Annotated in this window: 58 protein-coding genes and 2 riboswitches (2 of these 60 running past the window's edge); of the genes, 45 read left to right on the top strand and 13 right to left on the bottom strand. The window is 25.9% G+C overall.

The features are described 5' to 3' along the window. Positions 1 to 83, top strand: a riboswitch (cobalamin riboswitch) (it extends 92 nt beyond the left edge of the window). Positions 84 to 616: 533 nt separating this feature from the next. The 4 genes from I1959_RS07740 (at position 617) to I1959_RS07725 (ending at position 3,992) form a co-directional block, all read left to right on the top strand. Next, positions 617 to 1,528: an ABC transporter substrate-binding protein gene (locus tag I1959_RS07740; protein WP_092925734.1), complete on the top strand. Its 912-nt coding sequence runs from the start codon at positions 617 to 619 to the stop codon at positions 1,526 to 1,528. After that, positions 1,512 to 2,540: a FecCD family ABC transporter permease gene (locus I1959_RS07735; RefSeq protein ID WP_092925736.1), complete on the top strand. Its 1,029-nt coding sequence runs from the start codon at positions 1,512 to 1,514 to the stop codon at positions 2,538 to 2,540. Before I1959_RS07740 ends, I1959_RS07735 begins: the two co-directional genes overlap by 17 nt. 1 nt (position 2,541) lies before the next feature. Then, a complete protein-coding gene (locus I1959_RS07730; RefSeq protein WP_092925738.1) occupies positions 2,542 to 3,297 on the top strand; it encodes an ABC transporter ATP-binding protein in 756 nt (251 codons plus the stop codon). A 158-nt stretch (positions 3,298 to 3,455) separates the two neighbouring features. After that, complete coding sequence (locus I1959_RS07725; protein ID WP_195237775.1) at positions 3,456 to 3,992, top strand: hypothetical protein; 537 nt, start codon at positions 3,456 to 3,458, stop codon at positions 3,990 to 3,992. Between the two features lie 66 nt (positions 3,993 to 4,058). Here I1959_RS07725 and I1959_RS07720 read toward each other — a convergent pair whose 3' ends face one another. Continuing rightward, a complete protein-coding gene (locus I1959_RS07720) occupies positions 4,059 to 5,390 on the bottom strand; it encodes a hemolysin family protein (protein WP_166505462.1) in 1,332 nt (443 codons plus the stop codon). Between the two features lie 203 nt (positions 5,391 to 5,593). Further along, positions 5,594 to 8,209 (bottom strand): cation-translocating P-type ATPase, encoded by a 2,616-nt coding sequence (locus tag I1959_RS07715; protein WP_092925744.1) that lies wholly within the window; start codon positions 8,207 to 8,209, stop codon positions 5,594 to 5,596. Positions 8,210 to 8,796: 587 nt separating this feature from the next. Between I1959_RS07715 and I1959_RS07710 the strand changes: the two genes are divergently transcribed. Continuing rightward, a complete protein-coding gene (locus tag I1959_RS07710; protein ID WP_242977290.1) occupies positions 8,797 to 9,456 on the top strand; it encodes a YczE/YyaS/YitT family protein in 660 nt (219 codons plus the stop codon). A gap of 170 nt (positions 9,457 to 9,626) precedes the next feature. Here the strand turns inward: I1959_RS07710 and I1959_RS07705 are convergent, their stop codons facing one another. After that, entirely contained in the window at positions 9,627 to 10,529 is a 903-nt protein-coding gene (locus I1959_RS07705) for a glycoside hydrolase family 73 protein (RefSeq protein WP_166505461.1), read from the bottom strand. A gap of 321 nt (positions 10,530 to 10,850) precedes the next feature. Between I1959_RS07705 and I1959_RS07700 the strand changes: the two genes are divergently transcribed. From I1959_RS07700 to I1959_RS07685, 4 genes are all read left to right on the top strand, one after another. Beyond that, the gene (locus tag I1959_RS07700) at positions 10,851 to 11,504 is read left to right on the top strand and encodes an FMN-dependent NADH-azoreductase (RefSeq protein ID WP_166505460.1); all 654 of its coding nucleotides are present in this window, start codon (positions 10,851 to 10,853) and stop codon (positions 11,502 to 11,504) included. A 399-nt stretch (positions 11,505 to 11,903) separates the two neighbouring features. Further along, on the top strand, positions 11,904 to 12,515 hold the full coding sequence (locus I1959_RS07695; protein WP_092925750.1) for a YitT family protein: 612 nt from the start codon (positions 11,904 to 11,906) through the stop codon (positions 12,513 to 12,515). A 149-nt stretch (positions 12,516 to 12,664) separates the two neighbouring features. Then, complete coding sequence (locus I1959_RS07690) at positions 12,665 to 12,835, top strand: hypothetical protein (protein WP_166505459.1); 171 nt, start codon at positions 12,665 to 12,667, stop codon at positions 12,833 to 12,835. A 164-nt stretch (positions 12,836 to 12,999) separates the two neighbouring features. Continuing rightward, positions 13,000 to 13,527: a GNAT family N-acetyltransferase gene (locus I1959_RS07685; protein ID WP_166505458.1), complete on the top strand. Its 528-nt coding sequence runs from the start codon at positions 13,000 to 13,002 to the stop codon at positions 13,525 to 13,527. An 88-nt stretch (positions 13,528 to 13,615) separates the two neighbouring features. On the opposite strand, the gene I1959_RS07680 is transcribed toward I1959_RS07685, so the two are convergent. Next, a complete protein-coding gene (locus I1959_RS07680; protein ID WP_195237773.1) occupies positions 13,616 to 14,896 on the bottom strand; it encodes a DEAD/DEAH box helicase in 1,281 nt (426 codons plus the stop codon). A gap of 173 nt (positions 14,897 to 15,069) precedes the next feature. On the opposite strand from I1959_RS07680, the gene I1959_RS15355 reads away from it, so the two are divergent. Both I1959_RS15355 and I1959_RS07670 read left to right on the top strand, forming a co-directional pair. After that, positions 15,070 to 15,888, top strand: a complete 819-nt coding sequence (locus I1959_RS15355) for a MerR family transcriptional regulator (RefSeq protein ID WP_092925755.1) — start codon at positions 15,070 to 15,072, stop codon at positions 15,886 to 15,888. A gap of 71 nt (positions 15,889 to 15,959) precedes the next feature. After that, on the top strand, positions 15,960 to 17,144 hold the full coding sequence (locus tag I1959_RS07670; protein ID WP_166505457.1) for an MFS transporter: 1,185 nt from the start codon (positions 15,960 to 15,962) through the stop codon (positions 17,142 to 17,144). A 124-nt stretch (positions 17,145 to 17,268) separates the two neighbouring features. Here I1959_RS07670 and I1959_RS07665 read toward each other — a convergent pair whose 3' ends face one another. The 3 genes from I1959_RS07665 to I1959_RS07655 all read right to left on the bottom strand — a co-directional run bounded on the left by I1959_RS07665 (position 17,269) and on the right by I1959_RS07655 (position 19,973). Beyond that, a complete protein-coding gene (locus I1959_RS07665; protein WP_092925758.1) occupies positions 17,269 to 17,598 on the bottom strand; it encodes a hypothetical protein in 330 nt (109 codons plus the stop codon). Beyond that, positions 17,598 to 17,948: a PqqD family protein gene (locus I1959_RS07660; RefSeq protein WP_092925760.1), complete on the bottom strand. Its 351-nt coding sequence runs from the start codon at positions 17,946 to 17,948 to the stop codon at positions 17,598 to 17,600. Before I1959_RS07660 ends, I1959_RS07665 begins: the two co-directional genes overlap by 1 nt. Before the next feature lie 105 nt (positions 17,949 to 18,053). Next, positions 18,054 to 19,973, bottom strand: a complete 1,920-nt coding sequence (locus tag I1959_RS07655) for an OPT family oligopeptide transporter (RefSeq protein ID WP_195237770.1) — start codon at positions 19,971 to 19,973, stop codon at positions 18,054 to 18,056. Positions 19,974 to 20,320: 347 nt separating this feature from the next. Here I1959_RS07655 and I1959_RS07650 point away from each other — a divergent pair, with 347 nt between their 5' ends. Both I1959_RS07650 and I1959_RS07645 read left to right on the top strand, forming a co-directional pair. Continuing rightward, complete coding sequence (locus I1959_RS07650; protein WP_092925764.1) at positions 20,321 to 21,007, top strand: ferric reductase-like transmembrane domain-containing protein; 687 nt, start codon at positions 20,321 to 20,323, stop codon at positions 21,005 to 21,007. 223 nt (positions 21,008 to 21,230) lie between these two features. Beyond that, on the top strand, positions 21,231 to 22,028 hold the full coding sequence (locus tag I1959_RS07645) for an HAD family hydrolase (protein ID WP_092925766.1): 798 nt from the start codon (positions 21,231 to 21,233) through the stop codon (positions 22,026 to 22,028). Positions 22,029 to 22,074: 46 nt separating this feature from the next. On the opposite strand, the gene nhaA is transcribed toward I1959_RS07645, so the two are convergent. After that, entirely contained in the window at positions 22,075 to 23,274 is a 1,200-nt protein-coding gene (gene nhaA / locus I1959_RS07640; protein ID WP_243240017.1) for a Na+/H+ antiporter NhaA, read from the bottom strand. 288 nt (positions 23,275 to 23,562) lie between these two features. After that, positions 23,563 to 23,606, top strand: a riboswitch (PreQ1 riboswitch). Positions 23,607 to 23,704: 98 nt separating this feature from the next. On the opposite strand from nhaA, the gene I1959_RS07635 reads away from it, so the two are divergent. The 3 genes from I1959_RS07635 (at position 23,705) to I1959_RS07625 (ending at position 26,035) form a co-directional block, all read left to right on the top strand. Next, a complete protein-coding gene (locus I1959_RS07635; RefSeq protein WP_092925768.1) occupies positions 23,705 to 24,670 on the top strand; it encodes a nucleoside hydrolase in 966 nt (321 codons plus the stop codon). Between the two features lies 1 nt (position 24,671). Next, the gene (locus I1959_RS07630; protein ID WP_092925770.1) at positions 24,672 to 25,235 is read left to right on the top strand and encodes an ECF transporter S component; all 564 of its coding nucleotides are present in this window, start codon (positions 24,672 to 24,674) and stop codon (positions 25,233 to 25,235) included. A 107-nt stretch (positions 25,236 to 25,342) separates the two neighbouring features. Next, positions 25,343 to 26,035: a radical SAM protein gene (locus I1959_RS07625; RefSeq protein WP_092925772.1), complete on the top strand. Its 693-nt coding sequence runs from the start codon at positions 25,343 to 25,345 to the stop codon at positions 26,033 to 26,035. A gap of 56 nt (positions 26,036 to 26,091) precedes the next feature. On the opposite strand, the gene I1959_RS07620 is transcribed toward I1959_RS07625, so the two are convergent. After that, positions 26,092 to 27,438 (bottom strand): MATE family efflux transporter, encoded by a 1,347-nt coding sequence (locus I1959_RS07620; protein ID WP_195237768.1) that lies wholly within the window; start codon positions 27,436 to 27,438, stop codon positions 26,092 to 26,094. A 303-nt stretch (positions 27,439 to 27,741) separates the two neighbouring features. Between I1959_RS07620 and I1959_RS07615 the strand changes: the two genes are divergently transcribed. The 8 genes from I1959_RS07615 to I1959_RS07580 all read left to right on the top strand — a co-directional run bounded on the left by I1959_RS07615 (position 27,742) and on the right by I1959_RS07580 (position 34,230). Then, a complete protein-coding gene (locus tag I1959_RS07615) occupies positions 27,742 to 28,116 on the top strand; it encodes a GntR family transcriptional regulator (protein ID WP_092925776.1) in 375 nt (124 codons plus the stop codon). 11 nt (positions 28,117 to 28,127) lie between these two features. After that, positions 28,128 to 28,982: an ABC transporter ATP-binding protein gene (locus I1959_RS07610; RefSeq protein WP_195237766.1), complete on the top strand. Its 855-nt coding sequence runs from the start codon at positions 28,128 to 28,130 to the stop codon at positions 28,980 to 28,982. Position 28,983: 1 nt separating this feature from the next. Further along, positions 28,984 to 29,616, top strand: a complete 633-nt coding sequence (locus I1959_RS07605; protein WP_166505409.1) for an ABC-2 transporter permease — start codon at positions 28,984 to 28,986, stop codon at positions 29,614 to 29,616. 337 nt (positions 29,617 to 29,953) lie between these two features. Then, a complete protein-coding gene (locus I1959_RS07600) occupies positions 29,954 to 30,499 on the top strand; it encodes a hypothetical protein (protein ID WP_092925780.1) in 546 nt (181 codons plus the stop codon). Positions 30,500 to 30,618: 119 nt separating this feature from the next. Continuing rightward, positions 30,619 to 30,921 carry a DUF898 family protein gene (locus I1959_RS07595; protein WP_092925782.1) on the top strand — a complete coding sequence of 101 codons (303 nt, stop codon included), beginning with the start codon at positions 30,619 to 30,621 and terminating at the stop codon, positions 30,919 to 30,921. A 193-nt stretch (positions 30,922 to 31,114) separates the two neighbouring features. Continuing rightward, positions 31,115 to 31,528 carry a membrane lipoprotein lipid attachment site-containing protein gene (locus I1959_RS07590; RefSeq protein WP_166505408.1) on the top strand — a complete coding sequence of 138 codons (414 nt, stop codon included), beginning with the start codon at positions 31,115 to 31,117 and terminating at the stop codon, positions 31,526 to 31,528. Between the two features lie 305 nt (positions 31,529 to 31,833). Continuing rightward, entirely contained in the window at positions 31,834 to 32,364 is a 531-nt protein-coding gene (locus tag I1959_RS07585) for a hypothetical protein (protein WP_092925786.1), read from the top strand. A gap of 240 nt (positions 32,365 to 32,604) precedes the next feature. Continuing rightward, the gene (locus I1959_RS07580; protein WP_195237764.1) at positions 32,605 to 34,230 is read left to right on the top strand and encodes a Na/Pi cotransporter family protein; all 1,626 of its coding nucleotides are present in this window, start codon (positions 32,605 to 32,607) and stop codon (positions 34,228 to 34,230) included. 38 nt (positions 34,231 to 34,268) lie between these two features. On the opposite strand, the gene ytaF is transcribed toward I1959_RS07580, so the two are convergent. Then, positions 34,269 to 34,886, bottom strand: a complete 618-nt coding sequence (ytaF, locus tag I1959_RS07575) for a sporulation membrane protein YtaF (RefSeq protein WP_092925790.1) — start codon at positions 34,884 to 34,886, stop codon at positions 34,269 to 34,271. Between the two features lie 174 nt (positions 34,887 to 35,060). On the opposite strand from ytaF, the gene I1959_RS07570 reads away from it, so the two are divergent. The 7 genes from I1959_RS07570 to I1959_RS07540 all read left to right on the top strand — a co-directional run bounded on the left by I1959_RS07570 (position 35,061) and on the right by I1959_RS07540 (position 42,909). Beyond that, positions 35,061 to 35,648 carry a hypothetical protein gene (locus I1959_RS07570; protein WP_166505407.1) on the top strand — a complete coding sequence of 196 codons (588 nt, stop codon included), beginning with the start codon at positions 35,061 to 35,063 and terminating at the stop codon, positions 35,646 to 35,648. A gap of 89 nt (positions 35,649 to 35,737) precedes the next feature. After that, positions 35,738 to 36,403 (top strand): Bax inhibitor-1/YccA family protein, encoded by a 666-nt coding sequence (locus I1959_RS07565; protein ID WP_195237762.1) that lies wholly within the window; start codon positions 35,738 to 35,740, stop codon positions 36,401 to 36,403. 152 nt (positions 36,404 to 36,555) lie between these two features. Next, positions 36,556 to 36,984, top strand: a complete 429-nt coding sequence (locus I1959_RS07560) for a hypothetical protein (RefSeq protein ID WP_092925796.1) — start codon at positions 36,556 to 36,558, stop codon at positions 36,982 to 36,984. A gap of 229 nt (positions 36,985 to 37,213) precedes the next feature. Then, complete coding sequence (clpB, locus tag I1959_RS07555; protein WP_195237754.1) at positions 37,214 to 39,811, top strand: ATP-dependent chaperone ClpB; 2,598 nt, start codon at positions 37,214 to 37,216, stop codon at positions 39,809 to 39,811. Between the two features lie 188 nt (positions 39,812 to 39,999). Then, on the top strand, positions 40,000 to 41,127 hold the full coding sequence (locus I1959_RS07550; protein ID WP_195237753.1) for a helix-turn-helix domain-containing protein: 1,128 nt from the start codon (positions 40,000 to 40,002) through the stop codon (positions 41,125 to 41,127). Positions 41,128 to 41,220: 93 nt separating this feature from the next. Next, a complete protein-coding gene (locus tag I1959_RS07545; protein ID WP_195237752.1) occupies positions 41,221 to 41,571 on the top strand; it encodes a hypothetical protein in 351 nt (116 codons plus the stop codon). Between the two features lie 36 nt (positions 41,572 to 41,607). After that, on the top strand, positions 41,608 to 42,909 hold the full coding sequence (locus I1959_RS07540) for a MutS-related protein (RefSeq protein ID WP_243240016.1): 1,302 nt from the start codon (positions 41,608 to 41,610) through the stop codon (positions 42,907 to 42,909). Positions 42,910 to 42,950: 41 nt separating this feature from the next. Here the strand turns inward: I1959_RS07540 and I1959_RS07535 are convergent, their stop codons facing one another. Next, positions 42,951 to 43,625 carry a Crp/Fnr family transcriptional regulator gene (locus tag I1959_RS07535; RefSeq protein WP_166505404.1) on the bottom strand — a complete coding sequence of 225 codons (675 nt, stop codon included), beginning with the start codon at positions 43,623 to 43,625 and terminating at the stop codon, positions 42,951 to 42,953. Positions 43,626 to 44,057: 432 nt separating this feature from the next. Next, a complete protein-coding gene (locus I1959_RS07530) occupies positions 44,058 to 45,227 on the bottom strand; it encodes a cation diffusion facilitator family transporter (protein ID WP_195237751.1) in 1,170 nt (389 codons plus the stop codon). A gap of 354 nt (positions 45,228 to 45,581) precedes the next feature. Here I1959_RS07530 and I1959_RS07525 point away from each other — a divergent pair, with 354 nt between their 5' ends. The 11 genes from I1959_RS07525 to I1959_RS07475 all read left to right on the top strand — a co-directional run bounded on the left by I1959_RS07525 (position 45,582) and on the right by I1959_RS07475 (position 56,084). Next, a complete protein-coding gene (locus I1959_RS07525; RefSeq protein ID WP_092925808.1) occupies positions 45,582 to 46,904 on the top strand; it encodes an MATE family efflux transporter in 1,323 nt (440 codons plus the stop codon). A 210-nt stretch (positions 46,905 to 47,114) separates the two neighbouring features. Further along, a complete protein-coding gene (locus tag I1959_RS07520) occupies positions 47,115 to 47,939 on the top strand; it encodes a MerR family transcriptional regulator (RefSeq protein ID WP_166505402.1) in 825 nt (274 codons plus the stop codon). 102 nt (positions 47,940 to 48,041) lie between these two features. After that, on the top strand, positions 48,042 to 48,683 hold the full coding sequence (locus I1959_RS07515; protein ID WP_092925812.1) for a histidine phosphatase family protein: 642 nt from the start codon (positions 48,042 to 48,044) through the stop codon (positions 48,681 to 48,683). A gap of 9 nt (positions 48,684 to 48,692) precedes the next feature. Beyond that, entirely contained in the window at positions 48,693 to 49,907 is a 1,215-nt protein-coding gene (locus I1959_RS07510) for an NAD(P)/FAD-dependent oxidoreductase (RefSeq protein WP_166505401.1), read from the top strand. Between the two features lie 9 nt (positions 49,908 to 49,916). Continuing rightward, positions 49,917 to 50,294: a chorismate mutase gene (gene aroH, locus I1959_RS07505; protein WP_092925815.1), complete on the top strand. Its 378-nt coding sequence runs from the start codon at positions 49,917 to 49,919 to the stop codon at positions 50,292 to 50,294. Between the two features lie 40 nt (positions 50,295 to 50,334). Beyond that, positions 50,335 to 50,985, top strand: a complete 651-nt coding sequence (cmk, locus tag I1959_RS07500) for a (d)CMP kinase (protein WP_092925817.1) — start codon at positions 50,335 to 50,337, stop codon at positions 50,983 to 50,985. A 27-nt stretch (positions 50,986 to 51,012) separates the two neighbouring features. Beyond that, positions 51,013 to 51,609: a lysophospholipid acyltransferase family protein gene (locus tag I1959_RS07495; protein WP_240275826.1), complete on the top strand. Its 597-nt coding sequence runs from the start codon at positions 51,013 to 51,015 to the stop codon at positions 51,607 to 51,609. A gap of 24 nt (positions 51,610 to 51,633) precedes the next feature. Further along, complete coding sequence (locus tag I1959_RS07490; protein WP_195237750.1) at positions 51,634 to 52,473, top strand: 4-hydroxy-3-methylbut-2-enyl diphosphate reductase; 840 nt, start codon at positions 51,634 to 51,636, stop codon at positions 52,471 to 52,473. A 297-nt stretch (positions 52,474 to 52,770) separates the two neighbouring features. Continuing rightward, entirely contained in the window at positions 52,771 to 54,105 is a 1,335-nt protein-coding gene (locus tag I1959_RS07485) for an FAD-dependent oxidoreductase (protein ID WP_092925821.1), read from the top strand. A gap of 112 nt (positions 54,106 to 54,217) precedes the next feature. Further along, the gene (locus I1959_RS07480) at positions 54,218 to 55,054 is read left to right on the top strand and encodes an alpha/beta hydrolase (protein WP_195237749.1); all 837 of its coding nucleotides are present in this window, start codon (positions 54,218 to 54,220) and stop codon (positions 55,052 to 55,054) included. Between the two features lie 55 nt (positions 55,055 to 55,109). Beyond that, a complete protein-coding gene (locus tag I1959_RS07475; RefSeq protein ID WP_195237748.1) occupies positions 55,110 to 56,084 on the top strand; it encodes an acyltransferase family protein in 975 nt (324 codons plus the stop codon). Positions 56,085 to 56,145: 61 nt separating this feature from the next. Here I1959_RS07475 and I1959_RS07470 read toward each other — a convergent pair whose 3' ends face one another. Continuing rightward, entirely contained in the window at positions 56,146 to 56,346 is a 201-nt protein-coding gene (locus I1959_RS07470; RefSeq protein ID WP_092925827.1) for a hypothetical protein, read from the bottom strand. A 304-nt stretch (positions 56,347 to 56,650) separates the two neighbouring features. Here I1959_RS07470 and I1959_RS15880 point away from each other — a divergent pair, with 304 nt between their 5' ends. From I1959_RS15880 to I1959_RS07455, 3 genes are all read left to right on the top strand, one after another. After that, the gene (locus I1959_RS15880) at positions 56,651 to 56,752 is read left to right on the top strand and encodes a P1 family peptidase (protein WP_202819474.1); all 102 of its coding nucleotides are present in this window, start codon (positions 56,651 to 56,653) and stop codon (positions 56,750 to 56,752) included. 142 nt (positions 56,753 to 56,894) lie between these two features. Then, positions 56,895 to 57,455 (top strand): NUDIX hydrolase, encoded by a 561-nt coding sequence (locus I1959_RS07460; protein ID WP_092925829.1) that lies wholly within the window; start codon positions 56,895 to 56,897, stop codon positions 57,453 to 57,455. Positions 57,456 to 57,473: 18 nt separating this feature from the next. After that, positions 57,474 to 57,671 carry the 5' portion of a hypothetical protein gene (locus tag I1959_RS07455; RefSeq protein WP_195237747.1) on the top strand. The gene runs 540 nt beyond the window's last position, so the window shows 198 of its 738 coding nt (coding positions 1–198); its start codon is at positions 57,474 to 57,476; the stop codon falls past the right edge of the window.

Raw genomic sequence — 57,671 nt, 5'->3', positions numbered from 1 at the left:
CTTAAAAAGCCACTGATAATTCGGGAAGGCAAGAAAGTAGGAAGAAGTTGAGCCGGGATACCTGCCAGTACTTTTTAATCTATTGCCTTCTGAGGGTAGGGTATATAATTAATTTGAATAATTTAGCATACTCTAAGAGTGTGCTTTTTGTATTTAATTTATATAAATATCATTTCAGCTAATAACACTGCAGTTAAATATAGAAATAAGTGTTAAATCAAAATATTCTTATCTTTATATAACTTAAATAATAAGATATGTTTAAAAATAATAAAGTATAAATGTACTTCATTTGACATTAAAATGACACATTTTGACACAATATAATGATAAACTAAGATTAAAGATTACATAATCCTTAGTAAAATGATAATTTGTATCTATAAAACTATAAATATTTAAAAGAAAGGAGGAGTAAGTTCAAGGATATGTCATTTAATAATAACTAAAAATTAATTAGATTAATGCATAGACATGAAAGACAAAACAATGAAGTAGATGAGTTAAAATTTAAATTTGTAAATACCCCTTCAGGATGCTTCTATGTTGAATTAAATAAAGACAACGACATAGAATAAAAAACTTATAAGGAAAATTTAAAAATAAGGAGTAAAATATGAAAAAGAAAGTATTAAGTATAATAATGGCTGTAACCTTGGTAATGCTTACAGTAGTTGGATGTTCAAGTAAAGAAGTGGTTATAAAAGACAGAGAAGGCAGAGAGATTAAAGTACCAAATAAAATAGATAGAATAATATCAACAGCACCATCTAATACTGAAGTATTAGTAGAACTTGGACTTGCTGATAAGCTAGTAGCAGTAGATAAGTATTCAGCAGATGTCGCTGGTATACCAGATAATGTAGAATTAATAGATTTTTCCAAGCCAGATGCAGAAAAAATAATAGGATTAGAGCCTGACATAATAGTAGCATCAGGGCATAATAAAACTGGTTCAACTGAAGATCCATTTAAGATAGTTGAAGAATCTGGAATAAGTGTAGCTTACATACCAAGTAGTAATAGTATACAAGGGATATATGACGATATAACTTTTATATCTGAAGTAACTAACACTAAGGAAAAAGGCAAGAAAATAGTAGAAAATACGAAATCTCAAATTGAGGATATAGCTAAAAAAGGTAAAGATATAAAAAATAAGAAAAAAGTTTATTTTGAAATAGGACCAGCTCCAAATCTTTATAGCTTTGGTAACTCGACATTCTTAAATGAAATGATAGAATTAATAGGAGCTGAAAATATACTTAAAGATGAAAATGCTTGGATATCACCAAGTGCAGAAACTATAATAGATAAAAATCCAGATGTTATATTAACTAATGTTAATTACATAGAAAATCCAACTGATGAAATAAAAGGTCGTGAAGGTTGGGAAAATATAAATGCAGTAAAAAATAATCAAGTTTATCAAATAGATACAAATTCATCATCTCGTCCATCTCAACATATAATAAAAGCCCTAAATGAGATGGCAAAGGCAATATATCCAAATGTATACAACAACTAGAAAGTGGGCATTACTTTCTATCCCAATAGTATTTATAATATTTTGTATTGGAACTTCTATTGGAAGTTCCAATATTAATATAATAGACACTGCACAGATACTTTTTTACAAATTATTTAATCTATCACTAGGAGATAATATAAATCCTAAAGATGTATCTATAATATGGGCCCTTAGAGTACCAAGAGTATTACTAGCATTTTTAGTTGGTGGTTCACTTGCTGTAAGTGGATCAGTAGTCCAATCTATTTTAAAAAATGAACTAGCATCTCCATATACCCTAGGAGTATCATCAGGTGCATCACTAGGTGCAGGTCTAGTTATAATACTTGGGGTAAACATACCTTTTTTAGGAAATTTAACTCTACCTTTAATAGGTTTTTTATTTGGGCTTTTTACAGTATATGGAGTTATAGTATTTTCCTCTAAAATAGATAAAACAATGTCAAATAACACCATAATACTTGCGGGTATGGTATTTTCTTTATTTGTAAATGCGCTTTTAACAACTATAACGGCGTTATTTAGTGAAGATTTAAAAAGTATAAGTCTATGGCAAATGGGAAGTTTTGCTATGAAAGGATTCTCAGCAGTTAAAGCTATAATACCATTTTGTGTAATAGGTATAGTTGGTATTTTAATATATACAAAAGAAATGGATATATTAACTTTTGGTGAAGAACAAGCTAAAGCTGTCGGAGTAAATACTACTAAAGTGAAAAAAAGACTATTTATATTTTCAGCAATACTTACAGGAAGTGCGGTAGCATTAAGTGGGACTATAGGATTTGTAGACTTGATAGCACCTCATATAGTTAGACGTATATTTGGTTCTAAGCACTCTTACGTAATACCAATGTCATTTGTATTTGGTGGGAGCTTAATGGTAATAACAGACTTAATAGCAAGAACTGTAGTAACACCAGCAGAACTACCAGTAGGTGCTGTGACGGCTATAATTGGTGCGCCATTTTTTGCTTATGTATATTTTAGTAAAGGTAAGAGGTCATAATATGTTAGAAGTTAAAAATCTTTTTTGTAGTTATGATAATGTAGATATAATAAAAAATGTAAGTTTTAAAGTAGAAAAGGGTAAAAATTTATGTATAGTAGGTCCAAATGGATGTGGTAAAAGTACATTACTAAAGTCCATTGCAAATATTATAGATTATAGAGGCAGCATAAAAATAGACAATGATGAAGTAAATACTTTAAGTAGAAAACAATTAGCTACTAAAATAGCCCTTATGAGCCAAATAAGTCAAATATACTTTCCATATAGTATATATGAAACAGTTTCACTTGGAAGATATGCACACTCTAGTGGTATATTTAACTCTTTAAATAAAAAAGATAAAGAGTTAATATTAGATTCAATAGATAAAGTAGGATTATTAGACATTAAAGATAAGCCTATTACTGAATTATCAGGAGGTCAGCTTCAAAGGGTATTTTTAGCTAGAACATTTGCTCAGGATCCAGATGTAATACTTCTTGATGAACCAACTAACCACTTAGATTTAAAGTATCAAATAGAGTTACTAAAGCATCTATCTACTTGGGCTAAAGAAAAAAATAAAATAGTAATTGGAGTACTTCATGACTTAAATTTAGTACATTTTTTTAGTGATGATGTATGTTTAGTTAACAATGGAGAAATAGTAGCATATGGAAAGTCAAGAGATGTATTTAAAGGAGACAATTTAAAAGAAATATATAAGATAGATGTAGCTAAATTTATGATAGAAGTATTAGAAAAATGGAAATAAAAAACTATAGTGATAACTATAGTTTTTTTTATTTTTATAAATGATTTGATTAAAAAAATTATATAAAATAGCAATGTATTTTTAATTATACAAAGAATAATAATAGTTGTACTGTAGATAATATAAATATACAACAACTTAGTAAAAGGAGAATTTTAATGAAAAATAAGCCCACTAAAGTAATATTAACTATAGCTAGTATACTACTTTGTTTAGGTATTTTTACAAACAAAATATATGCTATTGAAAATAAAATAAGCACAGTGCCTGTAGTAGTACAAGACCTGCAAGACAAGGAAGCTCTTGCTAATATATTTAGAGAAATCAAAATGATAAGAGACAATATGAGAACTATAGATATAAATACTCAAAGTATAAAGGAAAAAAGTGGGATACTAAAACCACAAATAACATCATATATGAATCAATTACAAGGGGTATCTAATAATCTAGAAAGACATAAAAGTATATATAAAGATTCTCAGCCAGATATATTTGTTGCAGATCAACTGCAAATACTATCATCTGTATATCAAGCACTTTTACGAGATCAATTAATATTGATAGATGGACTTTTAAAAGATGATCCAGAATCAAGCAAATTAGTTTTTTCTGATTATTTATACACTATATACTATTATGTGACATTAGGTGATCAAATGCTTAACTATATAAATGAAAACTACGGATTTTAAAATCATATTTTATAACATAAAATGAGCTATCTTTATATAAAGATAGCTCACTTTTATATAGAAATTTTAATTATCAACCTCATGAAATATATTATCAAAATGAATTTTAATATCTTGAATTCTTCTATTTTCAACTTTTAGAATAGTAAACTTAATATCATTTATTAAAAGCTCTGTATTTTCATCAGGAATTTCATCTAAATTAGTTATTAAATAACCATTTAAAGTATCATAATCTCCTTCATCTAAATCAAGTTCAAATTCTTCATTAAAATCATTTATAGATAGAGAACCTTTGACTATATAATTATTATCATCAATTTTTTTTATAGGTTTTTCTTCTAAATCATATTCATCTTCTATATCACCGACAATTTCTTCTATTAAGTCTTCTAATGTAACTATTCCACTAAAGCCTCCATACTCATCAAATAATAAAGAAAGATGTATTTTTTTTTCTTTTAAAACCTTAAATAGTTCATTAGTTCTTTTAATTTCTGGAACAAAATAAGGTTCATGAAGAAGGTTTTCTAATTTAACATTTTCAAATCCTACTTTTCTGGCTTCATTAAATAGATCTTTAATATACAATACACCTACTATATTATCTATATCATCTTTGAAAACTGGTATCCTTGAATAATTAAGATCACATATTTCATCTAATATAGTATTTATATCATCATCTATATCTATTAAAAAAGTATCACTTCTTGGAGTCATTATTTCTTTAGCCAACTTATCATTAAAGTCAAATACTTTATATATCATTTGCTTTTCATCATATTCTATACAGCCATCTTCTTGAGATTGTATTATAAGTGACCTTAATTCTTCTTCAGATATTTTTTCTTCTATATCAACGTCATTATTTTTAGTTAACTTTAAAACTAGAGAAGTGGACATAGAAAGTATTTTTATAAAGGGTTTAGCGATTATAGATATAAGATAAACTGGCTTTACAGAAAATAGTGCTATACTTTCAGCTTTTTTAAGAGCTATTCTCTTAGGTACTAATTCACCAAAAACTAGTGTAAAGTATGATAATAATAAAGTTATACTTATCATAGATATTTCACTAGTATATGGAAGGTTTAATGGAATTAATACTGTCTCTAAATAGCTAGATAACCCAGTAGCAGCAGATGCACTTGAGAAAAAACCAGCTAGTGTTATACCAATTTGTATAGTAGATAAGAAGTTACTAGGTTCTGCTATAAGCCTTTGAAGTAAGATTGCTTTTTTATTACCTTCATCGCTTAAAGATTTGATTTTTGATTTGTTAACAGAAACTATAGCCATTTCTGCTGAAGCAAAGAATGCATTAATACTTGTAAGTATTACTATTAAAACTAATTGTGGGATCAAGTTCCCGGGGTCTGAATCTAAATTACTCATTTTTTCCTCCTAAACATTTTAAATTTAATACATTATTTTAATTAATGAGATTTGTTAGATACTATATATGTAGTATATAATATAAGTTTGTCTAAGGTTATAAACCTTAGACAAATAATTTATTTAAAACATCTTGCTTAACTATACAATAGATAGACTTATAGACAAAAAGGGTAGTTGTTTATTAAGCAAGATATAGTAAGCTATTTTTTCGTTATAAATTTAGTTCCTTCCATTAGCAATGTACTAATAATTGCTAATACTAAACAAGTTATAAAGCTTGTAAAGTTGTAATTATTTGGTATTGAGAAAATATCTCTCATAAATGGAAGTAGTGTAAGTGAAAACATACCTAAGCAAGTAACAACAGCACCTAATGCATATTTATTAGATTTAAATCCGATCTTAAATATAGTTTCAGTGTTTGATCTTGATGCAAAAGTCTGTATTATTCTAGATAATGTTAAAGTTGAGAAGGCCATAGCTACTCCCATTTCAGGTGAAGTTTTAAGACCAATATATTGAGCTATTATAGTAACTAGACCAATAATAGAACCTCTAGTTAATACAGATTTTAAAGTATCTTTTGATAATATTTTTTCATTAATATCTCTTGGAGGATTTTTCATAACAGACTTTTCAGGCTGTTCAAGTCCAAGAGCAATTGCTGGTAGGGAATCTGTAACTAAGTTTATAAATAGTAATTGTATAGTTGTAAATGGATTAGGTAAGTTAGCAAATACAGAAAATAGTATAGCTATTATTCCACCTAGATTACCTGAAAATAAATAAGTTATAGATTTTTTTATGTTAGTATAAACTGTTCTACCAACTTCAACAGCATTTACGATACTAGCAAAGTTATCATCAACTAACACCATAGCAGATGCATCTTTAGCAACTTCAGTACCACTACCCATACCTATACCTATATCTGCTTGCTTAAGTGCAGGAGCATCATTAACGCCATCACCAGTCATAGCACATACTTTACCTTTTCTTTGCCATGCTTTTACTATTCTTATTTTATTTTCTGGTGAAACTCTAGCATAAACTGATATATGTTCTAATTTTTCATCTAACTCTTTATCACTTAATAAATCAAGCTCTTTACCAGTTAAAGCTATATCATCAGCCTCCATTATGCCAATATCTTTAGCAATGGCAGCAGCAGTAGTTTTATGGTCTCCTGTTATCATAACAGTTTTTATACCAGAATTTTTAGCATTTTTAACTGCATCATAAACTTCTTCTCTAGGAGGGTCTATCATTGCAGTAAGACCTATTAAAGTAAGATTATTTTCATCACTTATATCTAAATTAGTATCATTAACTTTCTTAGTTGCAAAAGCTAAAACTCTAAGAGCTTTATTTGAAAACTCTTCATTTTTTTTCTTATAATCTTCTATTATTTCATCAGTTATAGAAACTACCTCTCCATCTTCAAGTGAATAATTACATCTACTAAACACAATATCAGGGGCACCTTTAGTAAACATTACTAAGTCACCATCTATTTTATTAATAGTAGACATTAATTTTCTATCACTATCAAAAGGTAATTCTCCAACTCTTTCGTATTTTTCTCTTATAGATTTGTAGTCAAATTCATTTTTATTAGCATAGTTCATAAGTGCTATTTCTGTTGGGTCACCAATTTCAACACCTTCGCTAGTTATATCTGAATCGTTACAAAGACTTGCGCAAAGTATTAAAGAAGACTCATTAAGTGAAATATTATTAGTTAAAGCAATCTCACCATCAACATTATCAGCAAGTACTTTAGAAGTAGAACCATACATATAAGTATCTACAACAGTCATTTTGTTTTGAGTTAAAGTACCAGTTTTATCAGTGCATATGACACTTGTAGAACCTAGCGTTTCAACTGCTGGAAGTTTTCTTATTATAGCTTGTTTTTTAGCCATAGTGTTAGTTCCAACTGCTAAAACTATAGTAACTATAGAAGATAATGCTTCTGGTATTGCAGCAACTGCAATGGCAACTGAGAACATAAATGAATCAATAACACTTGCATTTCTTAAAAGCTGAATAGCAAATATAAGAGCTGCTAAACCTACTATACCAATTCCAAGTTTTTTACCAAATTCATCTAATTTAACCTGAAGTGGTGTTTGCTTATTTCCTGCATTATCTAGCATATGTGCTATCTTACCCATTTCAGTATTCATAGCTGTAGATGTAACAACATAAACACCTCTACCATATACTACCATTGAGCCACTAAATACCATATTTTTTTGATCGCCAAGGGCAACTTCTTCTTCTATCATATTTTCATGTTTTAGTACAGGTTCACTTTCACCAGTTAACATTCCCTCAACAACCTTAAGGCTTTGAGATTCTATAACTCTACCATCTGCTGGGACGTAGTCGCCGGCCTCTAGGATAACTACATCTCCAGGAACTAGTTCTCTTGAATCTACAGTAATCTTTATGCCATTTCTTATAACTTTAGCAGTAGGAACTGATAATTTTTTTAAACTATCAAGTGAACCTTCAGCTTTTTGGGTTTGAACAACTGATAATATAGAGTTTAGTATTAAAACTGCAAATATTATAACTGATTCAATTGCTTCACCTAAGAATATTTGAACTAGAGCTGCTACTAAAAGAATAATAACTAATGGATCTTTAAATGTTTCTAAAAACAATTTAAAAACAGAAGTTTTTTCCTTTTCTTTTAGTTCATTATAGCCATGCTTAGAGAGCTTCTTGTCAAACTCCTCCTGTGTAAGACCTTGTAAGCTAGAATCTAGCTCATTTAAGACTTTTTCAATATTTTTTTTGTAAAACATTAACATACCTCCATTTGCTTTTTTTGGCAAATAAAAAAGACCTCATGAATAAATTATTAAACGTAAATTTATTCTGAAGGTCTTGCTAACAAGTTATGTACTTGCTAATCAACCGGGATATTATCCGACATGACGATTGATTATCACAAAGTGTGAAAGCTACTCCCCCTCAGGGAGACTTATTTATTTATATAGTCATTATATTCCCATTATTATATATTGACAACACTTTTTTTTTATTTAACTTAGATTTAACATTTAAATGTTATATATCAATCTACAAAATTCGACCAATTATTATAAAAAATATAGATAAAGCATTGATTTAACTGGTATTTAATATATTAAAATTTAAATATATAAATTTAAATATATATTAGCATACAATAAAGTGAAATTTTATTAATAGTAAAGTATATAAATATTATATTAAATATAAAAACTAGTGTATTAGTATATATAAATAACTGAATTTATATTATAATAGTTTCAATTAATAAATGTAACGAGGTGAGAAGATTAAAGTATTAATAATAAATAGTTTTGATTTAATCAATTTGTATTACATATATTAGGGAGGAAGAAATTTGAGTACAATATTAAAAAAACTTATTAGATTATTTTTAGGATTATGGTTTTGTGCTATGGGTATAGCATTTATGGTAAATGCTAAACTAGGACTATCACCATGGGATGTACTTCACCAAGGTATAGCTAATAAAATAGGAATAACAATCGGAACTGCTACAATAGCAGTAGGGCTTATATTAGTTATAATAGATGTCATACTAGGTGAAAAAATTGGTTGGGGAACTGTATTAAATATGATATTTATAGGAATATTTTTAGATATCATATTGTTTAGTGGCCTAATACCAGTTTCTAATAATTTAGTATTTGGCATAGTAATGCTTATAATAGGAATGACTCTTATGGGGTTTGGAATGGTTTTATATTTAGGAAGTGGACTTGGCAGTGGACCCAGAGATGGTATGATGATCGCTTTTCAAAAGATAACTAAAAAGCCTATAAAGGTAGTAAGAGGAACTATGGAAATTAGTGCTTTAATACTTGGCTACTTATTAGGTGAACCAGTAGGTATAGGAACTTTAATAACAGCATTTTGTCTTGGACATTTTATACAGTTAGTATTTAAAATATGTAACTTTAAAAGTGCTAACATAAAACATAGATTTATATATCAAGATATAGAATATGCTAAATCTTATTTAAGTAAAAATACTTAAGCAATTTATTTTGTATGTATTAGATTTTATATCATTAAATAATTATATTAAAAATAAAAGGAGTAAATCTAGTAATTAAAAATTATTTAGAAGTACTCCTTTTATTTTTAATACATATTTACCAATGCATCAAAACTTTATAGAGCTTACATTAGAAAATGTATAATTATTTATTTTTTTTTAACTGCAACTTCATTATCTATTAATTGAAGATTATATTGTTTAATTAAATTTATTAAGTATTGTGCATAGACTTTTTTACCATTTGAATCTTCTATAGTAGAGTAACCAGCATTTTGTAAAGCAATCGCTTGAGGGATATATGTTTTTGCAGAAAACACTCCATTATTTTTATATCTCTTGTTTTCATATAAAAACTTGCCATGATCACGAATAGAATCGTATTTATTTTTATATTTTCTAAATTTATCATTTATAGTATTATTATAAAATTCATTAGTTTCAAGAAATACAGATTCCCCATTCCAATTAGTATCAGCCTTTATACCAAAGTAATTATTAAAATCTGAAGAGAGTCTAGATTCACCCCAATTAGATTCTAATATTGCTTGAGCTATAGTTATAGATGGTAATACTTTATACTTTTCATAATTATCTATTGCAACTTCTTTTATATCATTTATAAAATTCATATATTTAGTATTTGGTGAAGTTTTATTAGGTGTTAAACTATAATGCTTTAAATCATCTATATATTTATATACTAAAGAGGTCTTTTCCTTATCTAAGTTTAATTTCTTAATAACACTTTCTAGAGAATTTATATAATATTTACCTGAATTTTCTTTTATAAACATATTTGAAATTTTAAATATTTCACTATCGTCTACCTTGTTTTGATTATTATTGTTTAAAACACTTACTATAGAACATACGTATTTCCAATTTACTTGAACTTTATTTTCACTAGCTTTATCAACAATATTTATATATTTAGAAACATTAATATCATCCAAATCTATGTTTTTTTGTTTATTTAAAATTTTTGACCCTATAAAAATACATATTAAAACAGATATAACACATATGATTATAGTTTTATTTATCTTCATTTTATCATCTCCCTTAATATAAACTTGAACTTTATTGTATCATATATATTTAAATTAAAAATAGAATTTACAACTAATTTACAAGTTATATAATAAAGTAAGTTTTTATTAAGGTTTATTTAAGGTTAAATTTAAGCTTCTTTAAATTTGAAAGAATATATTATGTTTGTAAGAAAAAGAAGCATAATATAATTAGTATTTATTTAAGGTATAGAAATAGAGATAATTATATAGATGTAAAAGTTATTTGAGTATAAAGATAGTATAAAAATATAATTGTTACTAAAAATAATAATAATTATATAAAGAAAGGGAGTTATTATGAAAAAGTTATTATATATAAGTGTAAACTCAAAACCTGAAAATTTATCATCAAGCAAAACAGTAGCAAGAAAATTTATAAATAGATTTTTAGAAAGAAATAAAGGTTTTGTTGTTGAAGAAATTGATTTATATAAAGAACATATACCAAGACTTGAGTATCAATACTTTGAAAAAAGAAACTGCATAGTAAGTGAAGAAAATTCAAGAAAGTTAGATGATAAAGATAGAAAAGAAATACAAAAAATTAGAAAACTATGTGATCAATTTATCAGTGCAAATGTATATGTTATAGCAGCACCAATGTGGAGTTTATCATTTCCAGCACCACTTAAAGAATATATAGACTGTATTATTCAAGATAAAAAAACTATAAGTTTTAGTGATGAAAATAAAAAGCCTAAAGGTCTACTTGATGATAAACCTAGAACAATGATTTATATTCAATCATCGGGCGCTCATGTACCTTGGATATTAAAGCCTGCTTTTAACAAAGGAGTGAACTATATAGAAGATATAGCTAAATTTATGGGAATTAAAAAATTTGAAGATTTATTAGTAGATGGAACAGGTTATACAGAAGAAGAAAGATTAGGCGCTATAAAAAAAGCAACAGATCATATAGATGATGTTATAGATTCTATGAAATTTTAAGTAATCATATGTTTAGTTATATAATTATCTTAAGTTATATATATTATAAAATAATAAAAAAGGAGATATTTATGCTAAAATATCTCCTTTTTTATGTTTAGTAAAACTAAATAAAACAAAAATTTTTATAAACTCAAAATTATATATACTAAACTAAAAAAAATTTAATATAAGAATAGGAAAAAAATAATACACATGTAACCCTTGGAAATACTAGTATCTTCAAAAGATTTAAAAGTTTATAAAAAAAACTCCAAAAATCCCTTGAAAAAATATTGTCAATCTTATATAATATTTAGTTTTAAAATTCACACTATACAAAATAATTTAAAATATATATAATGATATTAAGTCAGGGGAGCTGACTAATAAATTATAAAAATATAGGAAGGGATATTTATGGATAGGCGGACGAATGTAAAAAAAATAATGTTAATATTGTTAGGGGCAATGATATTGTCATTTGGAATATTTAATCTAAATTATCAAAACAATATAACTGAAGGTGGAGTGTTAGGAGTTTTACTACTGCTAAAGAATGTTTTCAATGTGGATTTATCTATGGCAAATATATTAATAGATCTTAGTTTATTTGCAGTAGGTTATAAGTTCTTTGGAAAGAAGTTTTTAATGTATTCATTAGTTGCAACAATTAGCTTCTCAGTGTTTTATTCTATATTTGAAGGAATAGGACCTATAATACCAGTTCTTGAAAGCAAGCTACTAGGGACTATATTATCCGGTTTATTTGTAGGTGTAGGAGTTGGTATAATAGTTAGAGAAGGTGCAGCAGCTGGTGGAGATGATGCTTTAGCATTGGTGATTTCTAAGATTACATCTTTAAAAATAGGTAAGATTTATATGATAAGTGATGTAGTTATACTTATATTATCTTTGTCATATCTATCTGCATATGATATATTTTGGTCTTTAATAGCTGTAAATATAAGCGGAAGGCTTATAGACTTAATATATAACTACAACAACACAGATAAGCTAGCAAGTGCTTAACATATATAAAGACAGGTTTAAATACCTGTCTTTTTTGTTAAATAAATTTTGATTATAAAAAAGAAGAACTAAACATTAAAAATATTTAAAAGAGGAATATATATAAATATGTTGAATAATATAATAGAGAGATAAAGGGGGGATAAATAATGTTTTTCTTTAATAATATTAGTGGAACAGGAGTAGTAGTTTACCCAGGTTCTAATGTAGAGTTTTATGAAATAGTAGACACTAATGAGTACAAGATATCTATAAATAAAAGAACTTATAAAGTTAGCGAAGAAGTTTATAATGATGTAAAAAATAGATATGAAAAATAATATAAATACTTAAAAAAAGACTTAAGAAAATTCTTAAGTCTTTTTTTATTAAAATAAAAATCATATATTATAAAGAATAAAATAGTACAAACAGAATAATTGAAAACTACTAATACATATGGGATAATTAAATGATAAAAAGCGATCTAAAGGAGTAAAATATAATGATAAATATAAGATGTGAACTAGAAAAAGATTATAATATAGTAGAAAATGTAGTAAAGGGAAGTTTTAAAAATGAAGAGTTTAGTGATAAAGATGAGCATAACTTAGTTAATAGATTAAGAAATAGTAAAGAATATGTAAAAGAATTAGCTCTATTAGCCGAAGTAAATGAAGAAATAGTAGGTTATTCTTTGCTTACTAAAATAAAAATAAAAAACAAAAACGAATCTAGAGAATCTTTAGCATTAGCTCCAGTTTCAGTACTACCAGAGTATCAAAAGAAAGGTGTAGGAAGCACACTAATAAATAAGGCTATAGAAAAAGCTAAAAATCTAGGATATACATCTATAGTAGTATTAGGACATCCTAACTACTATTTAAAGTTTGGATTTATAAATGCTAGTGAATTTGATATAAAACCACCATTTGAAGTTCCAGATGATGTTTTTAAAGTTTTAGTATTAGATGAAGAGAAATTTAAAGGTACAAGCGGAGTAGTAGAGTATTCAAGTGTTTTCTTTGAATAGTAGTATCAAATTAATTTAAAATAATAACTAAGAAAATTCAAAGATAATTATAAAAGACGGTGTCATATTTCACGACACCGTCTTTTGACTATTTTTTCTTATTAAATTTATTATTTGTAGATTTTTTATGTTCATACTTATCTACTTTTTTATTTTTACTTACTTTTTCTTCTTTTTTAGCTTCATTTTCTTTAGATTTTTTTCTAGCTTCTTTTTTCATCTTATCAAAATCAATTTCTACAAACTTGCCATTTTTTAACTCAACAGCTTTCATATCTATTTTAAAATCTCTTCTATAATCTCTTATAGTAGATAAATTTTGATTAGTTATTATAGATATTGCAGTTCCTTTTCTATTTCCTCTAGCACTTCTACCACATCTATGTATATATTCATTTTTACTAGGTGGGAAGTCTAAGTTAAATACATGACTAACCTCGACTATATCTAATCCTCTAGCAGAAAGATCAGAAGATACTAAAATACGAACTTTACCACTTCTAAAAGCACTAAGTGCATTTTTTCTATCTTCTTTAGTCATTTTACCAGATATACAAACAGCTTTATAGCTATGGTAATTAAGTTTTTCAGTTATAACCTCTATAATATCTTCATCATTGACAAACACGATAGCTCTACTTGGATTAGCAGAAGCTAGGGATTTTCTAAGTAATGTAAATTTTTCTCTTCTATCTCCATATAAATACATATGATTTATATTAGGATTTATTATTAATGTATCTTTAGTTTTAATCATTTTCATATCTTTCATTAAGTAATCACACATACTTATAGTATTTTCATTTAAACTAGCTGAAAATCCTAAAAGTTGTCTATCTCTTAATGTAGTCTTTATTATATTTTCAACAACTTCTTCATTTTTACCACTAAGTAAACTATCAACTTCATCAAGTATTATAGTTTTTATAGTATGTGCTTTAAGTTTTTTTTGCTTAATTAAGTCTAAAACTCTACCACAAGTACCAACTACTATATGAGGTTTTATAGTTTTTATATTTTTTATTTGCTTTTGAATATTTACTTCACCTATTATAGAAAAAGCAGTAACATTCATATTAGAATTCTTTGACAAAATTTTAGCTTGTTCAGTTATTTGCATAACTAATTCGTGAGTAGGTGCAAGTATTAACACTTGTGTTTCTCTTTTCGTAGTGTCTATTTTTTCAAACATAGGAAGTAAGTAAGCTAAAGTTTTTCCACTACCCGTTTGAGCGCTTACTAATAAGTCTTTATTATCTAATATATCTTTTATAGTTAAAGATTGAACTTCTGTTGGAGAAGTTATATTTTGTTCTTTAAGTCCTTTTATTAGGTTTTCATTTAAGTCTAATTTTTCAAATGTGTTCATTTTTAACTCCTTTACATATCTTGTAAATTACATTATACACGTATTATATATATTTTTATACAGTATGAGGTAAATTATTTAAGCTTAGGAATAAATTTAGGTAATATAATATTCAAAATTAGTATAGACTGTGGTCTTACACCATAGTTTATAATTATTTTGAGGTGATAAATATGAAACTTTTAACAGGTCAAGTTAGTAAAATTTTTAATATAAGCAAAGATACTTTAAGATATTATGACAAGATGGGACTCTTAAAGCCAGATATAAATAAGTCAAATGGATATAGATATTACTCACAAGAACATATTGATCAGTTAAATTTAATCCTAGCTACTAAGGACCTAGATATATCTTTAGCTGATATAAAAGAAACTATAGAAAGTGAAGAACTGTATAAATATAAAGAATTAGTAAATAAGCAAGAAAAACTAATAGAAGAAAAGATAGAGTCCTTAAAAAGAAAACAAAAACAATTAAAAAAATGGAACGAAATATTAGATATTGTAATAAATTTTGAAAATGAATATGACTTTAATAATATTAAAGTATACAGAGATACATACAGTTTTTATTTAATAAATTTAGATAAAATATTAGAAAAAGACTTTAATAAAGAGTATATAAGGTGCATAGATGAAGTATTAGAATGTATGAATGAAGAATGTTACTACACTATGTACAATTTGAATAATGGCAAAGGTATAGAAGAAGATGAAAGTAATATTCTTATAAAAGAAGATGAGAAAAATATTAGTATAATAAAAAAGTATATGGATAAGAACTTAAATTTAATACATAGAGAAATTAGTGGAGATTTTATTTGTGTAAAATTTTATGGGAATTCTGATGAACTAAATGATTATTTACTAAGGCTTAGTAAACACTTTAACAAAAAAGAAAATAATGAGGTATTTATAAAGTGTGGCTTTTATATACCTAAAAAGAATAACGATGAAAAATATTTTGTAGAAATTTTATTAAAAGTCTAAATCATAGTTGATTATATAGTAGAACCACACATTAGAATAAATTCATCAATAGATCTTAGGAGGTATATATTTTGAATCTAATTAAAAATAAAGTATTTTTAACAATACTTATAACAGATATAATACAGCAAATGGCTATATGGATAAGAAATATAGCTATAATGTTTTTTATAATGGATATAACAAATAGTGATCCATTAGCAATATCATCACTTAATTTTATAGAGTTTTTACCAATGTTTTTACTTACTTTTATAGGAGGAATAATAGCTGATAAGTATAATCCTAAAAAACTAATGATATGTGGAGATTTATTTAGTTTTATATCATTTATAATACTAGGCTTAGCGATATCTAAAGGATATATAATAGCTATATTTTTAGCAGTATTAGTTTCTGCTAGTGTTACACAATTTTCATATCCTGCATCACAAAAATATTTTAAGGAATATATAGATGAAGAATATATAGAAAATGCAGTTGGAATAAATCAACTTTTAAGCTCTGGATTTTTTGTTATAGGACCATTTATAGGATCTTACTTTTACTTTAATTTTGGAATAGGTAAAACATTAATAATATTATCAGGATTGTTTTTAGTATCCATTTTATTATTATTAACATTACCTAATAAGAGTTTTGAAAAAATAGAGAGTAGCGGTATACGTGAAGATATTAAGTTAACTTTTAAATATTTAAATGAAAAAGAGATACTAAAGTTGTTATCTAAAATATTTTTAACAGTAGCCTTTGCTATGGGAATAGCTAATAACCTAGATATATTCTTAGTAACGGAGAGGTTAGGCCTTAGCAAAGAGTTTTATCAGTTCTTTTCAGGGATAGCAGGAGTGGGAGTAATAGTTGGGGGTGGACTATATTTAGTCATATCTAAATATATGAATATGAAAATATTATATAGTCTTATAGGAGTGTTTGCTATAACAGTATTTTTTGAAGGATATTCAATAAACCCAGTATTTACTATGAGCCTTCAATTTATAGATAATATACTTGGTGGAATACTTAGTGGATATGTAATGGCGCTTATAACTAAAGTCACAGACCAAGAATATTTAGGTAAAATAAATGGATTAACATCAACACTTATGACATTAGGTATAATGGGAGGGACTCTTATATCAGGAATTATTATGAAATATTCATCTATAGTAGTTGCCTTTTTAGTAGCAAGTATATCATTTTTAATAAGTTTTATAATACTTTATAAAGGGGTTAACAAAGGATTATTAAAATAATAGGTTAGTGTTTAAAAGTAAATTAGAGTTATACATATAAAAATGAGCTATTTTAAATAGCTCATTTTTTAGTTAAATTAAAAATATTTTTCAGAATATAATTTTAAATCAAATATAGTTTTAACTATTTTAAGCTATATCCGTTAGTAGTTTTTTCTATAACACCATCTTTAAGCATTTTTCCAATAAGTATTTTAGATATATGAGAAGGATCTTTTATAACTAACTTGTCTTTAGAGTAAAATAAAGATGCTTTTAGATTTAAAATTTCATTTTCAATATCTTTTTTAGATAAAGTATTTTTAGTTTTAAAAGCTTTCATAACAGCTTTGTAAGATTTATTATAAAGTAAGTCTAGTAAATCATTAGGTTTATTTCTTTCTTTTATAATTCCCCAAGTATAAATAATTATTGTTGCAATTGCAAATAATAATATGTATATAATAATATCCATTATCTACCATCCTTTTTTAAAGAAATAAATTTATTATCTTTAAGTATAGTAAAATATGTAATCAATCTTTCATATAATGGCTCACAGTCTTTTCCAAATGAAGCTTTAACATATTTAGATATATCGTATATAGAACTTTCACCATCTATATTTTTCCATACACAGCTTCCTAGTTTGTCTAACTTTATGGAACTACTTTTTGGGACTTTAAATAAATTTTGAGCAATCTTATCAAATAATCCTTTTCTCGTGATTTCTAATGTAACTATCCCAAAGTTATCCTCAGACCAAGTTATTTTTGAGTTTTTGATAGGAATAAAGTCTAAGTAATTTTTATCATTTTTTTTCATAATACCACTCCTACAAATTTAGAATAAGCAACTTATTTATAATTAAAGAAATAAGTAGGAGAAAATTTCTCCTACTTAAGTATATGTTTATAGATTTTTTATATTCTATGATGTTTTACTCCTTTTATCTTTATAGGAGATAGTAAACTTAAATAGTGTAATTATTAGTATGATAAATGCTATAATAGAACCTATTTGACCTAAATTAACAGAAGTAGAAAGGTTTATAGTATCAGCAAGTGTTGATTCTCCAACATTTATTATTGCAAATATAGCAAGTAATACCCCAATTAGACCTTCACCTGCTATTAGACCTGAAGTATATAATATACCTCTATCAATTTGTTCTTTTCTATCATCTTCAGATACTTTCTTTCTCTTTTCAAAGAATAATCTAATAATACCACCAACCATTACGCCAGCACTTAAATGTATTGGAAGATATAGTCCAACTGCAAATGGTAGTACAGGTATTCCTATTATTTCAACAGCAACAGCTATTCCTGCACCAGCAAATATTAAAGTCCAAGGAAGATTTCCCTCCATAACACCTTCAACAACTAGTTTCATAAGAGTAGCTTGTGGTGCTGGTATTTCTTTTGAACCAAATCCCCAAGCTGCATTTAGTAAGTATAATACTGCACCTATAGTTATAGCAGAAATTAATACACCTATAAGCTCTCCATATTGTTGTTTCTTAGGAGTTGCACCAACAATATAACCTGTTTTTAAGTCCTGAGAAGCATCTCCAGCAATTGCAGCTATAATACATATTACAGAACCTATAGCTATAGCACCCATCATACCATCTTGGCCAACAAGTCCTGTTGATTTTAATACTATAGTACTTATTAAAAGTGTAGCAATAGCCATACCAGAAACTGGGTTATTACTACTTCCAACTATACCAATAAGTCTTGAAGATACTGTTGCAAAGAAGAAACCAAATACAGCAACTAAAAGTGCTCCAACTAAATTAACTGGAATAGAAGGAACTAGCCATATGGCTATAACTACTAATAAAGATCCAAATAAAACAACCTTCATAGACATATCTTGATCAGTTCTAAGTGAACTTTCAGATTTATCTAAATTAGAATAATCCTTCATAGCTTTTCTAAATGTATCTATTATAAGAGGCAGTGATTTTATTAAACTAATAATACCTCCACAAGCAACAGCTCCTGCACCAATATATCTTATGTAATTATCCCATATATCCCAAAATCCTAGTTCAGTTATAGGAACTGTAGCAGGATAAAGTGTCATATTGGCACCAAATAATGATATTAGTGGAATTAATGCTATCCAACCAACTATAGCACCAGCAAACATATATCCAGATATCTTAAATCCACATATATATCCAACTCCAAGTAATGCAGGTAATACGTCTATACCAAAGGCTCCATTATGATACCCAGGTATTTCCCATTCAATTTCTGTTGGGAATAGTTTTAAACCATCACCTATAAATTTGTATAAACCAGCTATACCAAGACCAGCAAATACTATAGATGCTTTAGATCCACCTTCTTCTCCAGCAAGTAAAACTTCTGCACAAGCAGTACCTTCTGGATAAGGTAATACACCATGTTCTTTTACAATAAGTGCTTTTCTTAGAGGTATCATAAATAATACTCCAAGTATACCACCACATAAAGCTATGATTGCAATTTTAATTAAGCTTGGACTTCCAAGTCCCCAATCTTTCATCCATATAAACATAGCAGGTAATGTAAATATAGCACCAGCGGCCAAAGATTCTCCAGCTGAACCTATTGTTTGCACTATATTATTTTCTAGTATAGAATCTCTTTTCAATATAACCCTTAAAACTCCCATTGATATAACAGCAGCAGGGATTGATGCACTAACTGTCATACCAACTCTAAGACCTAGATAAGCATTTGCAGCACCAAATATTACAGCTAATAAGCCCCCAAGAACTATTGATGTAACAGTAAACTCAGGAACTATTTTATTAGCAGGAATAAATGGCTTAAAATTGTTTTGATTATCCATAAATATTCCCCCTTTTGAGCCATACATTAATAACTCATTTTAATATTAATTTTTTATAATTCATATAAATTTATAAATATGTTATGCAATACTTTTATCATAAGTAAGGTTGGGATTAGGAAAAGATATCTATAGTAGAGTATATACATTTAGAAAATTTATATGAATAAAATTAAAACTATATAGATTAAATTTAAGTAGTTAAAACCTAAAGAAATTTTACAATTTGATGATTCCTAAATTTTTCCACATGCTATTTTATAAGAATTCTAATTAAAATTATTGACAAGGTATTAATGCTAAAATATAATAATGATTATCAATATGAAATGAAAAGGAGAATTAATATGCGATTAGTTTATTCATTAATTTTTATAGTGGCTTTAGCGCTAATTTTTACATCTAGCATAAGAAAACATTCGAGGTTATTTTATTTAATAGCTTCAATAATAGCCACATCAACAGTAATTTATGAAATATTTAGATTAACCTCAGATATAAAATTACAAGGATTTATAGGTGAATTTGAAAAAGCATCTATGAAGGGGAATTTTTCAATAGCATTTTTTATATTAGTAATGTTTGCAGGAGCACTTAACCCAAGGTGGAAAATAACGAAAAAATTGTTAGGAATAAGAGCAGAGGCTGCGATTTTAGGATCTATACTAATATTTCCTCATTGTATAATGTATTTAGTACGTTTTATAGTGAAATTACTTAATTATAAGCCTATAACTACACTTTATATTATATATTTAATTGTTGGTTTAATAGCATTTATAATAATGATTCCATTGTTTATAACGTCTCTCAAAAAAGTAAGAGTTAAAATGCAGTATTTAGAGTGGAAAAAGTTACAAAGATGGGCTTATCCATTTTATGTATTAGTTTATGTACATATAGTACTTTCAATTTTAAATGATGATAAAGTTGATATATTAAAATTAAGTATATATAGTATATTATTTATTGGATACTTTGTATTGAAATTGATAAAGGCCTTAAAAAATAATAAAATTTTATTAAAAAAATAGATACTTTTCAAATAAAATTAAAGTAATAATAGATGTTAAGTATTTTTTATAAGTTATTATTAGATAGATTATTAAAAAGTTCAAAAAAATATGTATTATAATACTTTCTAGTATGTTTACTAGGAAGTATTTTTAGTTTTAAAAAAGTTAATAGGGGTATATGATTTATACATAGGTAGATTTTATGTTAAATTATAAGGATTAGAAATTTTAGGAGGTACAGATGATAAAATTAATTGCATCTGATATGGATGGAACCTTATTAAATTCAAAGAAAAAGATAAACAACGAATTTTATACGATATTAAAACAATTAAAAGAAGATAATATAATATTTACAGCGATAAGTGGAAGAGATATATTTTCTCTAAAGAAAGTATTTAAAGATATAGATGAAGATATTGTATTTGCAGCAAACAATGGAAACTATATAGAATATAAAGGTAAAGTTATTTTTGAGAACTATATACAAAAAGATAAGTTAAAAAATATAGCAATAGTTGTAAGAAAATTTTTTAAGCACAATACACTTTATTGTGGAAAAGATATTATATACAGCGAAAGTAAAGTTGCTAAGTTCATAGGGATTCTATGGGGGCTTAATATAAAATATACTAAAGATATTATGAAAATAAAGGATAATATTATAAAAGTTACGGTTTTTGGAAAACCAAGTGATATTAATAAAAATCGCGAGAAACTTAAAATTTTAAATAATGAGTTTATGGTAACTATATCTGGGAGATTTTCTATTGATATATGTAGATATGGTGGAAATAAGAAAAATGGAATAGAAATAATTAAAAATAAATTTAATATAAAATATGATGAAACTATGGTATTTGGCGATAATATGAATGATTTAGAAATGATGGCATCTGCATATTATAGTTTTGCAATGGAGAATGCTAAAGATAAAGTGAAGTCTAATGCAAGATTCATAGCTAAATCTAATGATGACAACGGAGTAGTTGAAGCCATAAAAGAAGTGGCTTTAGTTAATGAAAAGGCTAAATTGTAAATAAAAAAGGTGTTATCTCAGCAAATAATAGAGATAACACCTTTTATTATGATATGTAATATTTATTTACTAAGGAGCTTTTGTTTTTAAGCATAAGTTTAAATCTAATATCAAAAAAGCTTATTACAGCTATACTAGATAATATGGATATACAAGAAGATATCAATATAGCTCTTTTTGAAATATCAATTAAAATCATATTATTTATAAATGCAACTTCAGATACAAAGATAGACATTGTAAAACCAACACCTGCAATTAATGATACCAAAAATACAGACAACCAACTTATACTAGAAGGCTTTTCAGAAATTCTAAAAGTACAACCAATAAAACTAAAAAGCACTATTCCTAAAGGTTTCCCTAAACAAAGTCCTAAAATTATACCATAGACTAAAGAATTCGTATCAGAAGTACCTATACTGGAAGTAATAGAAATACCTGTATTAGCAAATGCGAAAAGTGGTATTATAAATAAACTATTAAAAGGAACTAAAATCCTTTGAAGTCGTTCTAAGGTATTGTATCCATTATTATTACGTGAAGGAATTGTGAGAGCTAATAATATCCCACTTATTGTACAGTGAACTCCACTTAAATAAATGAAATACCACAAAAACAAACCAGATACAAGGTAATAATATATGCTGTAAATATTAAATACTTTATTTGCTATAATAAGCAAAAGTACAATTGAAAGTGCTATAGATAAATAGATTAAATTTATATCCAATGAGTAAACTACACCTATAGCTAGTATAGAAATCAAATCATCCACGACTGCTAGGGAAAGTAAAAATACTTTAAGTGATGGATTAAGTTTTTTAGAAAATAGTAAAAATATACCTACTGCAAAGGCTATGTCTGTAGATATAGGTATACAAAATCCACTTAAAAAAGCAGTGTTTTTATTTAAATATATAAATATAGCTGCGGGAACAATAACACCGCCGATAGAAGCTATAACTGGAAAAGATGCCTTTTTAAAAGAGGATAAATTTCCATAAAGTATTTCGTGTTTTATCTCAAGACCTGCTACTAGAAAAAAAATAGCCATTAAAAAATCATTTACAAATATATGAAATGAAAAATTATTTACTATACAAATATCTTTAAATATAAACTCATAAATACTTCTTAAAGGAGTATTGTACATAAAAAGAGCACACATAGTAGCTAAAATTAAAAGTAAACTTGTTAGTACTTCTAATTTTAAAGACTTTTTATAGGTTCTTAATAATCTCAATATATCACCAACTAACTTTAAATTTTTAAACAAGCATATAATAAATCTATGAATAGTGATACATAAATATGAGTCTATAATATTATTAAGTTATCAATATTATCATGAATAATATAAACCTAAAATATAAAAAATTAAATTTTATTTATGTTGAATTATACAACTATTTATTGTAAAATTAAATTTGTCAGTTAGTCATGGATAAGTCAAAAAGACTAGACAAAAGACTAGACAGAAAACTATAATAAACCGTATAAATATTAAAAATACTAGATAGTTTAAAGTTATCTAGGACTTGTTCGAGAACTCCAAGTATAAAAAACTAGGGATTTATATAGTGGCAGTATATAGACGTATCCTAGATACGCTTTTTTAATGCACTAAATAAAAGCGTATAGTTCTCCATTAAATGTTTATGGAGGAGATTAAAATGAAAAAAAGAAAAGTAATAATTGATTGTGATCCAGGAATTGACGATTCATTAGCAATACTTCTAGCATTAAATTCACCAGAATTAGAAGTATTAGGGATTACCGTATGTAGTGGAAATGTACCTGCAAACTTAGGAGCAAAAAATGCTCTAAAAGCACTTCAAATGTGTTCTTCGCTAGATGTACCTGTATATATAGGAGAAGAGCTACCTTTAAAAAAAGAACTTATAACAGCACAAGATACTCATGGAGAAGATGGTATAGGAGAAAATTTTTATGAAGAAGTTGATGCTAAAATTTTACATGGTGGAGTAGACTTTATAATAGATACTTTAAATAGAAATAAAGACGTATCTATTATAGCATTAGGTCCGCTTACCAATATAGCTAAAGCATTAATTAAAGATAAGAAAGCCTTCGATAACTTAGATGAGTTTGTTTCCATGGGAGGAACTTACAAAAGTCATGGGAACTGTTCACCAGTAGCAGAATTTAATTATTGGGTAGATCCACATGCTGCTGAATATGTTTATAAAAACTTACCTAAAAAAATTCATATGATAGGACTTGATGTAACTAGAAAAATAGTATTAACACCAAATATTATTGAATTTATAAACAAACTAGATAAAGATGTATCTAAATATATAACAGAAATAACTAGATTTTATATAGATTTTCATTGGAATCAAGAAGGCATAATAGGTTGTGTAATAAATGATCCATTAGCAGTCGCATATTTTATAGACAGAAATCTATGCAACGGATTTGATTCTTACGTTGAAATAGTAGAAGAAGGAAAAGCCATAGGTCAAACTATAGTAGATGCATATGATTTTTATAAAAAGAAACATAATGCACATATACTGACAGAAGTAGATGCAAAAGCTTTTATGAAGATGTTTATAAAAAATATATTTAAGGATAAAGGTAATATTATAGACTCTATAAAAGGAGTGATATAATATGGAAAAGAAATTAAACGTTAGAAACTTAACTTTAATAAGCTTTGGAATAGCTTTAAATGTAGTAGGAGCATTTATAGCCTATTCTTTAAGACTTCCTATATATATGGACTCTATAGGAACAATATTTATAGCCTGTTTACTTGGACCTAAATATGCCGTAATAACAGGTCTATGTGGAAGCTTAGTAAGTGGAATGACTTTTGATATATATTCAATATACTTTGCTCCTGTTCAAATAAGTACAGGGTATTTAGCTGGTTTGATGTATAAAAAAGGATTCTTAAAAGGTATAAAAACTCCTCTTGGAGTGTTTATATTCACATTACCAACATCTATAATAAGTGCCATGATAAGTGCATTTTTATTTGGAGGTATAACATCATCGGGTTCATCATATATTGTTCAAGTACTAAGTGTAATTGGAGTTCCAGATGTATTAAGTGTATTTATAACACAAATATTTACAGATTATGCTGATAAATTTGTGGCAGTACTATTAATAGGGGGTTGTGTTAATGCACTTCCTAGAAATGTAAAATCACAAATATTATTAAATAGATAAAATTCATAATAACTAATTTTTATAAATTTAAATTAAACATAGATTGGAATATATCAAATTAGGTATTATATTATGTATAATACCTAATTTATTATAAAGGAGAAAAAATGGACAGATATAGTGAAATAACTAATAAAAATCAAAGAGAAATAGTACTACTTAAAAGTTTTCCATGCGTATGGGGAAAATGTAGTTTCTGTGATTATATATTAGATAACTCAAAATCAGAAGAGGAAATAAATAAATTAAATTTTAAAGTACTTGAAAATATAACAGGAAAATACAAAGTTTTAGAAGTTATAAACTCAGGAAGTTGTTTTGAACTTCCGAAAGCTACACTTGATAAAATAAAAGATATAATAAAAGACAAAAATATTGAAAAACTATTTTTAGAAAGTCATTGGTCATATAAAAATAAAATACAAGATATGAGAGAATATTTTGAAATACCTATAACTTTTAAAATAGGTGTAGAAAGTTTTGATTATGACTTTAGAAATAATTTTCTAAATAAAAATGCTAAATTTAAAAGTGTAGAAGAACTTAAAACTTATTTTGATTCTCCATGCATGATGGTAGGTATAAAAGGTCAGACAAAAGAAATGATAGATAAAGATATGGATATAGTTTTAAATAATTTTGATCATGCTACTATAAATGTTTTTGTAAATAATACATCAGATATTAAAAGAGATGATGAGATAGTTAATTGGTTTGTAGATAAATATAAAGACTTACTAGATAAAAATCCTAATATAGAAGTATTATATAATAATACTGATTTTGGAGTAGGAGAATAAAAAGCTAGCTTAAATTTTTAAGCTAGCTTTTTAAATGTAGATTTGTCTTATAATTTTTATGATGAGTAACACTCTGAAGAATTTATACTATTAACTTTTTTATGATAGTCAATAAATAACGGTATAGATGCTGCAAGCCAAGCCATAGGACCTGCTAAACAAATACCAGTATAACCAATAGCTAAAGGTAATGTAAATGCAACAATAGTTCTGGCAAGTAATTCGTAAACACCAGCCATCATAGGCACGAAAGTATATCCCATACCCTGAAGTGCATTTCTGTATATAAATATTAAGCTAAGAGGTATAAAGAAGAAAGAAACTGTAGTTAGATATTTAGTAGCGTATGATATTACATTTGCATCTGAATTTGATACAAATAGCTTAACAAAATATTCACCAAGTGTCATAAGTATAATTCCACCAATAACACCAATAGCTATATTTATTAATGTACACTTTTTAACTCCCTCTTTAATTCGTTCGATATTATTAGCACCAAGATTTTGAGCACAATAAGTTGCCATAGTAACACCAAATGTTACACTTGGCTGCATAACAAGTTGTTCAACCCTAGAAGCAGCAGTATATGCAGCAACAATAGTTGATCCAAATGAATTAACAGCACCCTGAAGTATTACTGCTCCGACAGCAGTTATTGAAAATTGAAGAGCCATTGGGATTCCTATATTTAAGTGTTTCTTATAAAAGTCTAAGTTGAAGCTAAAATGTCTTTTTTCAAGTCTTAATATAGGAAATTTTTTAGCAGTATAAATTAAGCATAGTATACCTGAAACTCCTTGGGAAATAACAGTAGCATAAGCAGCTCCTTTAACTCCCATAGAGAATTTAACTATAAACATCAAATCTAGTATTATATTTAAAATGGATGCAACAATTAAGAAATATAAAGGAGTTTTACTATCTCCAAGTGCACGAAGTATACTTGCAATTATATTATAGAAAAATGTAACAAATATACCTCCGTATATAATTATTATATATGAATAAGCTTCATCTATTATATCATGTGGAGTTTTCATTAAATTTAAAAGTGGTTTAGTAAAAAATATACTTAAAATAGTAATTATAATAGTCATAATTACAGACAGTACAATTGCACTACCTACGGCTTTTTTAACACCTTCTTCATCATTTGCTCCAAACCTTTGTGAAACTAATACGGAAAAACCAGATGCAAGGCCTAATATAAATCCTATTATTAAAAAAATCATAGAACTTGTTGATCCAACAGCTGCTAGAGCTTTAACACCTAAAAATCTTCCAACAATTATTGTATCTACCATACTATAGAATTGTTGAAAAATATTTCCTATAAGTAATGGTATAGAAAAATATAAAATTAATTTTACTGGATTACCAGTAGTCATATCTTTAGTCATAAACATTCCCCCCTTTTATGTAAGACATATCCATCAGCATATACTAACATTATTTAAAACCATATACAATAGATTATAAAAAAGTTATTAAAAATGATACTATATTTTTATTATATTACAATAGTATTTAATTTATTGTTACAGAACAATTCTATAAAACTTACATTTAAATAAAAATCATTAAGTATATATTTTTTTAATTAATTTTGAAAATAGGTTGACATGAAGTGTACATAAAGTGTATATATATAATATATACATTTTATATACACTAAATATTAAGTAAGGAAGAGAGGTGTAAAATTGAATATAAATATAAGTAATACATCAACAATACCCTTGTATGAACAAATAAAAAGCCAGATACAAAATCAGATATTAGACTCAACATTAAAGCCAGGGGAAGGTCTCCCATCTATAAGAAATTTCGCAAAAGAATTAAAGGTTAGCATAATAACCATAAAAAGAGCCTATGAAGAACTTGAGAAAGAAGGATTTATAGAGACTGTTACAGGGCGAGGAACTTTTGTATCAACAAAAAATACAGATCGATTAAGAGAAATAGCTTTATATGAAATAGAAAATAAATTAGAGGATATTATAAGGCAAGTAAAATCAGTAGGTATAACATTAGAAGAAGGACTAGAAATATTTAAAAGTATATATGAAGAAATATAAGGAGGTATATTATGAATGCAATAGAGATTAGAAATTTGAAGAAAAATTTAGATACATTTAATTTATGTATAGATAATTTAGATATAAAAAAGGGATATATAACAGGGTTTATAGGTCCAAATGGATCAGGAAAAACTACCACAATAAAATTAATTATGAATATGATATTTAAAGATAGTGGTAGTATAAAAATATTTGGAAAAGAATATAAAAAAAATGATATAAATACAAAAGAATTAATAGGTTATATTGGTGATGTTCCTGGTTACTTAAATGAATCTAAACTTAAGGATATAAAAAAGTCAGTATCTTTTTTTTATAAGAATTGGGATGAATCATTGTATAGAAGATATATACAAAAATTTAAATTAGATGAAAATAAAATATATAAGAAACTTTCAAAGGGACAACAGAAAAAGTTTGAATTAACAATGGCGCTGTCTCATCATCCAAAACTTATAATAATGGATGAACCAACAGCAAATTTAGACCCTTTAGTCAGAAATGAATTTTTAGATATACTTCAAGAACATATAGAAAAAGAAGAAGCTACTGTATTTTATTCTACTCATATAACATCTGATTTAGATAAAGTCTCAGACTATTTAGTATTTATATATGATGGGAAAATAATACTAAGCGGAGATAAAGATAGCATATTAGAAAGACATAGTATGATAAGAGGTGGGAAAAATTTATTAGACAATGAAACTAAAAGAGCATTAGTAGCATTTAATGAAAATTCATTTGGATTTGAAGGATTAACATCAAATGTAAAACATGCATACGAAATATTTGGGGAAGAAGTTGTTTATGACAAAGTTAATTTAGAAGATATACTAATGTATTATACTAGGGGGTATTAATATGAATAATATAATGAATCTTACTAAAATGAGTTTAATAAATTTTAAAGCAATACTTAAGCAAGTTGGTATAATAATTATAATGTGGTTATTTGTATCAGCAATCAATCCTTCATTTATAGGTGCTTTATCTTCAATGATTACAATTGTTGGTGTACCACAGCTTATGTCTTATGAAGATGTAAGTGGTATAGATAATTTGATAGGAGTAATTCCTGTAAAAAGAAGTGAGTACGTTATATCGAGATATGTAATTGGTATTATAACAATGATATCATCAATGCTTATAGTAAGTGTTATATACCATATAATAGAAGTTGATATAAATTTAGATTTACTATTAACTACAGTAATATTATCATCTACATTAATTATTAGTATGTTAATTCCAACAATGATTAAATATGGTGCAATAAAGGGAAAATTCATAACTATGGCTATAACTTTAGCTACAATATTTTGTTCAATGCCAATTGTAGATATACTTCAAAATCCTTCAAAACAGCTAAAAAATATAATAGACTATATAAATAATATAAATCCTTTAATAGTATCAATAATTATAAGTATTTTAACTATTTTAATATCTATGATAATATCCATAAAGATATATGATAAAAAAGAGTTCAAATAATTTGAATTAATAAAAAGAGCCTGTATTAAATTTCTAAATAAGGGCTCTTTTTATATTATTATATTTACTACAATTATAGTTTTTTTCATATTTTAGTTGACTGTATATATTAATTCATTATTTGTAGAAACGCTCCATTATTCAAATTCTCTTATATTATTGAAAGATATAGTTGAGATTAATAAGAAAAAAGGAGCATATAAAAAAACATATATTCAAAGTGAATTAATAGTATGATATATTATATAAGTATTAAAAATATACAAACATATTTTAAATTAAATTTGATTTTTAGCATAACAAAGATTTGACGAATTAGTATAGAAAGGACATAAATATGCAAGCTATAAGAATAAAACCAGAAGAGTTTAGATTAGAAAATTTTATAAATTATTATAAGGATAATTGTGATGAATTATTATATGATTATCCAGATTATGTATCAAGAGTATGTTTGATAGATAGAGACTATATGGATGTAATAACTTTTGATGAAGATTATGAAGATATAAATGATGCAAGTGATTATGCTAATTTATTGTTAGGAGAAGAGTATGCACTCCATTTTGCTATAGGTAAGACTAATGAAGATTTAGATAAGGTAGAATTTTTAGATGGAAAGATATATAATTTAAGAAGTTATGGTGATGATGAGTATGAGGATTATAATATAAGAGACATTGGGGACTTTAGACTAGATTTAAATAACCTAGTAGGTTTAACACTTGACTTTGACTATGAAGACAAAGAAATCGTAATATCAAGCGTAAACTTTGAACATGGAGGTGAATTAGCTACACCTAGGATAATAGAAGTAGAAGATAGTGGAGACTTAGAAAAAGTAATTGTTAATTTTATAGAAAGATTTATAATAAAAGAATAATTCACTATACCATAAATTTTTATAAAGTTTTAAGGTTTATTTAAGATTTAATTAAGTTGCAGTTTATATACTTTATTATGCATATATATTAATATATATACATAATAGGAGGGAAACATATGGAATCAAGATTTGAAGGTGGATTACTAGGACTTATTGGAGTTAATATATTAGCTTGGTTAATAACTGCTTTTACGTTAGGATTAGCCACACCGTGGGCTATGTGCATAAAATATAGATGGGAAGCCGAAAATACGGTAATAGAAGGAAGAAGGCTCGAATTTAAAGGTACTGGATCTAGCTTATTTTTTAACTATATAAAATGGCTAGTATTAACTATAATAACTCTTGGTATATATGGTTTTTGGTTATATATAAAATTATTACAATGGAAAACTGAAAATACTGTATTTAAAGATTAATAAAAGTTATATAAGACCGTCTTACAGTAAGTTTTGTTATTAGCTAGACTTATTTTAAGATGGTCTTTTTGTATTTTTGGATACTATTTAAATAATTTAAGATTTATTTAATGTTGGGTTTATTATTTTTTAAGATATAGTATATATAATATGTTTATAATATTAAATGAAACGGACATGGAGGAAATTGAGAATGAAGAAAATAATAGTATTTTTAATGTTGGCAACTATATTGACAGGATGTAGTATGGATATAAAAATCCATAAGTTTAATAGCTATAAAGATGCTAAAGATATAATAGAAAGAGGTTGGATTCCTGAAAATATCCCAACTAATGCTACCAATATACAAGAAGTTCATAACTTAGATTCCAATAAAGCAAATGGAAGATTTATAATACCAAAAGATGAAACAGATAAATTTATACAAACATTAGAAAAGGTAGATAAAAAAAGTGTACTAGATGATAAGTTTATAGAAACTAAATGGTTTAATGAAAAAGATATAAAAGAAAAAATCAAAAATAATAAGCTTACTGTAGGGACAAAAGACGATAATATATATGCAGTAAGTAAAAATGGCGATGTTTACTACTGGGCTAAGTAGCTATGTAAAGTATGGCTTTAAATTAATTCTTAGAAAATAAATCAATATGAAACTTTTTATATAATAATATTAATACTAAAAAGATGTGCAAAATATAATTATTTTACACATCTTTTTTATATTCATTTTAATATAGTAGTAATTACTATAAAAACTAAGTTTACAGATAAACAATTATATGCTGTTCATCTGTTGCCATAAATACTAGTAAATCTAATTATTATAGATATTTTCTACAATAACTATTGTTTAAAAATAGACTCATAGTTATAATAAACATATATTTTAAATTAAGGAGCAAAACTATGAAACAATTTTTATCAAAAGACAAATTATCAATACATACATCACCATTATGTGATGTTCTTATAAAAAGTAGTGGCTATGAAAGTTTAGACAAAAACATAGCTGAAAGTAATATCGAATTTGAACCTCAAAAAACTTATGAAATAGCATCTAGTAACTTCTTTGATTTTAATCAACATTTGTATGAAGATATAAATCATATGAATTCTATAAGTGCAGGTATATATTGTGAAATGGCATTAATAACATTTAGAATATTTATATGGGGATCAAAAGGTGAGGGATTTGAAATATTTAAGCATGTTTTAAGAGGCGAAGAAATAGATAGGTTAAAAAGCAAAGAAGATATAAAGGAGTATATCGTAAAACATTTAGAAGAATTAGAAAAAGGCATAATAGAAACTTATCAGTTAGATTGTATGAAAAGCTTTGAAGAGTTTGGTAAATCAATAGAAACTAGACAAATATTATTAACATCAATATTAAAAAATTTAAGCATAGAAAATAACTTAAAAGACTTTAGAAAATAAAACCCATTTAATGGGTTTTTTTATTTACATTACATATATTATTTTTAACTTAAATTTAAAAAACTTAACATAATAGGATTTAATCAACTTTTATTTAACATAGATTTAACATTAAGTGCAATAAATTAACATTTGCTTAACACATTATGACAATTTTTTTGATAGAATAAGTTTGTAATAATAAAAGAATAAAATTATTTAATTTTAAAAACATTAAAGTTTTAAGGAGGAAGAAATATAGTGGAAATAGCAATAAACCTGATGGGGGGACTAGGTCTTTTTCTATACGGTATGAATTTGATGGCTGATGGCCTTCAAAAGTCAGCAGGAGAAAAACTAAAAAAGATAGTTGAACTTCTAACTAGTAATGTACTAATGGGGGTTATAGTTGGAGCTTTAGTTACAGCTATAATACAAAGTTCAAGTGCTACGACAGTTATGGTAGTTGGATTTGTTAATGCGGGTATAATGACACTACCTCAAGCAATAGGTGTAATAATGGGAGCCAATATAGGAACAACTATAACTGCTCAATTAGTATCACTAGATTTAGTTGGGTTAGCGCCAATGGCATTAGGCGTAGGTATAATACTTTACTTATTTAGTTCTAAGCCAAAGGTTAAAACAATAGCTGAAATATTTATAGGATTTGGTATATTATTTACAGGTATGGATTTTATGAAGGAAGCTGTTGCACCTTTAAAAGAGTTTTCAGGATTTACTAATGCATTAGTATCATTTGGACATAATCCGATACTTGGTATACTTCTTGGATTTGGTATAACTGCAATAGTTCAAAGTTCTAGTGCTTCAATGGGTATGTTACTTGCACTTGCATCTGAAGGAATATTACCATTATCATCTGCTTTACCAATATTATATGGTGAAAATATCGGGACTTGCGTTACTTCATTAATATCAAGTATAGGTGCTAGTAAGAACGCTAAAAGAGCTGCTACAATGCATTTAACATTTAATGTAATAGGGACATTGGTATTTATGTTATTACTAAGTAAGCCAATAACAATGGTAGTTACACACTTAGATCCAAATGATGTGAGTAGACAAATAGCTAATGCACATACTTTATTTAATATAACTAACGTTATACTACTATTACCTTTTTCTAAGTTAATAGTAAAACTTACTATGAAGTTAGTTCCAGAGAAAGAAGATGAAATAGAAGAGAGAAAAACTGTTAAATTCTTAGATGAAAGAATATTAGAAACACCATCTATAGCTTTATCAAATACTATTAAAGAGACTTTAAGAATGGGTGAAAAAGCTAAGAAAGCTCTGATTTGTTCAATGGAAGGTGTGCTTGAAATGTCAGATACTAAAATAAAAAAGGCATTTAATGAAGAAATAAAGATAAATGAATTACAAAAAGCTATACTAAGTTTCTTACTAAAGCTATCTAAAACAACTTTAAATGATGATTCAAGAGAAGGTGTTGACTATCTATTCAATACTGTAAATGATATAGAAAGAATAGGAGATCATGCTGAAAATATAGCTGAATTATCAGAAATAATATTAACTAAAGAATTAAAATTATCTGATGAATGTAAAGGTGAGTTAACTGAAATATACAACAAAGTATTAACCACATATACTTATGCACTTGAATCTTTAGAATCTAATAATGTGGATTTAGCATTAAGAGTTGTCAAAATGGAAGAACAAGTTGATATAATGGAAAAAGTATGTCGTCAAAATCATATGAAAAGATTAGATGAGAGTGTATGCACAATAGATAATGGAGTTGTTTATTTAGATATAGTAAGTAATTTAGAGAGAATATCTGACCATTCAGTAAATATAGCTCAACAAGTTATAAAAGCAAACAGTAATAAAGTAGCATAAGTCAAAAGAGTTATCTCAAGTATGAGATAACTCTTTTTTTATCTTATAAATGCAAGAGCTATAAGCATTACTCCTGATAACCAAGACAAATTAATATGGCTAATCTTATTAATATGACAACCTACTATACAACCAAATAGTAAAGATAAAAATCCAATAATTAAAGATAATAATAAAACTTCTGCATAATTAATATATCCTAAACTGCTTCCAAATCCAACTGCTAAACTATCTAAAGAAAGAGCTATTGCAAGATAAAAAGCTTCTTTAGGTGTAAGCATTTTAGATTTATCATAATCTGCTTTAGTTTCATCCGCATAAATTTCAAGTACAAACTTAAAATCAAATAATTTAAATGTTAGAGGAGCTTGATTATTATATATTTTATCTATATAGCTTTTAATTATACATTCAAATAATCTAAATATGCCAAGCCCTAATAACAATAAAAAGCTTAATAAGGATGCTATATTGGCTGATAGTAAATCTTTAAACAAAGATCCCAAAAATAAAGAAATACCTAAAGTAATTGTAGATACTAATGTTATTATAGATGCCGATTTAAAAGGAATTTTAATTTTATTTGTACCATAAGCAACACTAGCTACAAATGTATCTAATGAAAGTGATAGCACCAAGAGAAGAGATTGTAGCATTGGATGACACCCCCAAAATATTTAACTAATATTAAGATATTAATTAATTCGTATTTTGTTAACTATAAAATATTATAAATGTATAATTTATTTTGATTAAATTAAATAAGGTTGTAAATAGTTAGATTTTAGTGGTAAAATATAAATACTAAAATATTAAGAGGAGTTATATAAATGAAGTGCAATAAAAAAATAATATCATTAATTATAATATCATTAATGTCATTAGGTATTGTGGCTTGCGATAAAAATGATATACAAAAAGATCAAGAAAAGGCAGTATCTAATGTTGAAGAAAAATCAGACGAATCAATAAAAGAGATAGATAATATGCTATCTGAAATAAAAAACAAATATAAAGACTCTGTAGAAGAAATTGAAGATAAGGTTTCTATAGATAAGTCAAATAATACTAATCTAGATCAAAAGAAGATATCTAATTATACTAACAAAATATTGAGTTTAGATGATATGAAATTAAGAGACATAGAAAATAAACTTACATCAATTGATGAACTTGCTAACATAGGAGATGACAAATTAAAAACTTTGATAGGTAAATACAAAAATAATTTATCTGAAAATTTAGATGATTTTATAAAAGATATTAATTTAAGTAATTATTTAGATAAAGAAAAAGAATTACAAAGTGATATTAACTCTATAAAATCTAAAATAGAAAATACTAAAGAAAACCTAACAAATGTAGCGAATGATAAAGTAAATAAAATTTCTGATAGCATAAGTAATATAATCAACTAATTTGATACAAATTATTTCATATAATATAAATTTAACAATATATGGTATAATACATATATAGTTTTTTATAATATATGGAGATGATAAAAATGCATAAAGAAATTACAAACCCAATGGCTGATATTTTTAAATATCTAGCAATATCTATACTATTTATGTTTATAGGGTTTGCATTTGGGCAAGCTTTTATTCCTATAAGTGTTGTTCAAGTAGCAAATTTAATATTACCATTTTTAATAATAGGTTTACTTATAATGGCAATATTATCTAAGAAAAGTATAATACCTAGAAGTTTTTCTATGAACTATGTTTACTTATTTACATTTATAGATGGTATACTTTTATATCCACTATTATCTTTTTACTTACAAAGTTTAGGAACATCTATAGTAATTAATGCTTTACTTGGAACTTGTATATTATTTGGTATACTAGCCTTTATATCTTATAGAAAGAAAGCTGGGCATTACCTAGGTATAGGATCTATATTATTTGCAGGTCTTATATCACTTTTACCTCTATGTATAATAAATATATTTATAGGTTCACAGACATTAAATATATTATATAGTGTTCTGGGTATATTAATATTCTCAGGATATATATTATATGATATAAGTCTAATAAAATATGACATAGAATCAGGAAACATAATAAGTAAGAATGATTTATCTATACATGTATTAAATCTTTATCTAGACTTTGTAAATATCTTACTAGATTTATTAAATTTAATATATGAATTCAAAGATTAATAAATAAAAAGACTAGATTATACTAATTAGTATAATCTAGTCTTTTTATTTATCCTTAAATCCTTATATATTTGCAATAATTTAATTCTAAATAACCTTCATATAATTATTAAATATAGGAATACTATTATTATATAACTCAGGAGGAAACTATGGGAAAATATAAATTAGACTATTTCGCTAAATATTATTTCTTTGAAGAAGAAGACTTTCTAAAAGAGGAAGAGGGAGAGTATATATTAAATAGAATAAAGGAAAGCAATAGATTTGATTATAAGGGATATTCTTATAAATATACTAAATATAATAATATATCTAAGGGTTGTACTCAAAAAAATGTAGATGTGGAAATTCCTAAGGAAAGTATAGATATAATATTAAACGGAGATAGAGTACACCTTGATTTAATATACAAATTTTACACAAAGAAATTAGAGGATCATATTAGAATAACTACTAGAATAAGTGAAAAAACAAAAGAGGTTTCTTGTCTTTTATATATAGATTATATTCAGGCTAATGATTTTATAAAGGAATTAGAAAACATTAAAAAATTACAAGAATATAATATGAAAAGCTAAAGTAAAAGCACCTATTCCAATGAATTGTAATAGGTGCTTTTACTTTTATATATTTTATATTGACAAATAAGATAAAAAACTATTGACAAAGTATTTTTATAGGAGTATATTGTAGTTAATAAATCATTAGCACTCAACTCAATAGAGTGCTAATAAGAAAATTCTAAATAAAATAAATAATTAAGATTTTACTGAAAATAATATATATTATGATAGTGGAGGGATACATATGGATATAGAAAGAATGACTGTAAGGGTACAAAAAGCTTTAAATGAAGCTTATAATATAGGTGTTAAAAACCATAATCAACAAATAGATGTTATACACTTATTAAGTGCATTAGTCAATCAAGAGGATGGACTTATACCTAATATATTAGAAAAAATGGGTGTATCAGTAGATTCAGTAAAAAATAGTATAGATATGGAACTGAGCAAATTACCTCAAATTCATGGAGAAGGTATAAGTTCACAAGGTGTTACAGCTACAAGAAGAATAAATGAAATTTTAATAAAAGCAGAAGAAATATCTAAAGAATTTAAAGATTCTTATATAAGTGTAGAACATGTAATGCTTGCTATGATAGATATGGAAGGTAATACACCAGTAGGAAAAGTATTAAGACAATACAATATAAATAAAAGTAATTTCTTAGAAGTACTATCACAAGTTCGTGGAAGTCAAAGAGTAGAAACTCAAGATCCTGAAGGCACTTATGAAGCACTAACTAGATATGGAACTAATTTAGTAGATTTAGCTAAGAAAAATAAATTAGATCCAGTTATAGGTCGTGACGAAGAAATAAGAAGAGTTATAAGAATATTATCAAGAAGAACTAAAAATAATCCAGTACTTATAGGTGAACCTGGTGTTGGTAAAACTGCAATAGTTGAAGGATTAGCAGAAAGAATAGTTCGTGGAGATGTACCAGAAGGACTTAAGGATAAAGTTATTTATGCACTAGATATGGGTTCATTAATAGCAGGTGCAAAATATAGAGGGGAATTTGAAGAAAGATTAAAAGCAGTACTTAAAGAAGTTCAATCTTCAGAAGGAAAAATAATACTATTTATAGATGAGATACACACAATAGTAGGTGCTGGTAAAACTGATGGAGCAATGGATGCTGGTAACCTAATAAAACCAATGTTAGCTCGTGGAGAACTTAATTGTATAGGTGCTACTACATTTGATGAATATAGACAATATATAGAAAAAGATAAAGCACTTGAAAGACGTTTCCAACCAGTTATAGCAGAGGAACCAAGTGTATCAGATACTATATCTATACTTCGTGGGCTTAAAGAAAGATTTGAAATACATCATGGTATAAGAATACATGATAACGCAATAGTAGCTGCTGCTAAATTATCAGATAGATATATACAAGATAGATACCTTCCTGATAAAGCAATAGACTTAATAGATGAAGCTGGTGCTATGATTAGAAGTGAGATAGATTCTTTACCAACAGAACTAGACACTGTAAGAAGAAGAATATTTACGCTTGAAACTGAAAAAGAAGCACTTCTTAAGGAAAATGATGAAAAAAGTAAAAATAGATTAGAAAATCTAGGAAAAGAGTTAGCAGAGTTAAAATCTAAGAATGATGAAATGACTGCTAAATATGAAAATGAGAAAAAACAAATACTTGATATAAGAAATTTAAAAGAGGAATTAGATAAGGCTAAAGGCGATGTTGAAAGATATGAAAGAGAATATGACTTTAACAAAGCAGCAGAATTAAAATATGGTATAATACCAAAGTTAGAAGAACAAATACAAAATCATGAAGAAAAAATGGCATCAAGTTATGAAAATGCATTATTAAAAGAAGAAGTAACAGAAAATGAAATATCTCAAATAGTAGCTAAATGGACTGGCATACCTGTAACTAAATTAGTAGAAGGTGAAAGAGAAAAGCTTCTTAAGTTAGAAGATGATCTTCACAAAAGAGTTATAGGACAAGATGAAGCAGTAACAGCAGTATCTAATGCAGTAATAAGAGCTCGTGCAGGACTTAAAGATGAGAAAAAACCAATAGGTTCATTCATATTCTTAGGGCCAACAGGAGTTGGTAAAACAGAGCTTGCTAAAACTTTAGCTAACAACTTATTTGATAGTGAAGACAACATTATAAGAATAGATATGAGTGAGTACATGGAAAAACATGCAGTATCTAGACTTATAGGACCTCCTCCAGGTTATGTAGGATATGAAGAAGGAGGTCAATTAACAGAAGCTGTTAGAAGACACCCATACTCTGTAATACTATTTGATGAAATAGAAAAAGCACATGAAGATGTATTTAATATATTCCTTCAGATATTAGATGATGGTAGACTTACTGATAATAAAGGTAAAACAGTAGACTTTAAAAATACACTTATAATAATGACATCAAACATAGGTAGTCATCATCTATTAGAAGCTGGTGAAAACATAGATGAATTTACAAAAGATATGGTTATGAATGAAATGAAACATAGATTTAAGCCAGAATTCTTAAATAGAGTTGATGATATAATAATGTTTAAGCCACTTAGTTTAGAAGGAATCAAAAAAATAATAGATATATTTGTAGATGCATTAAGAAAAAGACTTAGTGAAAAAAATATAGATATAAAAATAACTGATGGTGCTAAAGAAGTTATGGCAAAAGAAGGGTACGATCCAGTATATGGTGCTAGACCACTTAAGAGATATATATCAAATACATTAGAAACAAAAATAGCTAGAAAAATAATCTCTGGAGAAGTTTATAGCGGATGTACTGTAGTTATAGATGCCGATGGAGAAAATATAGAGGTATATACTAAAAACTAGTTAAATAAAATTGAAACCGCAAAAATAAAAGACTTAATAAGTTATAACTTATTAAGTCTTTTATTTTTATGTAAATGATAGTTTTAACCAATAGTTAAAAAATTTAATCAGAAGTTAATTATACGTCCATTGTTAACATACAAAACTTAATTTATACTATAAATATAACACATAAAAGGAGTAAATTAATGGAGAAAATAAAAATAGGGGAAAATATTAAGTTATTAAGAAGAAAGAAAAATATTACTCAAGAACAATTAGCAAGTATTATTGGAGTATCAATACCAGCAGTATCTAAGTGGGAAAAGGGTGTAAGTTTTCCGGATATAACATATCTTCCTGTACTAGCAAATTACTTTGAAGTAAGTATTGATGATTTGTTAAATTATAGAAAAGAACTTGATGAAAATGATATCGCAAAAATAATTAAAGAGTGTGAAGAATTAATATCTATAAATTCAATAGAAGAGTCTATTAAACTATGTGAAAGTTATATGAAAAATTATCCATCTAATTACAAACTTAAATTTAAACTAACTCATATTTATTCTCTTACTATGATAAAAGAAACAGATTTAAATAAAGAAGATATAACAAATAGAATAATAGAAATTTTAGAAGATATAGTAGATAATACAAATGATATAGAGTTAAAAGAATATTCTCTTATGCAATTAAGCAGTAACTATATGATAGTAGATAAAAATGATAAGGCTGAAGAAGTTTTAAAAAAAATATACAAACCAAATTGCAATCCAGATGTAATGCTACCTCTTATATATATGCAACAGGATAAAATAAATGAAGCAAGAAAACTTATGCAACAAAATTTAAATACTTCAATTGGAGAAGCTATAACGTCTTGCATGGGACTAGCCATTTCTTACTATAGTTACAAAGATGATATGGACGAGAATAGTATAGATTACTCTAAAGCTAGTATGTATTATCAATTAGCTATCGATATTGACAAGTTAGTATATGATGGAAATCAAATGGGTTCATTTTTAAATTCAAACTTAGCACATATTAATTTAAAAAAAGGAGATATAAAAGCTTCATTAATGTACTTAAATAGATTGGTAGATAGTTTAGAATATTTGGGTACAGATATACCTAGGCAACTTAATAAAATAGCATACTTTTACAATCTTGATGATATAAAGAAAGAGGAGTCAGTAAATGTAGATGTACTACAAATACTAATAGATTCACTAAATACAACATTTATCAATTTAAAAGGAAATAAAGAGTTTGAAGATATAATATCTAGAATAGTAAATTTAAGAAAATTAGTTAATAAAGATAATAAATAATATAATATTTATTATATACAAGTTAATATTAAATGCCTTTGAAAAGAAAGTAAATTATAACTAATAAGTCATAATGGTACATAGGAGGAATAAATGGAAAATATTAATTTAAACATCAATATCCTAGAATTTATATTTGGTTTTATAGCTCTATTATTAATCCTTTTCTCTATAGAACTATACTTTAAGATAAAGAAAGATAAGACAATAAAAAAAGATATATTAAAAAAATATGGTAAAGAATTAGATATAGAAGATATTAACTATAAAATGGATAGTGTCTCTAGTTACTTTAAAAATATTAATGAAAAAGAATTTATAGATGATATAACATGGAATGATTTAAGCATGGATGACATATACAAAAAAATAAATAATACTCAAAGTACATCAGGAAGAGAAGTTTTATATAATATTCTAAGAATACCTTTATACGAAAAATAAGAACTTATAAAAAGAGACAACTTAATAGAATATTTTATGAAAAATCCAGATAAAAGATTTGAAGTACAATATATATTAGCAAAATTAGGAATAAGCAATGATTTATATACTACAAATTGTTTATTTAATAAAAGTGATAATAGCAAAAGTAGGTTACTAAGGTATACTATATTATCATACATACCAATAATAAGCTTAACACTAATATTTTTTAATAGGTATTTTATACTACTTTTAATAGCATCTGCTACATACAATGTATTTATAAGTCAAAGAAATGAAAGATACAATTATAATGTAGACGGTTTTACATATATGATATCTTTAATAAATGCAACTAAAAAAATAACAAATTTAAATATAAATGAAATAAATGATAACTTAAAAGATATATCAAGAAACTTAGATAATATTAAACATATTAGAAAAAAATCGCTAGGCGCAGATAGTAATGCAATGATGGATGATATGAAAATATTTAGTGAATATATGAACTTAATATTTTTAAAAGAGCTTAAGAGATATGAAAAAGTCAAAAGTACTGTTATAAAAAATGCAGATGACTTTAAAGCTATATATGATTATGTAGGGACTATAGATGCTCTTATAGCAATTGCGTCATTTAGAGATAGTCTAGATTATTATTCTAAACCAAATCTTGAAATTAGCACAAGTAAATACAATAACCATATAAATTTTGTTGATATATATCATCCACTTATAAAAAAACCTGTATCTAACTCTGCTAATTTTGATAAAAATGTGTTAATCACAGGTTCAAACGCGTCAGGAAAATCAACTTTTATAAAGACTATAGCAATAAATGCAATACTTGCTCAAACTATATATACAACTACTTCAAGGGAGTACAACTCATCATATTTTAACATATATACATCAATGGCTTTAAAGGACGATATATTTAGCAATGAAAGTTATTATATAGTAGAAATAAAATCTCTAAAGAGGATAATAGACAACTCTAAGAAAGATATACCATGCTTATGCTTTGTAGATGAAATATTAAGAGGAACTAATACCATAGAGCGTATAGCTTCTTCTTGTGAAGTACTATCAGCTCTTTATAAAAGTAACACTTTGTGCTTTGCGGCAACTCACGATATAGAACTTACTCATATACTTGAAGATAAATTTGAAAATTATCACTTTGAAGAAACTATAACAAATAAAGATATAAAATTTGACTATAAATTGCATAAGGGAAGATCAGAAACCAGAAATGCTATAAGACTTCTTGAATTTATGGGCTATGATAAAAATATTGTAATTAAAGCAGATGAAAAAGCTAAGAACTTTTTATTAAGTGGAAAGTGGTAAATAATATTATAGTTATACACGAAAAAATAAACATAGCAAAGCTATAACTTTGCTATGTTATTTAATTTGTCAAAATCTAATATACTAATTTTACCTCTACTTGAAATAAGGATACCTTTATTCTTAAAATCAGTAAGTATACGACTTACAACCTCCCTACTAGTTCCAAGCTCCTGTGCTATTTTTTCCTGAGTTAAATATAAGTACTTGCTGCTATTAGCTTTTTGAGAAATTAATAATAAATATTTTGCTATTCTAATATCTACACTTTCAAAAGCTAATTCCTCTAATACTTTTAATACATTGTTAAATTTAGTATAAAGATTTTCAAATATATACTTTTGAAATTCTAATGTATTATAAATATACTTATTAAATATAGAACTTGGTATAAAAGCAATAACTGTTGGTTCTATAACTTCTGCAAATGCTGGAAAATGTTTATTAGTTAGCATACAAGACATAGAAAGATAACAAGTATCACCCTTCTCTAATTTATAAAGTGTCACCTCTCTACCTTTATCCGATAATTTATACACTCTTATAGATCCGCTTATTATAAGAGAGAAACCTAAGCAAGAAGAGCTTTCATATATTAATGTATAATCACTATCAAATTCTCTAATTATTAAAGAATTTTTTATAATTGATTTAGTTTCTTCATCTAATGTATTTAAAAATGGATATATATATATTAATTCATTCCAATGATTCATTAAATACCTCCAAGTAAATTTACTCATATTAAAAATATATCAAATTTATATATAATATACTACTATAAGTTAATTATACTTAATCTTAATACAGATAAAAAATAGTTTTTAGTGCATAAAGTAAATATTAAGATAGATTAATATTAGTTTGATAATTCCTGTAAAAAACAAAATTCAATTATTAAAATTATATTTTAAGTTATCATATATGAAAAAAATATTCTCATAAAAAACAAAATAAGGAGATAATTTTAGATAGAAGCACTTATATTTTGATTATGGCATTTTTAGTAGGCGTTAAACTTATATATGAGATAATACTTTAATAATATAACAAAATTAAATTACTATATTTAATACATATTTGTATTATTATAAACTTTTGCAAAATAAAAGGTGCCTAAATTTATTTGAATTTAGGCACCCTTTACTTTAATGATAGTCCTTATCTATTATTATTTTACATTTATAATGAGGATGTATTTTTTTAACTTCATCTTTTATATATTTTATTATTTCGTCATCAGATGTATCTTTATCATGGGAAGTTACCACATCAAATACTAAAGTTTTTACATCATCATTACCAATAATTCTAAAATCATGCATAGATTTAATATCTTTATGTTTTTTTAATATCTCATTAAGCTCATTTCTTGTTTTAACTATTTCACTATCTTTCATACATATAGGATCCATGTGAATAACTAAATGGATATTAAGTTCCTTAGATATATCATATTCGGCATTATCTATAATATTATGTATGGTCATAATATCTATAGTAGCAGGAATTTCAACATGTACAGATGCTATACGTCTTCCAACACCATAGTTATGAATTATTAAGTCGTGTACTCCTGATATATAGTCGTAAGATAATAATTTTTCATTTATAGCTTTAACTAAATGTGGATCTGGAGCTTCTCCAAGTAAAGGACTTATAGTTTCCTTGACTAACGTAAATCCTGCATAGATTATAGCTAGAGAAACTAAAACACCTATATAACCATCTATCGGAAAAGATATATACTTTGATGCTAGATAAGATAATACAACACAACTTGAAGTAAATACATCACCAAGTGCATCTGCTGCAGATGCTTTAAGTGCAGATGAGTCAATTTTTTGCCCAATATGCTTATTAAATCTACTTAGCCAAAGTTTTATTGCAATTGATATAATTAATAATATAAATGGTACAAATTCAAATACTACAACTTCTGGGTTTAGTATTCTTTGTATAGAAGTTTTCGTAAAGCTTACACCAACAAACATAACCATAAATGCAACTATTAAGGCTGATATATACTCTATTCGTCCATGCCCAAAGGGATGCTCTTTATCTGGAGGCATACTAGCTAACTTAAATCCTACTATAGTTATAATAGAAGATGCCATATCAGAGAAATTGTTAAAAGCATCAGCTGTTATTGCTATACTAGATGTTATAAATCCTACTGAAAATTTAATTATAAACAGTAGTAAATTTAAAACTATACCAACAATCCCAGCTAAGTAACCATATCTATTCCTAACACTTTCATTATTAATATCCTCACTATTTTTAATGAAAGATTTAACTAAAAAATTAGAAATCATAAAATACTCCTTCCTTAATCTAATTCTTAATATAATTGTTTGCAAATTACAATTATATAGTCTAATGTAATATTGATTAGTAAATGGTAAATAGCTACAATAATTTATTCCCAAAATTTACAGTAATAATCATATATTCATAATTATACATAATAACTCTCTATTTATAAACCAAATATTAATATATAAATTATTAATTTAGTATAATTAAAAATAAATCAATATTGTAAACTATTTATCGGTTTTTATTAAATAGTATGTACTTTTTAATGAATTTGATAAAAAATATATTGACCCTTTTGTTACACAAGAGTTTATAATTTTAAAAGAAAGAAAGTGAAAAGGAGTGATATTATGATAAGTGAGTTTTTAAAATATGCAATCCCTTCTGCCTTCGCTATGCTTGTATCGGCATTATACACTATAATAGATGGAATTTTTGTTGGGCAAGGTGTAGGAGATAACGCGTTAGCAGCAGTCAATATAGTACTGCCATTTACAGTAATGTTAGTTGGTATAGCTAATATGATGGCTGTAGGGGGAGGAGCTTTAATCTCTAAAAATATAGGAGCTAAAAATATTGAAAAAGCAGTAAATATATTTAGACAGGTATGTAAATTCTTACTTATAGTAACTGTATTTATAAGTTTAGTATGTGTTATATTTGCAAAGCCTATAGTAAAAATGCTAGGAGCGACGGAAGCTCTTGAAACATTGGCAGTTGACTATTTAAAATACTATGCAATATTTTGTATTCCTAACCTAGTAGGATTAGCACTTAACAGTTTCGTAAGAAATGACGGAAAACCAAAATTAGCAATGTATTCCATAATAGCAGGTGCTATAACTAATATAATATTAGATTATGTATTCATATTCCCATTTGGACTTGGAATAAAAGGTGCAGCTATAGCAACAGGACTTGGACAGATAGTAACAGTAGCTATAATGCTTCCTCATTTTATACAGAAAAAAGGTTGTTTAACTTTTGGGAAAGTAAAAATAGAAAAAGAAGTTATAAGTGATTTATTAAAGATAGGGTTTCCTTCTTTCTTATCTCAAATAAGTTTCTCTTTTATAGTGCTTGTTCATAATTTGACATTAGTAAATGTTATGGGAGAAATAGGAGTATCGGCATATAGTATATTAAATTATATTGGAACTAATATATATATGGTACTATTTGGATTGACATTAGGAGCACAACCTCTTATTAGTTATAACTTTGGGAGAAAAGATAAAGATAAGGTGTTAAAATATTACAAAATTAATTCTATGGCATCTATAGTTACAACAGCTGTATTTGTAGTAATATGTTATGTATTTGGAAAACAAATAATAGGAATTTTTACAAATGATAAACAAATATTAGAAATAGCATATTTTGCTGTTAAGCTAGGAACTTTAAGTTATTTCATGGTTGGGTTAAATATAGGAACAATAGTGTTTTACCAAGCTATAGAAATGCCAAAGTTATCTACTTTAATATGTTTATTTAGATCTGTTATATTCTTACCGATATCTTTATTTGTACTATCTAAAGTATTCGGTGCAGATGGTATATGGGCAGGTACATTAGTATCTGAATCATTAACATTTATAGCAATAAACTTAATAGCTAATATAAAAACTTCAACAACTAAATCAATAAATAAACTTGTAGAAACTGCACAGTAAAAAGTAAAGCTATGAACAATAGAGTAAAATCTTTATTGTTCATAGCTTTTTATTATTTTTGTAAATTAAAAATGTATAGTTTATTTTAATGTTAATTTTATTTTTGAAACTGTTCTTTTATTAGATTTATTTTATAAAAGCATGTTATCTCTTTAAGTATATGGTCATTTAGCATATACTATAAAAAGATATAAATTTAGAGGTGATTAAATGGAAAAATACTTTTCAATAGGAGAAATGGCTAAATTAAATAATATATCCATAGAAACATTAAGACATTACGATCGATATAATTTATTAAACCCAGATTATATAAATGAAAAAACAGGATATAGATATTATTCTATAAAAAGTTTTATGAAGCTTGATATTATAAAAAAATGTAAAGCAATAGGTCTATCCTTAGATGAAATAAAGGATGTAATGAATGACTATGATTCATTAGGATCTATACTAAAAACACTTGAAAAACAAAAGGATCTTGTAAACAAAAAACTACATGAGTTAAATACTATAAAGGAAAGTATAGAACACCTTGAAAATGATATAAAAGACTCGCTTGCTATTGGACTTAATAATGTATTCATAAAATATAATGAAGAAAGAAAAATGATAAAATATAATTACTCTGGAAGGTATACAGAAGAATTTGAAATGAATCTTAGAAAAAGTCTAGTAGAAATAGAAGAAATGTATAATACATTTAATTATCAAATAGTTTTTTCAACATCTTACAATGACTTAATAAATAAAGATAAATTAACTTATACAAGAACTATGATAAAAACAGAAGATGTATTAAATACAGATGAGAGAATAATAATCCTACCTAAAGGAAACTACCTTACAATGTATTTTGATGATACCTTTTATGATATTAAAAAATACTATAATTTAATAATAAACTATATAAAGGAAAAAAATGTAAAAGTTATTGGAGATTTCCATGAAGTATATATAATAACAAGAGCAAATAGTAGTGGTGAAATAAAAGCACTAGCACAAATAGAGATACTTATTGAAAATAATATTTAGGGAATAGTTAAAAGGATATATCTTTTTAATAAATTATATTTATGGTATAATAAAAATTTAGTAAAAGATAAAAATAACTATATACAACATAGGAGGCAACAGATGGCTAATACATTTTATATAGTAAGACATGGACAAACCAATTGGAACATATTAGGTAAAACGCAAGGGCATGGAAACTCTGATTTAACAGCTAAGGGAGAAGAACAAGCAATTTGTCTTGGTGAAGCTTTAAAAGAGTACCCAATAGATTACATATACAGTAGTGATTTAGGAAGGGCGCTACAAACTGCTAATCTTATAGGAGAAAAAATAGGTGTTAAGGTAAAAGAAACACCTGCACTTAGAGAAATGGGATTTGGTGTTTGGGAAGGTCTTTTAATAGATGAAATTAAAAAAGATTATTTAGAAACTTATAATACTTGGAGAAATGAACCTCATCTAGTAAATATAGAAGGTGGAGAAACTCTTCATTTAATAAAGGATAGATTAGAAGTATTTATAAAAGAATTAAATGAGAAATATAATGACAAACATATATTATTAGTCAGTCATTCTGTAACTGTTAGAGTATTACTATTATCATTTTTAAACTCAGGTATGGAAAATATATACAGAATAAAGCAAGATAATACGGCTTTAAACATAGTAGAATATAGAGATTATGGCCCAGTAATAATAAAAATGAATGATACTAATCATATAAAAAACAATGAAAAGATAAACAACTCTGCATTAGAATAGGAGATATTTATGTCAAAAGTAATAGTAGTTGGTGGTGGTCCATCAGGTATGATGGCAGCTATTACAGCTTCAAAAAATAATAATGAAGTTATACTTATAGAAAGAAATGAAGAATTAGGAAAAAAGCTTAGAGTCACGGGCGGAGGAAGATGTAATCTTACTAATTATAGAGATATAGAAGATTTCTTTGATAAGATAGTAACTAACAAAAAATTTTTATATAGTAGTTTTTATACATTTACTAATCATAGCTTATTGGAGTATTTTAAAAGTAATGGATTAGAATATATAATAGAAGATTTTAATGATCATAAGGTATATACTAAATCAGGTAAATCAGAAGAAGTTATAGATATCCTAAAAAATGACTTAAAAGATAACAGTGTTAAAGTTATATATAATAAACAAGTTATAGATATAATAGTAGAAAATGATGCAGTTTCTGGTGTAATACTTAATGATGGTCAAAATATAAAGGGAGATAAGGTTATAATATCAACTGGAGGGAAAAGCTACCCTCATACAGGTTCGGATGGATCAATGTATGATATATTAGTTAAACATAATCACACATTGAAAAAAATATATCCAGCACTTACTCCACTTACTATAAAGGAGCATTGGATAAAAAATTTACAAGGTGTATCTATACAAAATGTAGAAATATCTTGTAAGATAAGAAATAAAAAGATATATCAAGTGGGAGATATATTATTTGCACACTTTGGCCTAACAGGTCCTTGTGTACTTAAACTATCTTCTTATATAAATAAATATGTAGAAGATAACTTAATAGAACTTAACATAGACTTCTTGCCAAATACTAGTTCAGATGAAATATCTAAAATAATAAGAGAGAATCCTAATAAAAATATAATAAATAATTTAAGAAGATTACTTCCACAAAACTTTTTAAAAGAAGTGCTTAAGATTCTTAATTTAACTGATAAAAAAGCAAATGAATTAACAAAAACAGATGAAGAGAAAATAATAAGCTATATAAAATCTATGAAACTTACTTGTAATGGTACTAAAGGAATAAAAACATCGCAAGTAACAAGTGGTGGAATATCAGTTAAAGAGATAAACTCTTCAACTATGGAATCAAAAATAATAAAAAATTTATATCTTACAGGGGAATTAATAGATATAGATGCAGAAACAGGGGGCTATAATTTACAAATAGCCTTTTCAACGGGATATTTAGCGGGAATAAGTGTATAGGTGATTAATATGAAAACATTAGCGATAAGAGGTGCAACAACGGTTGTTTCTAATACTAAAGCAGATATACTTGATGAGACTGCAAAGTTAGTACAAACTATAATAATAGAAAATGCATTAGATATTGATGATATAATAAGTATGTGTTTTACAATGACAAATGACTTAGATAAAGTATATCCATCAGTAGCAGTTAGGGATATATTAGATATAACAGATATTCCTATGCTTAACTTTGAAGAAAAATATATAGATGGAAGTCTTAAAATGTGCATAAGAATTATGATGCATGTAAATACAGACAAATCTAAAAAAGATATAAAACATATATATTTAAACAATGCTAAAGACTTAAGAAAAGATCTAATAACAAATATATACAAATAAATTTTATTAGATAATAGATAAAAAGTTAGGAGAAACAATTATGAGAAATTTAGTAATAGCAGTAGATGGTCCTGCAGGAGCAGGTAAAAGTACAATAGCTAAAATAATAGCAAATAGGTTAAATATAAACTATATAGATACAGGTGCAATGTACAGAGCAATAACTTACAAGTGTTTAAAAAATAATATAGATATAAATAACGAAGAAGAAGTAGTTAAGCTAGCCAAGGACACAGATATAGATTTTAGAGATAATAATATATATATAGATGGAAATATATTAAAAGAAGAAATAAGAACTATGGAAGTTAGTAATAATGTGTCTAATGTAGCTAAAATAAAAGAAGTTAGATATTTAATGGTAGATGTTCAAAGAGAAATAGGAAAAAGAAATTCTGTTATATTAGATGGAAGAGATATAGGTTCATATGTATTCCCTAATGCAGATTATAAATTCTATCTAGTAGCAACTCCAGAAGAAAGAGGTCAAAGACGTTTCAAGGAATTAAAAGAAAAAGGATATGAAACAACTCTTGAAGAAATAATTAAAGATATAATTAAGAGAGATGAAATAGATTCAAATCGAGAATTTGCGCCACTTGTTAAGGCTGATGATGCTATAGAAATAGATACAACTGGAAAAACTATAGATGATGTTGTTGAAAGTGTAATATCTAAAATAAATTTATAATAAGTTTAGTTTTGAAGGGAGATAGATGTGAGTTTTTATAATTTTGCAACAAAAGTTCTTTTAATGTTTTCAAAAACATTTTATAAATTTGAAGTAATAGGAAAAGAGAATATTCCAAATGAAGGAAATATAATAATAGCTTGTAATCATAAATCAAACTTAGACCCTATATTTATAGCATCAGCAATACAAAATAGAGAAATAGCAGCTATTGCTAAGAAGGAATTATTTAAATCAAAACCGCTGGCATTTATTTTAAATAAATTAAATGTTATACCGATAAATAGAGATAAGCCTGACGTGTCAACCATAAAAAATATTTTAAGATCTATAAAAGATGGGTATATATTAGGTATATTCCCAGAAGGAACAAGAGTTAAAGAACCAGGATTTGGACAGGCCAAAGGTGGGCTTACAGTATTTGCCGTAAAAGGAAAGGCTGATGTTGTTCCTATATCTATAATAAGTAATTATAAGTTTTTTAATAGAGTTACAGTATATATAGATAAGCCTATATCATTTAAAGAATACTATGGTAAAAAGCTTACTACTGAGGATAATGAAAGATTAGCTCAAAATGTATTAGAAGTTATTAAAGAAAATTATTATATACATTCAAAATAATTATTTTAATATAGGGAGAATGATATGAACGTAAAAATAGCTAAAGAAGCAGGATTTTGTTTTGGTGTAAAAAGAGCTATGAAAATGGCTTGGAATGAATTAGAAAAAAATAGTGATGGCATATATGCACTAGGTCCACTTATACATAATAAACAAGCAGTTAAAAAGTATGAAAATAAAGGACTTTTAACTATTGATGATATAAACTCTGTTCCAAATTCAAAACATATGATAATAAGATCTCATGGAGTAAGTGAAGATGTATATATAGAAGCGAGAGAAAAAGATATAAGCATAATAGATACAACTTGCCCGTTTGTAAAAAAGATTCATAGAAAAGCTAAATCTTACTATGATAAAGGGTATCAGATAATAGTTATAGGAGACTATAAACATCCAGAAGTCATCGGTATAAATGGATGGTGTAAAAATAATGCTATAATAATAAAAACACTAGATTATGCAAAAAATTTAGAATTTGATAAAGCTAAGAAATATTGTGTAGTAGCTCAAACTACAATAAATATAGAATTATATAAAGAGATAACAGATTACTTAGAATCTATTTTAGATAATGTAGTATTAAATAATACTATATGCTCAGCTACAAAAGTAAGACAAGAAGCTGCTAGAGAATTATCAAATGAAGTAGATTGTGTAGTTGTAATAGGTGGAAAACATAGTTCAAACACTCAAAAACTAGTTAATATATGCAAAGAGTATGTAGATACATATGCAATAGAAACAAAGGAAGAATTAGATATAGATACATTAAAAAAGTATGAAAATATTGGAATAACAGCTGGTGCATCAACACCAGATTGGATAATAGAAGATGTTGTTACATTTATAAAATCATTATAAGAAGTAAATTACTACTCAAAGCTTAGATTAAATATCTAAGCTTTTTATTTGTATAAAAATAATAATATGGATTTAATGCTTATAATATAGTAAACTAAAACAAAAAAGTAACATACAATTGTTAATTATAGAATAATTTATATAAGTAATAGTTATTTAAATAACGATATTTATAATAATATATAGATAACTATAGCTAAATAAGATAATACTAATATTAATAATTATGTTTTTTTATATAAAGCTTTGGGTATATATGTAGTATGTTAAAAATATATCAATATGGAGGTATAAATAATGAAAGTTATAGTTGTAGGATGCACTCATGCAGGAACAGCTGCAGTTATTAATATAAAAGAAAAATATCCAGAAAGTGAAATAGTAGTATATGAAAAAAATGATAATATATCATTTTTATCATGTGGTATAGCATTAAGTATTTCAAAAGTTGTAACTGAGCCAGAAAAGCTTTTTTATAACTCTCCTAAAGGTTTAGAAGATTTAGGAATCAAAGCAAATATGAAACATAAAGTTTTAGATATAGATTTTATTAATAAAAAAGTTAAGGTAAAAAACTTAATGGATAATGAAATATTAGAGGACACTTACGATAAGTTAATATTAACACTAGGCTCATGGCCAATAGTCCCTAGATTTGAAGGAGGAGAGTTAGAAAATATAGTATTATGCAAAAACTACGACCATGCAAAAACTATAATAAATAAAAGTAAAGATGCAAAAAATGTAGTTGTAATAGGTGCGGGTTATATAGGTGTAGAACTAGCTGAAGCCTTCAAAATTCAAGGCAAAAATACTATATTAATAGATGCAGAAGATAGGATAATGTCTAAATATTTAGATTCTGAATTTACAGATATAGCAGAAAAAACTTTTACAGAAAAAGGTGTAAGGTTAGAGCTAGGTCAAAAGGTCGAAAAATTTGAAGGTAAAGATGGTAAGGTAAGTAAGGTTATAACAAATAAAAGCAAATTTGAAGCAGACTTAGTTGTACTTTGTATTGGGTTTAAACCTAATACTCACTTACTTAAAGATAAAATAGATATGTTACCTAATGGAGCTATAATGATAGATGAGTATATGAGAACAAGTGCTAAAGATGTTTTTGCAGCAGGAGATTGTTGCGTAGTTAAATATAATCCAGCTAAAGATACTAGATATATACCACTTGCTACGAATGCAGTTAGAATGGGAACTTTAATAGCTAAAAACTTAGTTGAACCAAAATTAAAATATCTCGGAACACAAGGAACTTCAGGAATAAAGATATATGATTTATCAATAGCATCAACCGGACTTACAGAAGAAATGGCAAATAAAACAACTAAATTTAATGTAGGCTCAGTGATAGTTAAAGATAATTATAGACCTGAATTTATGCCAACATTTGAGGAAGTAATCTTAAAATTGGTATTTGATAAAGATAATCATAAAATTTTAGGTGGCCAAATTATATCTAAAGTAGATTTAACTCAATTTATGAACACATTATCTGTAGTTATACAAAATGAAATGACTTTGGAAGAATTGGCTGTAACAGACTTTTTCTTCCAACCTCACTTTAATAAACCTTGGAGTTTGTTAAATATAGCTGCACTTGAAGCTATAAAATAGAAATTAGAATAAGTATTATAAAAATATAATAGCATATAATATATAAAAAGACATGAATTAAACTTCATGTCTTTTTATATATTTAGAAGAAAAATTCAAGGATGGTATATAAATGAACTTAAAATCCATAAAACTTAAATTATTTAATATAGGCAAAACTATAACTAATAGCTATATAAAAGATAATAATATAAAAGGGAAAATTATTAGATATGGTAATAATAAAAGACAATATTATAAGGTATACACTCCTTATAGCAGTAATTTAAAGTCAACTATATTTTTTATACATGGTGGAGGCTGGTGGCATGGAAATCCATCACTTTATAGTGGTGTAGGGAAATTTTTTTATAAATTAGGATATCAAACTGTATTATGTGGATATAGGCTAGTTCCTTTTCATAGATACCCAACTCAGATAGATGATGTATTTAAAGCTTTAAAACACTATATAGAATGTAATAAAGAAATAAATAGTATAGTAATTGCAGGATATTCGGCAGGTGGAGAATTAGCTTCTCGTTTAGTGTTCGACCATGATAGACAGTTAAAATATAATATTAATAAAGATTTATTAAAGGGTTTTATATCATTGTCTGGAGTGCTTGATTTTTCAAAATGTACTTCTATATACTCTAGAATATTGGTGAACAATTATGTATATAAAAGTAATATTAAAAAAGCAAATCCTATAAGCCTTTTAAACAAAGAAGTTAATTTACCTATACTGTGTATTCATGGAGAAAGTGATTCTTTAATTAATGTTAATACTTCTATATCTTTTATTAAAAAAGTAAATAATCTAGATGAAAATACTATACTTAAAACAATAAAAAGAGCAGAACACGAAGATACAATAGATATAGTAAGAGGAGATGGAAATAAATATTCTGAATATATATTAAGATTTATAAAGGAAATAGATGATATAAAGAAAATAGATATATAGATACATTTTTATGAATAATGATTATAGTAAGTGTTTTAAAAGTAAAGGAGTAACCATGAATAAAATTGAAAATAATTACTACATAGATAATATAAAGTTTGTACTCATATTCTTTGTAGTATTTGGTCATCTAATAGAACGATATATGGAAGGAAATTATATTTTAATGGGTATATATATATTTATATATACTTTTCATATGCCTTTATTTATATTTATATCAGGGCTACTTTCGAAAAATATAAACAAAAGCAGAAAGTTTCTTTTAAGAAAGTTACTTATACCGTATATTGTATTAAATTTAATTTGGTATTCCTTGGCATATCTATATACAAAGGAAACTTACATACCAGTTATATATCCGGGATGGACCTTATGGTTTTTATTAAGCCTATTTTTTTGGAGGATATCTCTTAAATATTTAATAAAGATTAAATATATACTTCCTATAAGTTTTATACTTGGTATTTTTATTGGGCTTGTTCCTAATGGTTCAATGTTATCTTTTTCAAGAACAATAGTATATTTGCCCTTTTTCTTATTAGGATATTATACTAATATAAATACATTAAATAAGTTATATAATAGTATAAATATATGGATTAGCATTTTGGGAATAAGTATGTTTATAGCATTAGCTTTATTTATATCCGAAAATAATATTATAAGCTATAGCTTTTTATATGGTTCATACTCTTATTTAGAACTTGGAATGAATATATTTAAGGGTAGTGTATATAGGGTTATTTTATATTTATGTAGTATAATACTTTCTACATTTATATTAACTGTGATACCTAATAAAAAGACCTTTTACACTTCAATGGGAAAGTCGACTATGTATGTGTATGTTTACCATATATACGTAATATTAATAATATTTTATTTAGTACCTGCTTGGAATAAAAATATTTTGACTATGTGGATTATACTTGCAAGCCCTATATTTGTAACATATATATTATCTAAAAAAGTTTTTGCAAGAGTATACGATAAATTCTTTAATAGCATATTTAAGTTAATAAAGTAACAAATACACTCATAAAAGCAACAGCTTAAAGCTGTAGCTTTTTATTTTTGATATCCTTATATTATAGTTTCTTTATATAAATTATAGATGTTAAAGGTATATACAAGTCGTAATTCTTATTGGATGCTTTATCTATATGTTTTCTATTTAAAACAACTTCTATAGGAGTTACTCTTATGATTTCACCGTATAGTTTTTCTTTAGATAGATATGAGTATATTTCAACATATTCATTTAAAAAATCTAAAGCATATTCATACATAGTGTCAACTCCTTAAAATATATTTACTATAAATATATTAAATATATAAACAGATTGTTACATATATTATGAAATTATTTATTAATTTATATAGCTAATAAATTATCATATCTAAGTAAAAGGATTAAAAGTGACTTATGTAGAATAAGAAATAATCTTAAAATAAATCTATTGAAAAACTACGATAAAATATATGGGTATAAATGTAAACTTAGATAAAATCAGTATTAAAACTGGTGCAACAGCAATACTTCCTCATGAGAGCAATATATTTAAAGAAAAACTGTTGACTTAATCTTATTTAATAAATAATTTTGGAAAGAGTAGAGGGTTCATGCAAGTAGAAAAACTTGGAATCATTGAAACACTAATAATACTTACAAATACTTTAAGTGTAGTAACTTGAATTATAGCTTTAGTAAAATATATGATAAAGCAAAATGAAGATTTGAATAATTATTTAGATATAAAATAATAATACAAAAGCTACATTAATTTACATATTTATATGTTAATATATACTTATATACAGCAAGGGAGATGATAATATGAAATGGATTAAACCTATAAAAGAATATAAGCCATTTAATGAACAAGAAAGTAAAGATAAGGAAATAATACTAAAAGCTATAAATGATTTTGACGATGTGTTAACTAGAAATAATGAAATAGCTCATCTAACATCTTCTACATTTGTAGTAAATAAATCACGTGATAAAGTTTTAATGGTACATCACAATATCTATAATACTTGGTCATGGATGGGAGGACATAATGATGGAGATGATGACTTTTTAAGGGTGGCTATAAAAGAACTAGAAGAAGAAACAGGTGTTAAAAATCCAAGGATAATAGGAAATGATATATTTTCTATAGACATATTAGAAGTTAAAAGCCACATCAAAAGAGGAAAATATGTAGCCCCTCATCTTCATTTATCTATAGCATATTTAGTGGAAGCTGATGAAAATGAAGAATTAATAGTTAAAGAAGATGAAAATAGTGGGGTTATGTGGATACCTATAAATAAATTAGATAAATACGTAAAAAATGAGCCTCATATGTTAAGACTATACAATAAATTTATAGATAAAATGAATACCAAATGATAAAGAGGATGAAATTTTATGAAAAATTTAGACGGTTATATTAATATCATAAAAAGATTGCCAAATAAAGAAAAATACACTAGAGAAGATTTGTTAACAGAAGGCTTACTGCTAGATAGGGATAAAAATCTAGAAATATACTATATTCCAATAAGTGAAAAAATAAGTATTTGCACTAGAGTGTTTATAGTTGGTATAACACCAGGATTTGAGCAG

Origin of the sequence: Romboutsia sp. 1001285H_161024_C4 (genome assembly GCF_015550185.1) — a bacterium.
GTDB lineage: Bacteria > Bacillota > Clostridia > Peptostreptococcales > Peptostreptococcaceae > Romboutsia_C > Romboutsia_C hominis.
This window is presented reverse-complemented; position numbering and strand designations above follow the sequence as displayed.

Coding starts and splice junctions, on each gene's coding strand:
- I1959_RS07740 (WP_092925734.1), top strand. CDS start 617: ATGAAAAAGAAAGTATTAAGTATAATAATGGCTGTAACCTTGGTAATG.
- I1959_RS07735 (WP_092925736.1), top strand. CDS start 1,512: ATGTATACAACAACTAGAAAGTGGGCATTACTTTCTATCCCAATAGTA.
- I1959_RS07730 (WP_092925738.1), top strand. CDS start 2,542: ATGTTAGAAGTTAAAAATCTTTTTTGTAGTTATGATAATGTAGATATA.
- I1959_RS07725 (WP_195237775.1), top strand. CDS start 3,456: ATGAAAAATAAGCCCACTAAAGTAATATTAACTATAGCTAGTATACTA.
- I1959_RS07720 (WP_166505462.1), bottom strand. CDS start 5,390: ATGAGTAATTTAGATTCAGACCCCGGGAACTTGATCCCACAATTAGTT.
- I1959_RS07715 (WP_092925744.1), bottom strand. CDS start 8,209: ATGTTTTACAAAAAAAATATTGAAAAAGTCTTAAATGAGCTAGATTCT.
- I1959_RS07705 (WP_166505461.1), bottom strand. CDS start 10,529: ATGAAGATAAATAAAACTATAATCATATGTGTTATATCTGTTTTAATA.
- I1959_RS07700 (WP_166505460.1), top strand. CDS start 10,851: ATGAAAAAGTTATTATATATAAGTGTAAACTCAAAACCTGAAAATTTA.
- I1959_RS07695 (WP_092925750.1), top strand. CDS start 11,904: ATGGATAGGCGGACGAATGTAAAAAAAATAATGTTAATATTGTTAGGG.
- I1959_RS07690 (WP_166505459.1), top strand. CDS start 12,665: ATGTTTTTCTTTAATAATATTAGTGGAACAGGAGTAGTAGTTTACCCA.
- I1959_RS07685 (WP_166505458.1), top strand. CDS start 13,000: ATGATAAATATAAGATGTGAACTAGAAAAAGATTATAATATAGTAGAA.
- I1959_RS07680 (WP_195237773.1), bottom strand. CDS start 14,896: ATGAACACATTTGAAAAATTAGACTTAAATGAAAACCTAATAAAAGGA.
- I1959_RS15355 (WP_092925755.1), top strand. CDS start 15,070: ATGAAACTTTTAACAGGTCAAGTTAGTAAAATTTTTAATATAAGCAAA.
- I1959_RS07665 (WP_092925758.1), bottom strand. CDS start 17,598: ATGGATATTATTATATACATATTATTATTTGCAATTGCAACAATAATT.
- I1959_RS07660 (WP_092925760.1), bottom strand. CDS start 17,948: ATGAAAAAAAATGATAAAAATTACTTAGACTTTATTCCTATCAAAAAC.
- I1959_RS07655 (WP_195237770.1), bottom strand. CDS start 19,973: ATGGATAATCAAAACAATTTTAAGCCATTTATTCCTGCTAATAAAATA.
- I1959_RS07650 (WP_092925764.1), top strand. CDS start 20,321: ATGCGATTAGTTTATTCATTAATTTTTATAGTGGCTTTAGCGCTAATT.
- I1959_RS07645 (WP_092925766.1), top strand. CDS start 21,231: ATGATAAAATTAATTGCATCTGATATGGATGGAACCTTATTAAATTCA.
- I1959_RS07635 (WP_092925768.1), top strand. CDS start 23,705: ATGAAAAAAAGAAAAGTAATAATTGATTGTGATCCAGGAATTGACGAT.
- I1959_RS07630 (WP_092925770.1), top strand. CDS start 24,672: ATGGAAAAGAAATTAAACGTTAGAAACTTAACTTTAATAAGCTTTGGA.
- I1959_RS07625 (WP_092925772.1), top strand. CDS start 25,343: ATGGACAGATATAGTGAAATAACTAATAAAAATCAAAGAGAAATAGTA.
- I1959_RS07620 (WP_195237768.1), bottom strand. CDS start 27,438: ATGACTAAAGATATGACTACTGGTAATCCAGTAAAATTAATTTTATAT.
- I1959_RS07610 (WP_195237766.1), top strand. CDS start 28,128: ATGAATGCAATAGAGATTAGAAATTTGAAGAAAAATTTAGATACATTT.
- I1959_RS07605 (WP_166505409.1), top strand. CDS start 28,984: ATGAATAATATAATGAATCTTACTAAAATGAGTTTAATAAATTTTAAA.
- I1959_RS07600 (WP_092925780.1), top strand. CDS start 29,954: ATGCAAGCTATAAGAATAAAACCAGAAGAGTTTAGATTAGAAAATTTT.
- I1959_RS07595 (WP_092925782.1), top strand. CDS start 30,619: ATGGAATCAAGATTTGAAGGTGGATTACTAGGACTTATTGGAGTTAAT.
- I1959_RS07590 (WP_166505408.1), top strand. CDS start 31,115: ATGAAGAAAATAATAGTATTTTTAATGTTGGCAACTATATTGACAGGA.
- I1959_RS07585 (WP_092925786.1), top strand. CDS start 31,834: ATGAAACAATTTTTATCAAAAGACAAATTATCAATACATACATCACCA.
- ytaF (WP_092925790.1), bottom strand. CDS start 34,886: ATGCTACAATCTCTTCTCTTGGTGCTATCACTTTCATTAGATACATTT.
- I1959_RS07570 (WP_166505407.1), top strand. CDS start 35,061: ATGAAGTGCAATAAAAAAATAATATCATTAATTATAATATCATTAATG.
- I1959_RS07565 (WP_195237762.1), top strand. CDS start 35,738: ATGCATAAAGAAATTACAAACCCAATGGCTGATATTTTTAAATATCTA.
- I1959_RS07560 (WP_092925796.1), top strand. CDS start 36,556: ATGGGAAAATATAAATTAGACTATTTCGCTAAATATTATTTCTTTGAA.
- clpB (WP_195237754.1), top strand. CDS start 37,214: ATGGATATAGAAAGAATGACTGTAAGGGTACAAAAAGCTTTAAATGAA.
- I1959_RS07550 (WP_195237753.1), top strand. CDS start 40,000: ATGGAGAAAATAAAAATAGGGGAAAATATTAAGTTATTAAGAAGAAAG.
- I1959_RS07545 (WP_195237752.1), top strand. CDS start 41,221: ATGGAAAATATTAATTTAAACATCAATATCCTAGAATTTATATTTGGT.
- I1959_RS07540 (WP_243240016.1), top strand. CDS start 41,608: ATGAAAAATCCAGATAAAAGATTTGAAGTACAATATATATTAGCAAAA.
- I1959_RS07535 (WP_166505404.1), bottom strand. CDS start 43,625: ATGAATCATTGGAATGAATTAATATATATATATCCATTTTTAAATACA.
- I1959_RS07530 (WP_195237751.1), bottom strand. CDS start 45,227: ATGATTTCTAATTTTTTAGTTAAATCTTTCATTAAAAATAGTGAGGAT.
- I1959_RS07525 (WP_092925808.1), top strand. CDS start 45,582: ATGATAAGTGAGTTTTTAAAATATGCAATCCCTTCTGCCTTCGCTATG.
- I1959_RS07520 (WP_166505402.1), top strand. CDS start 47,115: ATGGAAAAATACTTTTCAATAGGAGAAATGGCTAAATTAAATAATATA.
- I1959_RS07515 (WP_092925812.1), top strand. CDS start 48,042: ATGGCTAATACATTTTATATAGTAAGACATGGACAAACCAATTGGAAC.
- I1959_RS07510 (WP_166505401.1), top strand. CDS start 48,693: ATGTCAAAAGTAATAGTAGTTGGTGGTGGTCCATCAGGTATGATGGCA.
- aroH (WP_092925815.1), top strand. CDS start 49,917: ATGAAAACATTAGCGATAAGAGGTGCAACAACGGTTGTTTCTAATACT.
- cmk (WP_092925817.1), top strand. CDS start 50,335: ATGAGAAATTTAGTAATAGCAGTAGATGGTCCTGCAGGAGCAGGTAAA.
- I1959_RS07490 (WP_195237750.1), top strand. CDS start 51,634: ATGAACGTAAAAATAGCTAAAGAAGCAGGATTTTGTTTTGGTGTAAAA.
- I1959_RS07485 (WP_092925821.1), top strand. CDS start 52,771: ATGAAAGTTATAGTTGTAGGATGCACTCATGCAGGAACAGCTGCAGTT.
- I1959_RS07480 (WP_195237749.1), top strand. CDS start 54,218: ATGAACTTAAAATCCATAAAACTTAAATTATTTAATATAGGCAAAACT.
- I1959_RS07475 (WP_195237748.1), top strand. CDS start 55,110: ATGAATAAAATTGAAAATAATTACTACATAGATAATATAAAGTTTGTA.
- I1959_RS07470 (WP_092925827.1), bottom strand. CDS start 56,346: ATGTATGAATATGCTTTAGATTTTTTAAATGAATATGTTGAAATATAC.
- I1959_RS07460 (WP_092925829.1), top strand. CDS start 56,895: ATGAAATGGATTAAACCTATAAAAGAATATAAGCCATTTAATGAACAA.